Raw genomic sequence first — 57,057 nt, forward strand, 5'->3', positions numbered from 1 at the left:
GGGCCGATGCGGTGGGCGGCGTGGTGCAGCTGTTCACGCATGAAGCGCAGGAAGGCGGTCCGCACCCACGCGTCTCGGTGGGCGGCGGCTCCTTCAACACCCAGCGCTACAGCGCCGGGCTCTCCGGCAGCAGCGGCGGCACCCGCTACAGCTTTGCCGGCAGTCATTTCACCACGGACGGTACACCCATTCGTCGCGATGGCGAGGACAAGGGGTACGACAATACCTCTGGGCTGGTTCGTATTGCCCATACTTTCGAAACTGATGCGGAAGTAGGCGTGCTGGCATTGCGTGCCAAAGGCGGCAATGAGTACGACGGTGGTGAAATGAACTTCGTGCAGCAAGTTGCCGGAATCTACGGTGAGATACCGATCACCAGCAACTGGCGTAGCCGGCTGACCTTGAGCGAGTCGCGTGATGAGCTCGACGACCAGGCCTTTGCCACCCAGTGGGGACCGGCAAGCACTTCCATCCTCGATACTCGTACTCAGACTGTTCGTTGGCAGAATACCCTGGCCTTTGGTGTGCACGAATTGGTGGCCGGGGCCGAGTACAGTGAAGATCGTGTTTCCGGTACGACAGGCCACGACGTGACTCGTCGCGACAACACGGCGATTTTCGCCCAGGGCCTGCTCGATTTTTCACCGTTCGCCTTGCAAGCTGCTCTACGTTATGACGACAACGAGGCGTATGGCGAGGAAGTCACCGGCAGCTTGGCGCTTGGCTACGATCTGGATAGCTTTCATACGCTGCGAGCCAGCTATGGCACGGCTTTCCGTGCTCCGACTTTCAATGATCTGTATTGGCCCTATCAGGACTTCGGTACTTGGGGATCCTACCAAGGGAATCCTGACTTGCGAGCGGAAACGTCCTCTACGGTCGAGTTCGGGATACGCGGCCAGTACCAGGGCATGTTCTGGGATCTGGCGGCTTACCATACGTCTGTTGACGATATGATCGCCACGGAGACCATCAATAATGATAGTCGTCCGACCAATATCAACGAGGCGCGTATTCGGGGCGTCGAGCTGTCAGGGGGAGCCGAGATACAGGACTGGACTCTGGCTGCCGCTTTGACCTGGATCGATCCGGAAAACCGTAGCGGAGCCAATGCGGGCAATCGTATTCAGCGCCGAGCCAGCCAGAGCGCACGTTTCGACATCGACCGCGAGCTGGGCGAGTGGTCGCTGGGCGGCTCCTGGATCGTTCAGGGCTATCGCTACAACGATGCCGCCAACACTGATCGCATCGGTGGCTTTGGGCTCGTCAACCTGCGCGCCGGGTGGCAGCTTGCCCCGCTGTGGTCGGCTCGTCTGACGGTGGAGAACGCCCTGGACAAGGAGTACGAAACTTCCCGTGACTACCTCAATGCCGGCCGTGCGGCCTTCGTCAGTGTCCACTTTGGCCAGTAGCGGCCGATTCGGCGGGGCCCTCGGCCCCGCCGCATTTACTGGTGCCTTGCTGACGCTGGCCCTGTCGGGGCCGGTGGCCGGCGAGGCGCATGCCGATGCGCTGTGTGCCATCGACGACCGCGAGCGGGAGGTGTGCCTCGAGGCACCGGCCAGGCGTATCGCCGCGCTCTCGCCCGGCGCCACCGAGCTGGTCTACGCCGCCGGGGCGGGGGAGAAGGTGGTGGCAGTAGTGGCCTTCAGCGACTATCCGCCAGAAGCCAAGGACGTGCCGTCGGTGGGCAGCCACACCCGCATGGATCTGGAAACCCTGGTGACGTTGACCCCCGACCTGGTGATCGGCTGGATGACCGGCAATCCGCCCGAGCAGCTCGAGACCATCGAGGCGCTGGGTATGCCGGTATTCTACATCGAGCCGCGGGACTTCGAGGGCGTTTCCGGCGCCATCGAGCGCCTGGCACTGCTGGCCGATACCCGCGAGGAGGGCGAGCGGGTCGCCGCCGAATTCCTCGACGGCATGGCGTCGCTGGCCGAGCGCTACGCCGATGCCGAGCCGATATCGGTGTTCTACCAAGTGTGGGACGAGCCGTTGATGACCATCAACGACGAGCACCTGATCGGCAAGGTGCTGACCCTGTGCGGCGGCGTCAACGTCTTCGGCGAGCTGTCGCGGCTGGTGCCGCGCATCGACGACGAGTCGGTGCTGGCCGCCGACCCCGAGGCAATCCTGGCCGGCGGCATGGGCGAGGAGAACCGCGGATGGCTGACCCATTGGCAGCAGTATCCCAGCATGACCGCCGTCGAGCGCGACAATCTCTACTTCGTGCCGCCGTCGCTGATTCAGCGCCCCACGCCGCGGCTGCTGGAGGGCAGCCGCCTGTTCTGCGAGCAGCTCGAGCGTGCCCGTGCCAAGCGCTGAAGCCGGCATGATCACGCCCCGGCGCTCATTGTGGCCGCCGCTGGCCGTGCTCGCGCTGCTGGGTCTCACGGCCCTGCTGGTGTCGGTCACCCTGGGCAGCGCCGCGCTGTCGCTGGGCGACGTATGGGCGGTGGCGCGCGGCGAAGGCAGCCCCCTGGCGCGCACGCTGATTCTCGACCTGCGCATTCCCCGTTCCCTCTCGGCCTTCGCCGTGGGTGGCCTGCTCGCTGTGGCGGGGGCGTTGATGCAGGTGCTGCTGCGCAATCCTCTGGCCGACCCCTATGTGCTGGGCCTTTCCGGCGGCGCCTCGGTGGGGGCGCTGGCGGCGATGCTGGCGGGGCTGGGTGGGGCGGTGATCACCGGCTCTGCCTTCGCTGGGGCCTTTCTCTCCACGCTGCTGGTGTTCGGCCTGGCCCACGGTACCGGCAGCTGGACCCCTTCGCGGCTGCTGCTCACCGGCGTGGTGGTGGCCGCCGGCTGGGGCGCGGTGATCACCCTGATGCTGGCGATAAGCCCCGCCGAGCGTTTGCCCGGCATGCTCTACTGGCTGATGGGCGATCTTTCCTACTCGCGCTCCCCCTGGCCGCCGTTGACGCTGCTGCTGGTCATCTGCCTGCTGCTGATGCCGCTGGGGCGCAGCCTCAACGTCATGGCTCGCGGCCCGCTGCAGGCGGCGGCCCTTGGGGTCAACGTGCGCCCGCTGGAGTGGACGATCTATGTCGTGGCCAGCGTGCTCACCGCTACTGCGGTAACCACCGCCGGCAGCATCGGCTTCGTCGGCCTGGTGGTGCCGCACATGCTGCGTCTGGTGCTGGGCAACGACCAGCGTCTGATCCTGCCGGCCTGCGCCCTGACCGGCGGTACACTGCTGGTGCTGGCCGATACCCTGGCGCGCACCATGATCGCCCCGGAACAGCTGCCGGTGGGGGTGATCACCGCGCTGCTCGGCGTACCCACTTTCCTCTATCTGCTGTACCGGAGCCGCTGATGAACCGCCTCGAGATCCGCGAGCTGGTGATCGACGTGCCCGAGCGGCGCGACGGCCAAGCGCTCACGCTCAGCGTCGAGCCGGGGCAGGTGTGGGGCGTGCTCGGTCCCAACGGCGCTGGCAAGACCACGTTGCTGCACACCCTGGCCGGGCTGCGTGGGCCGCGGGCCGGGCAGGTGCTGATCGACGGGCGCCCGCTGGCGATGCTGGGTCGGCGCCAGGTGGCGCGCATCCTGGGGCTGGTGTTCCAGGAGCGTCACGATGGCTTTCCCGCTACGGTGCGCGAGACCGCGCTGATCGGTCGGCATCCGTGGCTCTCGGCGTGGCAGATGGAGGGCGGCGAAGATCTGCGCCTGGCCGAGGCGGCACTCGAACGACTCGACGTCGTACATCTGGCCGAGCGTCTGGTCAGCACGCTCTCGGGGGGCGAACGCCAGCGCCTGGCGATTGCCACAGTGCTGACCCAGGCGCCGCAGATCTGGCTCGCCGACGAACCCACCAACCATCTCGACCTGCACCACCAGAGCGCGGTGATGGCGCTGCTCGCCGAGCAGGCCGCCGAGGGCCGCGCGGTGATGATGTGCCTGCACGATCTCAACCTGGCGGCGCGCTGGTGCGACCACCTGCTGCTGCTCTATCCCGATGGCGAGGCGTGCTGGGGGCCGGCCAGAAACATGCTGGTACCCGCCGCCCTGGAGCGGCTCTACGGCCAGCGTCTGGCCACCGCCGAGATCGACGGTGCCCCGGTGTTCGTGCCGGTTAGATGAGGAGAGGGAGCCTGACTCGGGCTCATCAGTCGGGCTTCTCCGTCGATCTTTTTATAGTGCGCAGCGAAAGCGCATGATCCGGCTCTGATCGACGGGATCTTCGAGGATGTCGGCCTGCACGCCGAAGGTGCGGCGCAGCCTGGCGGCGGTCAGCACCTGTTCGGGCGTGCCGAGGTCGACCAGCCGGCCGGCCTCCATCACGCCGATACGGTCGCAGTCCATGGCCTGGTTAAGGTCGTGCAGGGCGATGACCACCGTGACCGGCAACTGCTTGACCAAGCGCAGGATCGAGAGCTGATGGCGGATGTCGAGGTGGTTGGTGGGCTCGTCGAGCAGCAGGATACGCGGCTGCTGAGCCAGGGCGCGCGCAATGTGCACGCGCTGGCGCTCGCCGCCGGAGAGGGTATGCCAGAGGCGCTCCGCCAGGGGCAGCATGCCGACGTCTTCCAGGGCGCGGTGGACGATGGCGTCATCCTGCTCGGTCCAGGGTCGTAGCGGCGAGAGGAAGGGGGTACGGCCCAGCTCCACCACCTCCCGGGCGCCTATGCGCTCGTGGGTCTCCGCCTGCTGCTCGACGAAAGCGATGCTACGGGCGATATCGCGCTGGGGCATTGCCTGCATCGGCCGGTCGTCCAGCAGCACACGCCCACGCTTCGGTCGTTGCAGTCCGGCCAGTACGCGCAGCAGCGTGGTCTTGCCCGAGCCGTTCGGGCCGATCAGGCCGAAGGTCTCGCCGGGCGCAATGCTGAGGCTGACGTCATCCAGCAGCTTGTTCCCGTGGATCGTCCAACCGACGCCTTCCGCGGTCAGTTTCATCGTCTTCTCGTCCCACGAATCAGAATGACGGCAAAGGCCGGCGCCCCGACCAGGGCCGTGACCACGCCTATCGGCAGCACCTGCCCCGGCACGATGACGCGCGAGATGATGTCGGCGCCGATCAGGAACACGGCGCCGGCCAACGCCGATGCCGGTATCAGCCGGGTGTGGCGGTTGCCCACCAGAAAGCGCATGGCATGAGGAATCACCAGCCCCACGAAGCCGATGGCGCCGACCATCGACACCATCGTTGCCGTCACCAGCGCCATGACGGCGATCAGGATTGCCCGCACGCGGCGCACGGCGATACCCATCGAGGCGGCACTGTCGGCACCGAAGGTGAAGGCATCCAGGGCGCGCCGATACCACAGGCACACCAGCAGGCCGCCCAGGGCGGCGGGCAGGCCCAGGGTGACGTCATCCCAGCGCACTCCGGAAAGATTGCCCATCAGCCAGAACATGATGCCCCGGGCTTGTTCGGCATTCGCCGACTTGGCAATGATGAAGGCAGTCAGGGCATTGAACAGCTGCGAACCGGCGATACCGGCCAGAATGATGGCGCCTGCGGCCTGGGCGCTGCGGCCACCCCCGGTGCCGCTACCGGCGGCACGGGCGAGCAGTACTACCAGTGAGAAGGCCAGCCCCGCACCGGCAAAGGCGCCGAGCGAGAGCGTCACGGCGCCGGCTCCGAGCCCGGCGATGGTGACCGCCACGGCGCCGGTCGAGGCGCCGGCGGAAATTCCCATCAGGAAAGGGTCGGCCAGAGGATTGCGCAGCAGGGCTTGCAGCACGACGCCGGACAAGGCCAGCCCGGCACCGCAGCAGGCGGCGAGGATGGCGCGGCTGAGCCGGTAATTCCAGACGATGCCGGCGTCGATGCGGTCGACGACATGCTCCGCTCCCCACAGCCGATTCGCCAATACCTTGAGAATGGTCTCCAGTGGAATCGCCGTTTCGCCGATCGCGGTGCCGGCCATCACGGCCAGGAACAGAATCGATGGCGCGAGCCAGACCCAGCGCCATCGGAGCACCACTGGTGAGCGCAATGTCGCGGTCAGGTTCATCGTTCGAATGAGAGCGTCGTCAAGGCATCGGCCAGCGATTCCAGGCCGAAGATCGTGCGCATGGTGGCACTCATTGCATGAGCATCCATCTCGACGATGTTGCCGTTCTTCACCGCCGTCATCTCCCGGGTCACCGGATCATTGTGCAGAAAGTTCAGCTTTTCTTCGATGTCGTCGGCGGGAAAGCGGCGGCGATCCATGCGTGCGATAACGATTAGGTCGGGGTCGGAGCGGGCAATGGATTCCCAGCCGACGATAGGCCACTCCTCATCGGATTGGATGACATTACGAATACCCAGTTGCTCCATCATGTAGCCGGGTGCGCCAAGCCTACCGGCAACGTAAGGATCCACCGAGCTATCGGGAGAAGAGAACCAGAATACTGCCGACAGATCCTGAGGGAGCTCCAGGCTTTCGGCCTTGGCAATGGCATTGGATTCACGAGCTTCGAGATCGGTCACCAGCGCTTTGCCGGCCTCCTGCACGTCGAAAATGGCAGCCAGCTCGGTGATGCCTTTATAGACGTGAGCGGGGGAGAAAGCGGCGGTACGGGTGCCGTCACCTCCGGTGCTGTTGTCCTTGGTGTCGCAGTCGGCTGGCATGATGTAGGTGGCAATGCCCAGTTCGTGGAACTGTTCACGACTCGCCACGCTGCCGGTGGGCCCCACATGCCACTCGTACTGAGCCGCGACGAGCTCCGGTCGACGATTCACCACGGATTCGAAGCTCGGATCATTGTCGGCCAGCCGTTCGATGCCGGCGTTGACCTCGCTAAACTCCGGCAGCACGGGGTTGAACCAGACCGAGGTGCCGAGCACCCGGTCGGCTAGGCCCAGGGAGTAGAGAATCTCGGTGGCGGATTGCCCAACGGTAACGGTGCTTTCAGGAGCGGAAGAGAAACTGATTTCCGTGCCACAGTTGGTAAGGGTTATCGGGTAATCGGTAGCGCCTGCCATGAGAAATGAAGAAGGAAAAAAGGTAAGAATGGCCATTAATCGTCGTGCGTTTTTCATGGCATATGTTCCAAATAGTCGTAAGTTAATAGTCGGTTTGTCTTGATGTTAGAGGGGAGCGTCACAGCACTTCGGCCGTTGCGGCGAAGATTGCCAGGATTCGGGGATGAAAAGCAATTGTTATACTATAACATATTTTTTCTGCATTGCACCGGTCGCGCCAGTTCCTTTACGATGGGCCGACTGACATGGGTGCCCCTGTGCCTAGGGGATAATCGGGAAGTATGGTGAGGCCGTAGGCCAATTCCATCGCTGCCCCCGCAACGGTAATGAGTGAGTCGCCTGCAAGAACCACTGGCATCGCGCTGGGAAGGTGCAGGCTTTGACGTCGTTCTGGCGTCCTCCTCGAGCCCGGAGACCGGCCCATCAATCCATCATCATCCCGTACCGGTGCGGTGGGCACCGAGGAGATGCCGTGTCTGCGTTCGTTCCATTCGCCCCTTCCGTGGGGTTGTTGCCGTTTGCGACCGATGTCTTTTCGGCCGTGTGCCGCTGCGTGTCCGGCCTATGCATGGCGAGGCTCCCGTGAGCGAGTTTCCCTTCGCCGCCGTGGTCGGCCTGGCAGAACTCAAGACCGCGCTGCTGCTCAACGCCATCCACCCGCGTATCGGCGGGGTGTTGATCAGCGGGCCGCGTGGCAGTGCGAAATCCACCCTGGCACGGGCCCTGGCGGCGATCCTGCCTGACGATGGGGAAGGGCGTCGGCCGCCCTTCGTCACCCTGCCCCTGGGGGCCAGCGAGGAGCGCCTGACCGGCAGCCTGGACCTGCAGCGGGTACTCGCCGAACGCGAGGCGGCCTTCCAGCCGGGGCTGTTGGCCAAGGCGCACGGCGGCGTGCTCTACGTCGACGAAGTCAACCTGCTGCCGGACACCCTGGTAGACCTGCTGCTCGACGTGGCCGCCAGCGGTACCAACGTCGTCGAACGCGACGGTGTCAGCCATTCCCATCCCGCGCGTTTCCGCTTGATCGGCACCATGAACCCGGACGAGGGCGAGCTGCGCCCGCAGCTGCTCGACCGCTTCGGCCTCTGCCTCGAACAGCACGCTTCGGTCAGTGTGGAAGAGCGCATCGCCATCGTGCAGCAGCGCGAAGCCTTCGACCGCGACCCCCAGGGCTATGTGGCACGCCACGCCGAGGCCCAGGTAGCGCTCACCCAGCGTATTCGGCGTGCCCAGTCGGCGCTGGCGGAGATCGTCAGCGAGGCGTGGGTTTACGAGCACATCGCGCTGGGCTGTCAGGAGGCCGGCGTCGAAGGGCTGCGGGCGGACGTGACCTGGCATCGTGCTGCCCAGGCCCACGCCGCCTGGCGCGGCGCCGCTGCCGTGGCTAGGGAGGATCTGGATATCGTCGAGCCCTGGGTGCTGGCACATCGGCGGACCTCGCCGCCTGCCCAGGAGCCAGGCAAGCTCTCGGCCCATAATCCGCCCCCGCCGCCAAGCTCCGGTACGCCACCCGCGTCGAGCGGGCCGGTAGGTCCCGGTGGCGACACGGCCGGCTCAAGCGGCCAGGGGCAGTGGGGCGCCATGCCGCCGGTAGCGCAGAAAAGCGTCAGCGTGCCGGCCCCGAGCCTGTCGGACATGATCGCGCATGAGCGTGGCTCCGATTGCGCCAGGGCTTCCCAGGCGCCTGCTGTGGTCAGGCGTCGGGGCCATCAGCGTCGCTCCTACCTGGCATCGCCCCGGCCGGACTGGTTCGCCACTGTGGCCGCCAATCATGGCCGCTGGCCCTGGCGTCGGTTGGAGCATCGCAAGACGCAAGCCGCTCCGCCGACGGTTCATCTGGTGCTGCTGGATACCTCCGCCTCGACCCTGGGGCGGCAACTGCTGGGACAGGCCAAGGGGCTGGTCGAGCAACTGGCCCGACAGGCCTATGCCGCCCGCGAGCAAATGGCCGTGCTTGGCTTCGGCAATGACGGTGTCACGCCGATCCTGCTGCGCCGCCGTGCGCCCAAGGCGCTGCGTGAGCGGCTCGACAATGCTGACGGCGGTGGCGGCACACCGCTGCGCCAGGTCGTGGCGCAGGCGGCGCGGTTGATTCGCCAATGGCGGCGGCAGGAGGCCGACCTGCGCATACGCACCTACCTGATAACCGACGGCCGCACCCGGCAATCCCTGGCCGGCCTGCCGGCGCTGGGCGATTGCCTGGTCGTCGATACCGAACAAGGCGCCGTCAAGCGGGGACGAGGCGAGACCATCGCCGAGCAGCTCGGCGCCCGCTATTGTCGCCTGCCGCTGCCGGCGGGCCGTTCACGGCCAGGAGGCCAGGCGTGATGAAGGAACCTGTCGAGCGGGCGAGCGCTGCCTGTCCTGCGCTGTTCATCGCCGCACCGGCCTCGGGCCAGGGCAAGACCACCCTGACCGCGGCGCTGGCCCGGCTGCTGCGCAACCGCGGCAAGGTGGTGCGGGTGTTCAAGACGGGGCCGGACTACCTCGACCCTCAGATTCTGGCCCAGGCCTCTGGCCGACCGGTGGATCAGCTCGACCTGTGGATGGCGGGGGAGATCTACTGCCGCCAGCGCTTCTTCGAGGCGGCCTGCGAGGCGGATCTGATCCTGGTGGAGGGCGCCATGGGGCTGTTCGACGGCGAGCCCCCCAGCGCCGACTTGGCCGCTCTGTTCGGCCTGCCGCTGGTCATCGTCATGGACGTCAAGGGCATGGCCCAGACCGCCGCGGCGCTGGTGGCCGGCCTGGCGGGCTTTCGTGACGACATCCGCATCGCCGGGCTGATCGCCAACGCCTGCGCCTCGCAGCGCCACCGTGAGCTGATCGAGTCCGCTCTGCCTGCCGAGATTCCGCTGTTGGCCGCGGTGGCGCGGGACGGAGCGCTGACCCTGCCCGAGCGCCACCTGGGGCTGGTGCAGGCCGACGAGATCCGCGCCGAGCTGGAGCAGCGCTTCGAGGCCGGCGCCAGGGCGTTGGACGCCGAGCGGCTGGCGGAGGCGCTGCTGCAGCTGCCGCCTGTTACCTTCGAGGCGCCGAGGCAGGCTGCCGAGGCTCCCATGCCATCGCTGCGAGGGCGGGTTATCGGCGTGGCGCGGGACGCGGCCTTCAGCTTCATCTACCAGGCCAACCTGGATCTGCTGGAGCGCATGGGGGCGACCCTGCGCTTCTTCTCGCCCCTGGCCGACCGCCAACTGCCACCCTGCGATGCGCTGTGGCTGCCGGGCGGTTATCCCGAGCTGCACGCCGCACAACTGGCGGCGAACGTGTCGATGCGCGACGAGCTGTGCCGCTTCTTTGCCGCCGACAAGCCGATCCTCGCCGAGTGCGGCGGCCTGCTCTACTGCCTGGAGAGCCTGACCGATACCGACGGCGAGACCCACACCATGCTGGGGCTGTTGCCGGGCCACGGCGCCATGCGCGGACGCCGCGGCTGCCAGGGCATGCAGACCGCCGAGCTGCCGGAGGGGCCGGTGCGTGGCCACGCGCATCACCGCTCGACGGCGGAGGGCACGCCCGCGCCCATCGCCTTCTGTCGGCGTCAGCGCCACCCCGCGCCGGGCGAGGCGATCTACCGTCAGCGCGGCCTCACGGCCAGCTACCTGCATCTGTTCTTTCCTGACAATCCCGACGCCCTGGCCCGGCTGTTCACGGCGAGCGGGCAGTCGGCAAGCGCTTTAGAGACTCATTCCATCACTTCACTGGAGTCCCAAGGATGAACCTGAACAAGATTCCCGCCACGGTGGTGACCGGCTTCCTGGGCAGCGGCAAGACCACCCTGCTGGCCGCCATGCTGCGCCAGGTCACCGGCAAGCGCATCGCCGTCATCGTCAACGAGTTCGGCGAGCAGGACATCGACTCCAGCCTGCTGCGCGGCTGTGCCTTGAGCTGTGAAGAGGGTAATGAAGAAGGCCGTGACGAGGCGGGTGACGCTCCGGTGGAGGTCGAAAACGGCATCTATGAGCTGGCCAACGGCTGCATCTGCTGCACCGTGGAGGAGGAGTTCCTGCCGGTGATGAAGACGCTGATGGCCCGCCGCGACACGATCGATCATATCCTGATCGAGACCAGCGGCCTGGCCCTGCCCAAGCCGCTGGTGCAGGCGTTCAACTGGCCGGAGGTGCGTCAGCACTGCACCGTGGATGCCATCATCACCGTGGTCGACGGTCCGGCAGTGGCTGCCGGCCGCTATGCCCACGACGTGGAGAGGGTGGAGGCCCAGCGCCGCGCCGACGAGTCCCTCGATCATGACCCCAGTCTGCGTGAGCTGCTCGACGACCAGCTCAGCGCGGCGGATCTGGTGCTGGTCAGCAAGACCGACCTGCTCGACCCGGCCGAACGGGCCCGGGTGGAAGCGCTGGTCGCACAGCGGGTGCCGGCATCGGTGAAGACCCTGTTCATCGACAAGGGGCTGGCCGAGGACCGCGCTCAACTGGAGGCGCTGATGGGCATCGGCGCGGCCAGCGAGGAGGGTATCGACCATATCGACAACCACCACGACCGCCACCATGCCGAGGGCGCCCACCACGATCACGCCCACGATCACTTCGACTCTTGCGTGATCCGCCTGGGCGAGGTCGACGGCGAGGCCTTGGCGGCACGCCTGCAGCAACTGCTGCAGCACCACGAGATCTATCGCGCCAAGGGCTTCGCGGCGATTCCCGGCAAGCCCATGCGCCGGGTGATCCAGGCCGTGGGCGAGCGCCTGGACGGCTACTTCGACCGGCTGTGGGGACAGGACGAGCCGCGGGCTACCCAGCTCGTCTTCATCGGCAAGGGGCTGGATAGCGCGGCGCTGCGCGATGCCCTGGCGGATACCGAGATCGCGACGAGCCCCTGATGCATCTCTTCGCCGCCAAGCCGGGGGGCTTCGTCGACGACGAGGGTATCGTCGATCTGCAGCAGAGCCCCGCCGAGGTCGTCATCCTGTCGGCCGCCGACAGCAGCCTGTCGGCCCTGGCCCAGGCGGCGGAGCGTCTGGCCGAGAGCGACGGTGAGGGCTTTCCCTCGCTGCGCCTGGCCAACTGGATGAACCTGATCAAGCCGGCCGCCTACGACCTCTACGAAGACCGGGTGCTGGAGCAGGCGCGGCTGGTGATCGTCTCGCTATTGGGCGGCAGCGGCTACTGGCGCTACGGCCATGAGCGCCTGCTGGCCTGGGCCGCTGCCGACCGGCGCCGCCAGTTGATCCTGGTGCCGGGCTGCGACGCCCCGGACGACGCCCTGCTGGCGGACTCCAGCGTGCCTGTCGCCACGGCCCATCGGGTTTGGCGCTACCTGCGCGAGGGCGGGGTCGACAATGCAGAGCAGCTACTGCGCTGTATCGGCAGCGAGTGTCTTGGGCTGCCGCTTGCGTGGCGCGAACCCCAGGCGCTACCCGCGGCGCTGCTCTATTTTCCCGGAACATCCGCCCGGAAATCCCTGCAGGACCAGTCGGCGGTGACGCTCAACGAGTGGCGCAGGCAGCAGGACGCGACGCGCCCGGTCTGCCTGCTGCTGTTCTATCGCAGCCATCTACAGGGCGCCAACACGGCGGTGCTGGATGGCCTGCTCGAGGTGCTCGAGGCCCAGGGGTTCGCGCCCCTGGCGGTGGCGGTGGCCTCGCTCAAGGAGTCGGCCTGCCTGGCCTTCGTCAATCATCTGCTCGAGCAGACCGGGGCCGGCATCGTGATCAATACCACCGGCTTCTCGGTCAATCGTCATGCCGACGAGAGCGAGGCGCCGGTGGAAGAGCAGCTCGATCAGGACCTCGCGGGGCTCTTCGTCGGCCGGCCGGTGGTGCTGCAGGCGATCCTCTCCAGCAGCACCGAAGAGGACTGGCAGGCCGAGGCCGGCGGCCTGCGCAGCCGCGACATGGCCATGCAGGTGGTGCTGCCGGAGATGGACGGCCGCATCATGACCCGGGTGGTGGGCTTCAAGAGCGAGGCCCACTACAGCGAGCGCTGCCAGCTGCCGGTGATTCGCCATGCCCTGCACCCGGAGCGTGCCGCCTTCGTCGCCCGGCTGGCACGGCGCTTCAGCGACCTGCAGCGCACGCCGAACCGGCACAAGCGCCTGGCGCTGGTGCTGGCCAACTACCCCAATCGCGACGGGCGCATCGGCAACGGCGTCGGCCTCGACACGCCGGCCTCGACCCTGGCGATCCTGCGCGCCCTGGCGGCGGCGGGCTATCCGGTCGACGAGCTGCCGGCGGATGGCGATGCGCTGGTGCGGCGGCTGCAGGCGGGGGTGACCAACGACCCCCGCGGACTGGAGCAGCGCGGCTGCTGGCAGAGCATCGCCCTCGACGACTACATGGCCTGGTTCCGGACCCTGCCGCAAGCGCTGCAGGAGGCGGTATGGCAGCGCTGGGGCGCGCCCAGCGAGGACCCCAAGCATCGCCAGGGCCGGCTGATGATCGCCGGCATTCGCCTGGGTGAAACCTTCGTCGGCATCCAGCCTCTGCGCGACCTGGGTAACGACCCGCTCCAGAGCTACCACGACAGCGAGCTGGTGCCGCCCCACAGCTACCTGGCCTTCTATCTCTGGCTGCGCGAGCACTACCGGGTGGATGCGCTGATCCACGTTGGCAAGCATGGCAACCTGGAGTGGCTGCCGGGCAAGAGCGCGGCGCTCTCCGCCGAGTGCTGGCCCGACGTCGCCCTGGGGCCGCTGCCGCACTTCTATCCCTTCATCGTCAACGACCCGGGCGAGGGCGCCCAGGCCAAGCGCCGCAGCCAGGCGGTGATCGTCGATCACCTGATGCCGCCGCTGGCCCGTGCCGAACTCTACGGCGCCATGGCCGAACTCGAGGCGCTGACCGACGAGTACTACCAGGCCCTGGGCATGGACCCACGCCGCGAGACCCTGCTGCGCGAGCGCATCCTCGTCCACCTGCGCGACACCGGCATCGACCGCGAGCTGGCGCAGGGCAGAACAGGCGGGGAGACGGCCGGGGAGGTGGATGACGAGCGCCTGCTCAACGAGCTGGACACCTATCTGTGCGACATCAAGGAGGCGCAGATCCGCCACGGCCTGCACGTGCTGGGCAGCCTGCCGCCGCGGGACAAGCTGGCCGGAACCCTGGTCGCCATCCTGCGGCTGCCGCGGGGCGATACGTCGACCCAGCGCGGCCTGCTGCACAACCTGTCCGCCGACCTGGGCCTACCGCCGGAGTTCGACCCCCTGGCGGCCGGAGCCGAGCCCTGGCACGGTCCGCGGCCGGCGGCGCTGGCCGAGCTGGACGACTCCCCCTGGCGCAGCGCCGCCGATACCCGCGAGCGCCTGGAGCTGCTCGCCCACCGCCTGGTGGAGACGCATGTCGTGGCGGAGGGCTGCCTGGCCAGCCTGGCCCATGACCATCCGGCCACCGCCGAGCAGCTGAGCCATGTGCGCGACGGGCTTTGGGCGGCCATGCAGCGCGGCGTCGAGATGGAGATCCAGTCGCTGCTGACCGGCCTCGAGGGGCGTTTCGTCCCTCCCGGACCGAGCGGCGCGCCCAGCCGCGGGCGCCTGGACGTGCTGCCCACCGGGCGCAACTTCTTCAGCGTCGACAACCGCTCGATACCGTCGCCGGCCGCCTGGTCGCTGGGCGAGGCCTCGGCCCGGGCCTTCGTCGAGCGCTACCTGCAGGATCACGGCGACTATCCGCGGCGGCTGGGCCTGTCGATCTGGGGCACTGCCACCATGCGCACCGGCGGCGACGACATCGCCCAGGCCTTCGCCCTGATGGGCGTGCGACCGGTGTGGTCGCTGGGCTCGCGACGGGTGATCGACGTCGAGGTGATTCCCGCCATGCTGCTGGGGCGGCCGCGGGTGGACGTCACCCTGCGGGTCTCCGGCTTCTTCCGCGACGCCTTCGCCAACGTCATCCGCCTGTTCGACCGGGCGGTACGGGCGGTGGCCGAGTACCAGGAGCCGGGGGAGGCCAACACCATTCGGGCGGCGGTCATGGCGCGCCGGCAGGAACTCGAGGCGCAGGGCCGCTCACCTGAGCAGGCGGAGTGGGAGGCCGGCTATCGAGTCTTCGGCAGCCGGCCCGGTGAGTACGGCACCGGCCTCAACCGGCTGCTCGACGAGCGCGCCTGGCGGCACGCCGATGACCTGGCCGATGCCTACCTGGCGAGCGGGGCTTACGCCTACGGCCAGTTTCCCGAGTCGGGGGTGGCGGCCCGGGCGGCCTTCGAGCATCAGCTCGAAGGGCTGGAGGCGGTGATGCACAACCAGGACAACCGCGAGCACGACATCCTCGACTCCAACGGCTACTTCGCCTTCCAGGGCGGCATGGCCAACGCCAGCCGTGCGCTCAGCGGCCAGGCACCGAGCATCTATCACGCCGACCACGCCAATCCGGCGCGGCCACGCATGCGCAGCCTCGAGCAGGAGCTGGCCCGGGTGATCCGCTCCCGGGTGCTCAACCCGAAGTGGATCGAGGCCATGCGCGAACACGGCTACAAGGGCGCCGCGGAGATGGCGGCGACGGTGGACTACCTGTTCGCCTACGACGCCACCACCGACCTGGTGGCCGACTACCAATATGCCCAGGTCAGCCAGGCGCTGGTGCTGGATCCACTGAACCAGCAGTTCCTGCGCGAGCACAATCCGGCGGCCATGGAGGAGATGGCCGAGCGCCTGCTCGAGGCCATTCAGCGCGGCCTGTGGCGGGAGCCCGGCGAACAGGGCCCGGCCCTGCAGGACCTGCTGCTGGAGATCGACGAAACCCGGGAGGTGGCGTCGCCATGACGAACCAGGCGAACGCGCCGCGGATCAAGGGCTGGTGTCCTGGCGCCTGGCGCCCCATGGCCTCCGGCGATGGGCTGCTGGTGCGCGTGCGCGCCCCGCTGGGGCGGCTCACCCGGCATCAGATGCTGGCCCTGTGCGAGGCGGCCGAGACCTTCGGCAGCGGCCTGATCGAACTCACCAATCGGGCCAACCTGCAGCTGCGCGGCGTGTCCGACGCCAGTTGGCCAGGGCTGATGGCCTTTCTGGTCGAGCATGGCCTGGTGGCGGCCGACCCGCAGAGTGAGCGTCGGCTGCCGCTGCTGCTGGCGCCCGACTGGCAGCCCGGCGACGCCACCCATGAGGTGGCGCGACGCTTGGAGGCCCTGCTCGATGCGTTGCCGGCACTGCCGGCCAAGATGGGCGTGGCCATCGATGCCGGCGCCGCACCGTTGCTGGGCGAAGTCTCGGCTGATTTCCGCATCGAGCGCTCGCGGGAAGGGGGCTTGCCGGCGCGGGCTTCGGGCGCCTTGCCGGCGCAGTCTTCGGGCGCGTTATTAGTCCGTGCCGACGGGCGGGAAATGGGCACGCCGGTGGACTCGCCCGCGGCCGCCGTCGAGCTTCTGATCCGGCTGCTGCACTGGTTCGTCGACAGCGGCGGACGCGATGCCGGGCGCATGCGCCGGCACTCGGCACCGCTGCCGCCCTGGGCGCCCGCCACGCAGCGGCCCGCCGCCGCCAGCCCCGTGCCGGCTCTGGGCCAGCACGCATGGGGCAGGGCGCTGGGCCTGCCGTTCGGGCGGGCACCGGCGGCGACGCTGCGGGCCTTGATTATGGCGGACTCGGTCGGCAGCGTGCGGGTCACCCCCTGGCGGCGGCTGCTGGTCGAGGGGTTTCCCGCCGGCGAGCCTTCGCCGCCGGGGCTGCTGGAGAGCGAGCGCGATCCACGCCTGGCCATGCAGGCCTGTCCGGGCGCGCCCTACTGCGAGCAGGCCAGCGTGGCGACCCTGGGCCTGGCTCAGGAATTGGCCGAACGGCTGGACGGCCAGGGATCGCGCAGCGTGCACCTGTCCGGTTGCATCAAGGGCTGCGCCTGCCAGGCGCCGACGGACCTCTGCCTGACCGGCCGTGCGGGACGCTTCGACCTGATCGTCGGTGATCGCGCCGATGGGGAGCCGGTGGCCACCGGCCTGGATGAATCCGATGTTATCGAACACCTAGAGAAGAATCGCGATGCCTTACGTCTATGAAACGGACGGCCCGGCCATCTACCGGGAGTCCTTTTCCATCATCCGGCGCGAGGCCGAGTTGGCGCGCTTCGCGCCGGAGGAGGAGCCAGTAGCGGTGCGCATGATCCATGCCGCCGGGCTGGTGGAACTCGCCGCGCATATTCACTTCCGCGGCGATGCGGTGAATCGGGCCCGGACGGCGCTGGAGCAGGGCGCCCCGATTCTGTGCGATGCGCGCATGGTTTCCGAGGGCATCACCCGCAAGCGCTTGCCGGCAGACAACCCGGTGATCTGTACCCTGCACCATGAGCGGGTACACGACCTCGCCCGGGAGCTGGCCACCACCCGCTCGGCGGCGGCGCTGGAGCTGTGGCGACCCCATCTCGACGGGGCGGTAGTGGCGATCGGCAACGCGCCCACCGCACTGTTCCACCTGCTCAACATGCTGGAAGATCCGGCGTGCCCGCGCCCGGCGGCGATCATCGGCTGCCCGGTGGGCTTCGTGGGGGCCGCCGAATCCAAGCAGGCCCTGTGGGAGAGCGCCACGGCTCCCTGCGTGATCGTCGAGGGACGCCTCGGCGGCAGCGCGGTGACGGTGGCCGCCCTCAATGCCATGGCGGATCGCAGCGAATGAGCCAAGAAACCATCAAGCCGGGCACCATCCATGGCGTCGGCCTCGGCCCCGGCAGCCAGGACCTGATGAGCGTGCGCGCCGACCGACTGATTCGTGGGGCCACCCACGTCGCCTATTTCCGCAAGAAGGGGCGCCGCGGCCATGCCCGCAGCATCGTCGAGGGCCTGCTGGCGCCCGACGTGATCGAAATCCCGCTGGAGTATCCGGTCACCACCGAAATCCCGTTCGACGACCCGCTCTACAACGAACTGCTGGCGGCCTTCTACGAGAACAGCGTCGCGCAGCTCCGCGAGATCGCCGAGGCCGGGTGCGATGCAGTGGTGCTGTGTGAGGGCGATCCGTTCTTCTACGGCTCCTTCATGCACCTCTATACCCGCCTGCAGGGGCGGGTGCCGGTGGAAGTGGTGCCCGGCATCACCGGCATGTCCGCCGCCTGGACCGCCACCGGGCAACCGGTGACCTGGGGCGACGACATCATGACCGTGCTGATGGGCACCCTGCCCGAAGCAACGCTGGTCGAACATATCGCGCGGACCGATGCCCTGGTGGTGATGAAGATCGGCCGCAACCTGGCCAAGCTCCAGCGAGCGCTGGCCGAGACCGGCCGGGAGCAGGAGGCCTGGCTGATCGAGTACGCCGCCATGCCGCAGCAGCGGATACGACCGTTTCGCGAGGTCGGCGACAGCGTGCCCTACTTCTCCATCGTGGTGATTCATGGCAACGGGAGGCGGCCATGACAGCCAAGAACAACGCCGGTTGGCTGAAGGTGGTTGGTCTTGGCCCGGGCGGTGATGCGCTGATCACCCCGGAAGTCTCCGCCGCCCTGAGCGAGGCCACCGACGTGGTGGGCTATGTGCCCTACGTCGAACGGGTGGCGCCGCGGCCGGGGTTGGTGCGCCACGGCTCTGACAACCGCGAGGAGATCCGCCGCGCGGAGCAGGCGCTGCGGCTGGCCGCCGAGGGGCGGCGGGTGGTGGTGGTCTCCTCGGGGGACCCCGGCGTGTTTGCCATGGCCGCGGCGCTGTTCGAGGCGCTCGAAGCCGGCGAGCCCGAATGGCGCGATCTGGACATCCAGGTGCTGCCGGGTATCTCCGCCATGCTGGCCGCTAGTGCACGCTTGGGGGCACCGCTGGGCCACGATTTCTGCTGTATCAACCTTTCCGACAACCTCAAGCCCTGGGCGCTGATCGAACGGCGCCTGCGGCTGGCCGCCGAGGCCGACTTCGCCATGGCCTTCTACAACCCGCGCTCCCGCGCCCGGCCGGAGGGCTTCGTCCGCACTCTCGAGGTGCTGCGCGAGACCTGCGGGGCGCAGCGCCCGATCATGTTCGCCCGGGCCGTCTCCACGCCGGAAGAGCGTCTGACGGTCACCACCCTGGGCGAGGCCACGGCAGAGATGGCCGATATGCGCACCCTGGTGATGGTGGGCTCCAGCCAGACGCGGCTGATCCGGCGTGAAGGCGTGCCCTGGGTCTATACCCCGCGCTCGGTCCTAGAGTCTGTCTCAGGGGCTTGCTCAGGGACTGACGCAGGAGCCGAGCCGTGATGCAGCCAGGCCAACACCGCATCGACCGAATGCACCTCGCGCCGGGGCGGCGGCACTGGCCGCTCGATCATCACCACCGGTACGCCCAGCCGGCGAGCGGCGTCGAGCTTGGCGATGGCGCCGGTGCCGCCGGCGTTCTTGCACACGACGCGCTGGATGCCGTGCTCCCGCAGCAGCGCCAGGTCGCCGTCCAGCGTGAAGGGGCCGCGGTCGAGGACGATATGGTGGCGGGGCAGGGGCGGCGGCATCTCGGGGGCATCGACCAGCCGCAGCAGATAGTGGTGCTGGGGCTGGGCGGCGAAGGCGGCGAGCTGTTGGCGGCCGATGGCCAGCAGGATGCGCTGGGGCGGGCCGGCCAGGGCCTGTACCGCCGCTTCGACATCGGCGACCGGTGTACAGCAGTCCCCGGCCTGGGGCGCCCAGGGCGAGCGGGTCAGGGCGATCAGCGGAATGCCGCTGTGGCTTGCCGCGGCCACGGCGTTGCGGCTCATCTGCTCGGCGAAGGGATGGGTGGCATCGACCAAATGGGTGATGCGCTGCTCCGTCAGCAAGGCGGCCAGGCCTGCCACGCCGCCGAAGCCGCCGACCCGGGTGGGCAGCGGCTGGGGCTTGGGCGCCTTGACCCGGCCGGCATAGCTGAACAGGGCCGGAATCGAGCGCTCGGCCAGGGCAGTCGCCAGGGCACTGGCCTCAGTGGTTCCCCCTAGAATCAGGATTTTCATATGACGGATCGTGATGACGCCCCCTGGCTGACCCTGCTTGGCTGGGGGGAAGGTGGCACAGAAGGGCTGACCGCGGCAAGCCGCGAGGCGCTGGAGGCCGCCGAGCTGGTGTTCGGTGCCCGGCGCCATCTACGCCTGCTGCCGCCGCTGTCCGCCGAGGTGCGGGAGTGGCCGGTGCCCTTCGCCGAGGGCATTCCTCGACTGCTGGCCGAGCGGGGCCGGCGGGTGGTCATGCTGGTCTCCGGCGATCCCTTCTGGTTCGGTGCCGGGTCCACGCTGGCGCGCCATCTACCCGCCGCGGAGTGGCGGGCGCTGCCGGCGCCTTCCACCTTCAGCCTGGCGGCAGGGCGCCTGGGCTGGCCGCTGGAGGCGTGCACCTGCCTCGGCCTGCACGCCAAGCCGCTGACGCGCATCCGGCCCTACCTTCAGCAGCACCGACGCTTATTGGTACTGCTGCGGGACGGGAACGCCGTGCATGAACTGGCCGGCCTGTTGGTTCGCTTCGGCTTCGGTGGGTCGCGGCTTCACGTGCTGGAAGCGCTGGGGGGAGACGACGAGCGCCTTCGCAGCATGCGGGCCGACGCCGACCTGCCCGGCGATATCGCCCACCCGGTGGCGGTGGGGCTGGAGGTGGCCGGTGATGGTCCGGCCCTGCCGCTCACACCCGGCCTGCCGGACGCGCTGTTCGAGCACGACGGCCAGCTCACCAAGCAGGCCGTGCGCGCCATGACCCTGGCCGCCCTGGCTCCGAGGGCGGGGCAGCGGCTGTGGGACATCGGCACGGGCTCGGGCTCGATCGCCATCGAGTGGCTGCTGGTTCATCCGGAGAACCAGGCGGTGGCCTTCGAGTGCCACGCCGAGCGGGCAGCGCGGGCACGCCGTAATGCCGACAACCTCGGCGTCGACTGGCTCGAGGTGGTGGAGGGCGCCGCCCTCGACGTTCTGAAAAATCAGGCACAGGAAGACCTGCTGCCGCCGGAAGCGGTCTTTATCGGGGGCGGGTTATCGGAAAGCTTGCTGGAGGCGCTATGGCAGCGACTGCCGCCCGGGGTGCGCGTGGTGGCCAATGCGGTGACTCTGGAGTCCGAGGCCCTGCTGGCCGAGTGGCAGCGGCGGGCCGGCGGCGAGCTGCTGCGCATCGAGCTGTCCAGCGCCGCTCCCCTCGGCAACCGTCGCGGCTGGAAGGCTGGTTACCCCATCGTGCAGTGGCGGGTGACCCGATGACGGCGGCATCGAACGCCATGTGCGTGGTCGGCTTCGGCTTTCGCCGTGCGGCACGGCTGGCCTCGCTGGCCGATCTGCTGGCGCAACTGGAGGCCCGCTATGGCCCCGTCGACCGCCTGGCGGCGGCAGCGTCCAAGCAGGCGCTGGTGCAGGCGCTGGGGCGCGAGCGGGGCATGGCGGTGATCGCCGTGGCCGACGAGGCGCTGCCATCGGCCGTCACCCTCACGCACTCCCGCCATAGCCTCGAGGCCCGGGGCACGGGCAGCGTCGCCGAGGCCGTCGCCCTGCTGGCGGCGGGGCCCGGAGCGGAATTGCTCGGCCCCCGGCTGATTTCGGCGGATCGCATGGCCACCGCGGCAGTAGCGAGAGGGGCTTTGAGAGGAGCTTTGAGAGGAGAGGGCGCATGACCATACATTTCATCGGCGCCGGCCCCGGGGCGCCGGACCTGCTGACGCTGCGCGGGCGCGATCTGATCGCGGCCTGCCCCGTGTGCCTCTACGCGGGCTCGCTGGTGCCCGAGCAGATCCTGGCCCACTGCCCGGAGGGCGCCCGTATCGTCAACACCGCGCCCATGTCCCTCGACGAGATCGTTGCCGAGATGCGCGCCGCCCATGCCGCGGGCCTAGATGTCGCCCGGCTGCATTCCGGCGACCTGTCGATATGGTCGGCCCTGGGCGAGCAGCTGCGCCGGCTGCGTGAGCTGGCAATTCCTTACACCATTACTCCGGGAGTGCCAGCCTTCGCCGCGGCGGCCGCCAGCCTGGGCCAGGAGCTGACCCTGCCGGGGGTGGCGCAGTCGCTGGTACTGACCCGCACCCCGGGGCGGGCCAGTGCCATGCCGGTGGGCGAGACCCTGGCCAACTTCGCCAGTAGCGGTGCCACCCTGGCGATCCATCTCTCCATTCATAATCTGTCCCAGGTCGTCGCCGAGCTGTTGCCCTACTATGGCGCCGAGTGCCCGGTGGCCATCGTCTGGCGGGCCAGCTGGCCCGACGAACGGGTAGTACGGGGGCGACTGGCGACGGTGGAAAACCTGATCGACGACGACACCCTGCAGCGCACCGCGCTGATCCTGGTGGGGCCGGTACTCGACAGTCAGGACTTTCAGGAGAGTAGCCTCTATTCCGTCGGCTACGACCGCCGCTTTCGGCCGCAGTCGGCGGATTCGCCTTTCGCTGCCGGCAGGGAGGATGAGCGATGATCCATCTCTCGCTGATCGGCATCGGCACCGGCAACACCGAGCATGTCACCCTGGCCGCGGTGCGGGCGCTCAACCAGGCGGACCTGATCCTGCTGCCGCGCAAGGGGGATGCCAAGTCAGACCTGATCGACCTGCGCCGGATGCTGTGTCGCGATCTGCTCGAGGCGTCATCCCGCCCCCGAATCGTGGAGTTCGATCTGCCGCGCCGCGATGCCCGCGCCGATTACCTGGGCGCGGTGGACGACTGGCATGACGCCATTGCCGAGGTGTGGGCGGACCTGATGGCAACGCACCTGCCTGAAGGCGGGCGGGTCGGTATGCTGATCTGGGGCGATCCCTCGCTCTACGACAGCAGCCTGCGGATTGCCGAGCGTCTAGGTGGCAAGGGGCAAGCGCTCGAAATACGCGTGGAGCCCGGCATCACCAGCCTACAGGCACTCACCGCCGCGCACTGCATCCCCCTGAATGCGCTGGCCGAACCGGTGTTGATCACCACGGGCCGGCGACTGCGGGAGCGCGGCTGGCCCAGTGACGCCGAGAGCGTAGCGGTGATGCTCGACAGCGGCGGTGCCTTCCAGGCGCTGCCTCAGGAAGGCCTCACTGTCTGGTGGGGGGCCTATCTGGGCATGGACAAGCAGTGCCTGATCGACGGCCCGCTGGTGGACGTGGCCGCGACGATCCTCGAACGGCGTGCCGCCCTGCGCGAGCGGCACGGCTGGATCATGGACGTCTACCTGTTGCGGCGAGTGTAATTAAGGAGAGTGCAATGAAAACGGTCGACCCCCAGCGCCATGCCGAACGCATGGCCCACAAGCAGAAGATCATGCAGGAGCGCATCGCCCGCGCCGACAAGGAGCAGGGTGTGCTGCTGGTACTCACCGGCCCCGGGAAGGGCAAGAGCAGCTCCGGCTTCGGCATGCTGGCCCGGGCGCTCGGCCATGGCATGAAGGTGGGCGTGGTGCAGTTCATCAAGGGTAAGTTCCAGACCGGCGAGGAAGCCTTCTTTCGCCAGCAGGCGAACGTCGACTACCACGTGATGGGCGAGGGCTACACCTGGGATACCCAGGACCGCGACAAGGACGTGCAAGCCGCCGAGGCGGCCTGGGAGGTGGCTCGCGGCATGCTCGAGGATCCTGCGGTCGACCTGGTGTTGCTCGACGAGCTCAACATTGCGCTGCGCCACGGCTACCTGGAACTCGATCGCGTACTCGACGACCTGCAGGCTCGTCCGGCCATGCAGCATGTGGTCGTTACCGGCCGGCACGCCCCCGAGGCGCTGATCGAGCTGGCCGACACCGTCACCGAGATGAAGGTGGTCAAGCACGCCTTCAAGGAGCAGGGGATCAAGGCGCAGAAGGGCATCGAGCTGTGAGTGTCGTGACGCTCGTGAGATGAGCGCCGGGGACAAGGCGCAGCGAGGGTTTTTTGCCAGGGATGGCAAAAATAGCGCCCAGGGATGGGTTCACAGCGCCCTCGCAGAGCCTTGGCGCCGGAACAGCTCATCGCTCCCTAACGGTGAAACACTAGCTCGGCGCTCATCCTGCCGACTCGTTTCCTCATGACTTTTTTGGAGAGCCGCATGGCAGAACACAGCGGGCGAGCCGATCACGCCTTTCCCCCGCCACAGCGGGATGGCCTCTACCGCGCGATTCACGAGCGCCGCGACGTGCGCGCCCAGTTCCTGCCGGATCCCGTGCCGCCCGAGGTGCTGGCCCGGCTGCTGGACGCCGCGCACCATGCGCCGTCGGTGGGCTTCATGCAGCCCTGGGACTTCCTGGTGATCGACAGCCTGGAGGTGCGCCGCCGGGTGCATCGGCTGTTCCTGCAGGAGAACGAGAGAGGGGCGCAGCAGTTTTCCGCTGAGCGGCAGCAGGCGTACCGCCGCCTCAAGCTCGAAGGCATCCTTGAGAGTCCGCTCAACCTCTGCATCACCTGCGACCGGAGCCGTGGCGACGGCCCGGTACTGGGGCGCACCAGCATCGTCGACACGGACCTGTTCAGCACCTGCCTGGCAGTGCAGAACCTGTGGCTGGCGGCCCGCGCCGAGGGCATCGGCGTGGGCTGGGTCAGCATTCTCGATCAGCAAGAGCTGGCGACGATCCTCGACCTGCTAGAACAGGTCTACCCCTTGGCGTACCTGTGTCTGGGCTATGTCAGCGAGTTTCTGCAGCAGCCCGAGCTGGCCCGCTCCGGGTGGCGCCAGCGCCTGCCGCTCACCGAGCTGGTGCATGGCAACGGCTGGGGGCAGGCGCTGGCGGACGAGGCTCTTCACGAGGCGCTGCAAGAGGTGGCCAGACCATGCCAACCCTGATGATCCAGGGCACCACTTCGGACGCCGGCAAGAGCACGGTGGTGGCGGGGCTGTGCCGGATGCTGGCCCGGCGCGGGGTGTCGGTGGCGCCGTTCAAGCCGCAGAACATGGCGCTCAACAGCGCGGTGACGGTGGACGGCGGCGAGATCGGCCGCTCCACGGCGCTGCAGGCGCTGGCGGCAGGTGTGGCGCCCCACAGCGATATGAACCCGGTGCTGCTCAAGCCGGAGAGCGACCGCGGCGCCCAGGTGATCCTGCGCGGGCACGTGCACGGCCACATGGACGCGCTGGACTACCACGCCTACAAGCGCACCGCACGGGAGAGCGTGCTGGCGGCGTGGCAGGCGCTGTCGAGCCGCTATGACGTGATCATTACCGAGGGGGCCGGCAGTCCGGCGGAGATCAACCTGCGCGCCAACGATATCGCCAATATGGGCTTCGCCGAGATGGTCGACTGCCCGGTGATCCTGGTCGGCGACATCGACCGCGGAGGGGTCTTCGCCCAGCTGGTGGGCACCCTGGAACTGCTCAGCGAGAGCGAGCGCTCACGTACCCAGGGCTTCATCGTCAACCGCTTCCGCGGCGACATTTCTCTGCTCGAGCCGGGCCTCGACTGGCTTACCGAGCGCACCGGCAAGCCGGTATATGGCACGCTGCCCTATCTGCAGGGCTTGCTGCTCGATGCCGAAGACAGCATCGGCCGCAGCGGGCGGGTGGGGGCGGGGGCCACGCTCAAGGTCGTGGTACCGGCGCTGCCGCGCATCAGTAACCACAACGACTTCGACCCGCTGCGTCTGCATCCCCAGGTCGACTTGACCTTCGTTGGGCCCAATCAGATCGGGCCAGGCCGGGAGATCCCGCCGACGGATCTGATCGTCCTACCCGGCAGCAAGAGCACCCGTAGCGACCTCGCCTGGCTGCGTGCCCAGGGCTGGGAAGAAGCAATACAGCGCCATCTGCGCTATGGCGGCCGAGTGCTCGGCATCTGCGGCGGCTTTCAAATGCTGGGCCGGGCGGTGCACGACCCCGACGGCCTGGAAGGGCCGGCAGGATCGACTCCCGGTCTGGGGCTGCTCGAGTTCGAGACGCGCATGGTGGCGGGTAAGCAGCTGCGCAATGTGAGTGGGCGCTTGCTAGCCGAAGAGGTGCCGATCGCCGGCTACGAGATCCATAACGGAGTGAGCGAGGGGCCGGCCCTGGCAAGGCCTCTCGTTGTGCTGGAGGGCCGGCCGGACGGTGCCGAAAGCGCAGATGGCCGGGTCATGGGCACCTACCTGCATGGCCTGTTCGATCGGCCCGAGGCGTGCGCGGCGCTGCTCGCTCGCTGCGGGCTCGATGCGCCGGGAGGCGCGGTGGATTACCAGGCCCATCGCCAGCAGGAACTCGACCGGCTGGCCGACTGCCTGGAAGCGAACCTGGATATGGCCGCCATCGAGCGCCTTATGGGGCTTTGAGTCGATGGGACTTTGAGCCCCAGGGCTCATTGTTCTTTAGTCCTATTCCCTCGCAAGGGGGCCGTTGCATTGTGTAAGCGCCGTTACGGCACCTGCGTTCGGGTGGCAGTCCGTCATTGTTGACGTTTACGTAAACTTCGCTCAAATGCCCCAAATCTGTCGACAATTTGCTTGAAAATGTCGAAGCGATATCCATAAAGCGCGCTCATTATGGTGATTTTTTCCTCGATGTTTGTAATGTTGTCGACAAGTTCCGGCAAGTGGCGGCTTGTCCACTCGTCACATGGTCGAATGTTGCGCCGCGTCAGACCCGCGTACAACCGAGCTCAGCCAAGAACAACAACAACCGACGAAGAGGACCGCTCAACAAACAGAACCGCCGAGGTGTGACGTGCCGCTCAAACGCGAATATGGCCAGGAGCATCCCTACTGGCCGCTGGGGCCCTTCAAGGTCCGCCTGCCTTTCATCCATTTCCCATGGGCCATTCCGGAAACCATCCAGGCCATGGTGATGTTCGTCATCTCCTTGGGGATGATCCCGCTGCTCGAACAGTACCTGGGCGTGCCCTACGAGGTGGGCCTGGCCTTCGTCGTGGTGTGCGGTATCGGCTTCATCCTGCCGCCGCTGCTGGGGGTGCCGTTCATCGCCGGCTGGATCACGCCGGCGATCCCCGTGGTGCTGCTGTTCATCGGCCAATACGAGCCGGGTCCGGATGCCATTCGCGCCATGGTAGCGCTGCAGCTGATGGTGACGGCGATCTTCCTGTTCATGGCGGTGACGCGGCTGGGCAGCAAACTGGTCAACAGCGTGCCGGCCTCGATCAAGGCGGGTATCCTGCTCGGCGCAGGCATCGCCGCCATCAGCGGCGAAATCGTCGAGGGTGGCCGGCTCTACAACACGCCGATCTCGCTCGGCATCGGCGGGTTGATCACCCTCTACGTGCTGTTCTCGCTCTCCTTCCGCGACCTGGCCGAGAAATACCGCTGGGCGCGCAACATCGTTGCCTTCGGCATGGTACCGGGGATGCTGATTACCATGGCCATCGGCTGGGGTGTCGGTGAGTACTCGATGCCGACGGTGGAGTGGGGCATCGCCGTGCCCGACTTCGCCGGGATCTGGGCCTATCTGCCGTTCTCCATCGGTGCGCCACCCATTGAGCTGATGGTGGCAGCGATTCCCACCGCGATCATTGCCTACATTATCGCCTTCGGCGATATCGTGGTGGGTCAGACCCTGCTCAAGCGCGTCGACCACCTGCGCCCCGACGAGAAGATCGAGGTCAATGTCGATCGCGTGCACTTGATCACCGGTATCCGCAACCTGATGCACTCACTGCTGGCGCCCTATCCGGGGCTGGCCGGGCCGCTGTTCACCGGCGGCATGGCCACGGTGACCGAACGCTACCGCTACGGGCGCAAGGCAATGGACACCATCTACTCCGGCACCGGGGTGTTCTGGATCGTCGGCTTCTTCGCCCTGTTCCTGCTGCCGCTGGTGACCTTCTTCCGCCCGGTGCTGCCCATTGCGCTGTCGATCACGCTGCTGATCACCGGTTACCTGTGCATCGCCATCGCCGTGGAGCAGATCAAGAACGCCACCGCCATGGGCGTGGCGGGCATCATGGGCGTGGTGCTGGCCACCCACGGCGCAGCCTGGGGACTGGGCATCGGCCTTATCCTCTATTTCCTGATCGAGCATCGCGCTCGCGGCGCACGCGAGGCCGAGGAGCAGGAGCCGATTGCGGTGGAGGACGACATGGTGGTGGAGCGCGACGAGGAGGAGGCCGTGCGGCCCGGACCCGCCACGCGCTAAATGGAAATAGCGTAAAGGCAAGCGGGCCGACGCCGAGGTGTCGGCCCGCTACGTTGTGAGGATGGTCAGCCGGCCAGACTCAGTCCGGCGCGATTGGCAGCCGGCGCTTGTGCTCGGTGCGTCGGTAGGTGGTGAGGATGGTGTCGAAGGCCCGTTCGGAGACCTCGCGGTTCTCCAGGAAATCGTCGATCTCCTCGTAGCTGACGCCGAGGGCCACCTCGTCGAGCTTCTGCGGTGCCAGCGACTCGAGATCGGCGGTGGGCGCCTTGTTCACCAGCGCATCGGGTGCGCCCAGTTCCTGACCCAGCAGGCGCACCTGACGCTTGCTCAGCCCGGTCAGGGGTGCCACGTCGCAGGCACCGTCGCCGTACTTGGTGAAGAAGCCCATCAGCGCCTCGGCGGCCTGGTCGGTGCCGATGACCAGGCCGCCACGTGCTCCGGCTACGGCGTACTGGGCCACCATGCGCTGGCGCGCCTTGACGTTGCCCAGCACGAAGTCTCGCTGATGAACGTCATCGAACGTCATGCCGCCGTTCTCCAGTGATTCCAGCAGAGTATCGCTGGCGCTCTTGATGTTCACGTCGAGGACTTCGTCCGGCTGAATGAAGGCCAATGCCTTGTCGGCATCATCGGCATCCTGCTGCTCTCCGTAGGGCAGACGCATGGCGATGAACCTGCCTTGCTCACCCTGCTCGCGCTGCTTCTCCACGGCGAGCTGGGCCAGTCGCCCCGCCACGGTGGAGTCGACCCCGCCACTGATGCCCAGCACCAGCGTGGTCTGGCCGCTCTCCTGCATGACTCGACACAGAAAGTCGCGGCGCCGCTCGAGCTCATGCTGGGCATCGATGTCGCTGCGGGCTTGCAACTGCACGCCGATGGCGCGCTGTACGGCCCGGCGCGAGCGTGTCTCTTCTTCACTCTTGGTCTCACTCTCGAGACACAGCCGATGGTAGTGGGGCAGGCGTTCCAGAGCATAGTGGGCCGCTGCCAGCCGCACCTCGTTGCGAGTGCCGTCGAAGCGTCGCGTCTCGCAGTAATGGTGGTGATCGCCATCGTGGCGGAAGGCCCAGGCGAAGCAGACGGTGCCGATGGGCGTATCGTCGTCGCCGGGGTTGGGGCCGGCGATGCCGGTATTGGCCAGGGCCACGTTGGCATCGTTGTTGTTCAGCGCGCCGGCGGCCATTTCACTGGCCACGGCCTCGCTGGTCAGGCCGTAGCGCTCGATGGTGTCGAAGCTGACGCCCAGGTAGCGGTTCTTGGACTGGGGCGAATAGACGCCGAGGCCGCAGTCGATGCTCTGGCCGCTGCCAGGCACCCTGGCCAGCTCCGAGACGATCAGTCCGGCTGTGCATGACTCGGCGGTGGCAAGCTTCAGTTCGTTGTCGATCAGATAGTCCGTGATCCTGTCCAGCAGCTCCATTGCCTCTCCTCCTGATGGCCGACTAGCCTGATGCTGTCGGAAATGAACCTGACCTTACCTACCCTAGGTCAATTCGGCCCGGATCGCGTGACCGGAAGCCAATCGGGCTGGTGAGACATGGAGACGTGACATGGAACGTATCGATGAAGCGAAGAGTGCCACCCTGGAGGAGGCCGTGGCGCGGGAGCGTGAGTATCGCCACGAGAGCGAAATGGCGTCTTTCACCGAAACAGGCGAGGAAGACCAGGAGCTGATTGGCATCGCCGTGATGGGCGCCGGCGGTGAGGCTGCCCAGGCTGGTAGCGCCGAGCAGCGCTTTCCCCTCGAAAGCGTGTCCAAGGCGCTGACGCTTGCCCTGGCGCTGGAGGACGTAGGCGCCGATGCGCTGTTCGAGCGGGTCGGCATGGAACCCTCGGGCGATCCCTACCACTCCATCGCGACGCTGGAAGAGGGCGAGATGGGCATTCCCTCCAACCCCATGATCAATGCCGGCGCCATCGTCACCACGGCGATGATACGCGGCCGGGACGGCGAGGAACGCTTCGACCGGATACGCGATTACTTCCGCCGCCTCGCGGGCAACCCCTCGCTCGACTACGACCGGGTCATGTTCGAGGCCGAGGACAAGGATCTCAATCGGGCTCTGTTCTACTACATGCGCAGCCACGACGTGCTGAAGGGCAGCGAGGAGGATCTGCTGGTGCCCTATCTCAAGCAGACCACCATTGAGGTGAACTGCCGCGAGCTGTCACGTATCGCCGCGGTCCTGGCCAACACGGGGCGCGACCCGGAGAGCGGGGAACGCCTCATCGCCGAGGAGACGGTGCGCATCGTGCTGACGCTGATGTTCACCACCGGCATGTACGACCAGTCGGGCAGGTACGCCGTGGAGGTCGGCATGCCTTCGAAGAGCGGCGTTTCCGGCGCCATCCTGGCGGTGGCACCTGAGCGTATGGGGTTTGGCGTGATCGGCCCCGCGCTCAACGAGCACGGCAACAGCGTGGCCGGGCTACGCCTGCTCAAGGTGCTGTCGAGCCGCTGGCGGTTGGGCGTGTTTGCCTGAGCCTGCAGCCGTGACCGCTCAGGGCTGGCCGAGAGCGGGCGGCGGGGCGATCCCCTCGAACAGGGCCGGGTCGTCGCTGATGGCGCTGTCGACCCCCCACGCCCAGCGGTTGGCGAAGGCGGCCGGGTCGTTGGGTGTATAGCACAGCAGCCGGTAGTCGGCGGCCTTGATCTCCCGGGCACGGTATGCGGTGAGTCGGGTCCAGTCGGTATGGATACTGAAGGCTTCCAGCGCCTCGCAGCGAGACTGCCATTTCGCGGGCACGCTTTCACTGAGTACGCCGATGGGCAGCAACGAGGCGTCGGCGATGGCGCGGGCCTGACCCAGGGCGGGTTGATCGAAGGAGGAGACGATCAGTCGCTCCGGCGGCAGCGCCTCGAGCAGGCGCGGTATCACCGCTTCGGCCAGTTCGGTACCGCTGCGCCGGCTGGTCACCTTGAGCTCCATGTTGACGCCCATGTCCAGCTCCACCAGCAGGTCGAGCATCTCGCGCAGGGTGGCCATGCGCTCGCCGCGAAAGCCGTCGCCGAACCAGGCGCCGACGTCCAGTTTGCGCACTGCGGCGAGATCCAGGGAGGCGAGCCTGCCGTGGCCGTCGGAACAGCGCTTGAGCGTGGCGTCATGCCAGATCACCGGGGTGCCGTCACCGAGCAATTGCACGTCGAGCTCGACCCATGAAAAGCCGGCAGCGTGGGCGGCGCGCACCGCTGCCAGGGTGTTTTCCGGGGCGTGGGCGGACAGCCCACGATGGGCGATGAGTCGGGGCAGGGCAATGGCGGGGTGCGGTGAGGTCATGCAAGAGCTCCAATCGAGGGGCGGACGAAAAAGACTATCGGGCGTCGATGACAGGATAGCGACCCGCTCGGGGCACGTGGTATCGGGCGCGACTATGCTAGTCTTGCGCCTTTGAATAAAGCAATGAGGCAAGTCATGAAGGTGATGACCCCCGAGCGTGACGAGCAGCGCGACGCCTGGCTCGCGCGGCTGTGCGCCGATGTCTATGGTAGGGAAGCGGGGCTGTCGCCGTTGGTAACCTTCACCGGAACGCGACAGGTGCTGTTCACTCAGGAGGCCGCAAGGCTATGGGCGCTGGTGGACGAGCAGGGCCGACCGGGCGCTCTGGCACTCTTGACTCTCGACGCATCGGGCAGCGACATGACACTGTGGCACCATGCCTCGCCGGGCGGCGACCGTGAAAGCGTGCGTCGTTTGATTCGCGAGCTGGTGCAGAAGGCACCGCTGCGAGTCGATGCGGCGAACCAGGAAGAGGAGGGCTTCTATCGCCGTTGCGGTATCAATCGCTGGTTCGCGACGCCGGGCGGCCGGCGTGTCGGGCTCTCTCCTCATCACTCGGCACGCGGCGTGAGCGAGCTGGAACCACCGCTCGGCTTCGATGAGGAGGCGATCCTGCGTCGCTTCAAGCATGACACTCACTTCTTCGAGCAGGAGAAGGCGAGCTTCGTCGAACGCTTGGCCGCATTTCCCGGGTAGGGGAGCGGTCTGTTCCATCAACCCCCTTGACCCCATGCGCACATGGCGGTTGGATGAAGCACACCTATCGTTAGCCGACAAAGGAAAATACCCCATGGCAAAGCGAATTCAGTTCTCCCGCACCGGCGGTTCCGAAGTGCTCGAATACATCGATGTGACGCCGGCCGATCCGGCACCCGGTGAAGTGCGGGTCAGGAACGAGGCGATCGGGCTCAACTTCATCGACATCTATTTCCGCACCGGTCTCTATCCTGCGCCTAGTCTGCCTTCGGGGCTGGGCACCGAGGGTGCCGGTGTAGTCGATGCCGTGGGCGAGGGGGTGAGTCACCTGAAGGCAGGCGACCGGGTCGCCTATGCCCAGGGGCCATTGGGCGCCTACGCCGAGTATCACGTGCTGCCGGCGGACAAGGTGGTGACGCTGCCCGATAACGTCGACGCCGAGACCGCCGCCGCCAGTATGCTCAAGGGGCTCACCGTGCAGTACCTGCTGCGCCAGACCGCTCCGCTAAAGGGCGGCGAGACGATCCTGTGGCACGCCGCTGCCGGTGGGGTCGGCTCGATTGCCTGCCAGTGGGCCAAGGCGCTGGGAGTCAGGCTGATCGGTACCGTCAGCTCGCCCGAGAAGGCCGAGCTGGCGAAATCCAACGGCGCCTGGGCAACTATCGATTACACCCGTGAGAACGTGGTGGAGCGGGTGCGCGAGCTGACCGATGGCGAGATGTGCGACGTGGTCTACGACTCGGTGGGCAAGGACACCTGGATCACCTCGCTGGACTGCCTCAAGCCGCGTTCGCTGATGGTCAGCTTCGGCAACGCTTCCGGCGCAGTGGAGGGCGTCAATCTGGGCATTCTCAATCAGAAGGGTTCGCTGTTCGTCACCCGTCCCAGCCTCAACGGCTATGCCGATACCCGCGAGCGGCTGGAGACGATGTGCCGCGACCTGTTCGACATGCTGGGCAGCGGCAAGGTCAAGATCGACATCGGGCAGCGCTTTGCCCTGGCCGAGGCCGGCAAGGCCCAGGACGCCCTGGCCAGCCGTCAGACCACCGGTTCAACCATCCTGCTGCCGTAAGCAGAAGCGCAGACTTGCTCACGCGACGCCCGCCTCACACGAGGCGGGCGTCGTCGTTTGCGGTATCGGGAGCGAGGAGTCATTCGTTGCTGACGTAGGCGCCCATCTCACGCATGCGCGACTCGAAGCTTGCCACGTTGTCGACGAGGCTGTCGGGGCCGTAGGCGACGCACTCGGCCAGCAGCACCTCGATCAGGGTGATGGCGGAGAGAATCGAGGGGAAGAAGTGCGGCGTAGCGTTGGCCACGGTGAAGGTGATGGCCGCCCCGGGCACCAGCGGCGAGCGCAGGGTATCGGTGATGACGATGGGTTTGACACCCGCCGCACGGGCGATTTCCAGCGCTCGCACGGTCTCGGCGCAGTAGGGTTCGAAACCGAAGGCGACCACCACGTCGTGCTCGCCGAAGGGGGCCAGTTCGGTCAGCAGGCCGCCCTCCTGACCACGAATGAGCTGGACGTTGGGCATGGCGATGCGGCCGACGTAGGCGAAGTGATAGGCGCAGGCAAAGGTATCGCGAAAGCCCACCACGGCGATCTTCTCGGCGGCGAGCAGCATCATGGCGGCATCGCGAACGCGTGCCTGATTGTCGGCGGTGAACAGGCGACCGATGTTGTCGAAGGCGGCATCGCCGACATCGAGAAACACCTGATCGTCGGTCTGGCTGGCCAGGTTGCGCAGGTCGCTGGCACGGCCGGAGAGTTCCACCGGACCGGCCTGCACGGCCGATTGAAACACTTCACGGAACTGTTCGTAGCTGTCGAAGCCGAGGCGTTTGGCCAGGCGCACCAGGGTCGAGGAGGTGACCCTGGCGGCCCTGGCCGACTTGCGGATCGACTGAAAGGCGATCTCCATCGGATGCTCCAGCACGTAGCCGGCGGCAAGCTTCAGCTGCGGACTGAGCTCGGGGTAGGCGGCAGCCAGCTGCTGGTTCACGGCATCCAGACCGGTGGGCGGGCATGCCTCTTCCGGGGTGGTGTCTGCGCTCTGTGTCTCGTGTTCCAGCACGGCTGTCTCCTCGATCAGGGGGCCTGGGCCCGGCTCATGGAAGCCGACGGGAAGGGAGGCGCATTGTAACGCATGGCTTCCGTCAAGTAATGACACATTCGTTTCCACTTTGTTTTTATCGCGGCACGCTCGTGTTGACGTCGCATCGTTCCTTGTCTAGCATGCGCATAAAACAAATGTGACATTAAATGTTTTATAACGTTACGTTTGTTTCCATATGGCACATACCGTGTCATCCGTTATCGCCACGTCAGCCATCCATTACGCCGAGAGAGTGCCGAAACGCTCATGAGCGCCACCAGCCCCGAAACCCTCATCGTCGACCGCCGCGGGGCGGTCATGGAAATCCGCTTCAACCGACCGCATCGCCTCAATGCGGTGGTCGAGGCGTTCTACAGCGAGCTGCTCGCCGCCCTGGCAGAAGCCGAGCGCGACCCTGAGGTGCGCTGCGTGATCCTCACCGGCGAGGGACGGGCCTTCTGCGTCGGTGCCGACATGAAGGAGCATGGCAGTGCCCAGCGCACGCTGTTCCAGCGTCGCCGCTACCTGCAACTCGGTAACGACGTGTGCGAAGCGATCCTGCGCCATCGCAAGCCGGTCATTGCCGCCGTCAACGGTTACGCCCTAGGCGCCGGTGCCGAAATGGCGGTGGCCTGCGACTTCATCGTCATGGCCGAGGAGGCCCAGATCGGCTTCCCCGAAACCAGCATCGGTACCTGCGTCGGCGGCGGCGTCTCCAAGCTGTTGCCGCAGCTGGTGGGGCTGAACATGGCGCGTCAGCTGCTCTACACCGGGCGCCGCATCGACGGTCGCGAGGCGGCCCGCATCGGCCTGGCCACCTCGTGCCACGCCGCCGATGCCATGCCGGCCGAGGCGCAGAAGCTGGCCGAGAGCCTGGCCGGCCAGGCGCCGGTGTCGATCGCCATGCTCAAGCGGCTGGTCAACCAGGGCAGCGACACCGGGCTCGAAAGCCAGCTGCAGCAGGAACTGGATGCGGTCTTCACCTGCTCGACCACGACCGATTGGCAGGAGGGGGTCGACGCCTTCGCCGAGAAGCGTGCCCCCCAGTTCAAGGGCCATTGAGACTCAAGGATGCGAGACATGAACCCCATCGAAGGACACTTACCCGTGCGCAGTCCACTGCACGCCATTCTGGCTCCCACCGGCATTGCCGTGGTGGGCGCCTCGAGCGATCCCACCAAGCGCGGCTACAAGGCCATGGTCGGCCTGATCAAGGATGGTTTTCGCGGCGACATCTATCCCGTCAACCCCAAGGCCGACATGATCCTCGGCATCAAGGCCTGGCCGTCCATCGCCGCGATTCCCGGTTCGCCCGAGCTGGCGCTGATCTGCACCCCAGCCGCCAGCGTGCCGGGTCTGATCGCCGAGTGCGGCCGCCGCGGCATCAAGGGAGCGGTGATACTCGCCAGCGGCTTCGCCGAGATCGGCGGTGAGGGCGCCGAGCTGGAACGCGAGATGATGGCCAAGGCCGAAGCCCACGGCGTACGCATCATTGGCCCCAACACCTCCGGCGTGTTCAATCTGCACCACCGGCTCAATCTACTGGCGCTGGACAACGTCAAGCCCGGCGACGTGGGCATCGTTTCCCAGTCGGGCAACATGCTGCTATCGCTGGCGCTGGAGGCTCAGTACAACGGCCAGGTGGGCTTTTCCACCTACGTTGGCCCGGGCAACCAGAGCGATATCGGCTTCGACGACTACCTGCGCTATCTCGGCGAGGACGAACACACCCGCGTAGCCACGCTCTACGTGGAGGGCTTTCGCGACGGGCGCAAGTTCCTCGAGGTGGCCCGCGATGTCACCGCCATGAAGCCGGTGGTGGTCTACAAGTCGGGTTCCACCGAGGCCGGTCAGAAGGCGGCCAGTTCACATACCGGGGCGCTGGCCGGCAGCTATGCCATGACCGTGGACCTGCTGCGGCAGGCCGGCGTCAGCGTGGTGCAGCACTCCGATGAGATTCTGCCGGTGGCCGAGGGGCTGGGGCTGCTGCAGAAGGCCCGTGGCAAGCGGGTGGCGGTGATTTCCGACGGCGGCGGTCAGGCCACCATCGCCTCCGACCGTCTCGCCGAGGCGGGGTTGGAACTGGCCGAACTCAGCGAGGAAACCCGCCAGCAACTGCGCGACGTGCTGTTTCCCCAGGCCTCGACGGTCAACCCGGTGGACGTGGCCGGTTCCACCGATGCCAATCCCTCCTTGCTGGCCACCTGCATGGAGATCGTCGCCGCCGACGACAACGTCGACAGCGTCTTCCTGGTGGGCATGTTCGGCGGTTACAGCATCCGTTTCGCCGAGTCGCTGCTGGGTGACGAGATGCGCGGCGCCGAGGCGATGGTGGACCTGTCCAAGGCGACCGACAAGCCGCTGGTCGTCTACAGTCTTTACACGCCGATCAAGCCACCGGCGCTGCGCCGGCTGCACGAGGCGGGGCTGCCCATCTACGCCTCCATCGAGCAGGCGGTGAGGGTTCTCGCCGCCCTTGGCGAGCGAGGCGAGTACCTCGCCTTGAGCCGGCAGCACCCTCGTGAAGCGGCCATCGCACCCAAGCCCGAGCTCGGCGACATGTTCCAGCGTGCCCGCGCCGAAGGGCGCGACCTGTTCGAGTACGAGGCCAAGCGGCTGTTGCGTGAGCACGGCATCGAGGTGCCGCAGGAGCTGGTGGTGCGCAGCGACGCCGAGCTTGGCGAGGCGGCGGCCACCTTCGGTGACACGCCGTTGGCCATGAAGGTGGTCTCCCGGGACATCCTGCACAAGTCGGACGCCGGTGGGGTCAAGCTCAACCTGGTCGGCGAGGCCGCGCTGCGTCGCGCTCGGGAGGAGATTCTCGTTTCCTGTCGCGCCTACGACGCCCGGGCCGAGATCGAGGGGGTGCTGGTTGCGCCGATGGCCCGGAAGGGGACCGAGGTTATCGTCGGCGTGATCCGCGACCCGATCTTCGGCCCGGTGCTGATGTTCGGCCTGGGTGGGATCTTCGTCGAGATCCTCGAAGACGTCGCCTTCCGCGCGATCCCGCTGTCGCGTCACGACGCGCGCAGCATGGTGGAGCAGATCAAGGCGCGCAAGATCCTCGAAGGCGCCCGCGGTGAGCCGGCGGTGAACAAGGAGGCGCTGGTGGAGCTGCTGCTCACGGTGTCGCGCATCGCCGATGCCTACCCTGAGCTCAGCGAGCTCGATCTCAACCCGGTGATCGTCAATGCCGATGGCTATGCCGTGGTGGATGCCCGCGTTATCTTGGAGCGCGAACCCGTCAACGAAAACGCCAAGGAGTCCATGGCATGAGCGAGAGCACGAGCCAGCCCCCAGCCCCCGTTTTGCAGGATGCGCTGCTGACCGTTGAAGAGCGCGTGGCGACCCTGACCCTGGATCGCCACGACGTGCGCAACGCCCTGACCGGTACGGCACTGGCCGACGACATCGTCGCCGTGGCGGAGTGGGTCAACCGCTGCGACGAGGTCTCGGTACTGGTCATCACCGGCGCGGGCTCGGCCTTCTCCGCCGGCGGCAACGTCAAGGACATGGCCAATCGCGGTGGCGACTTCGCCGGCGACGTAGCCGAGGTGGCGGGGCGTTACCGGCGCGGCATTCAGCGCATCCCGCTGGCGCTCCAGGCGGTGGAGGTGCCGGTGATCGCTGCGGTCAACGGCCCCGCCATCGGTGCCGGCTTCGACCTGGCCAACATGGCGGATATCCGCATCGCCTCGCGCAAGGCCAAGTTCGGCGAGACCTTCCTCAATCTGGGCATCATCCCCGGCGATGGCGGCGCCTGGTTCATGCAGCGCCTGATCGGCTACCAGCGCGCCTTCGAGCTGACTCTCTCCGGACGGGTGATCGACGCCGAGGAAGCCAGAGAGTACGGCATCGTGCTCGAAGTGACCGAACCGGAGTCGCTGATGGAGAAGGTGGGCGAGCTGGCGGCACGCATCGCCGCCCAGCCGCCCAAGGCCACGCGGCTGACCAAACGCCTGATGAAGATGGCACAGCGCACCGAACTCAAGGATTTCCTCGATCTCTGCGCCGTGTTCCAGGGCATGTGCCACAACGAGCCGGAGCATCTGGCGGCGGTAAACGCCATGCTCGAGAAGATGGCCAAGTAAGCTCCCACCGACGACCGGAACCCGGCTACGGTCGGGTTTCTTTCGTCTCGGCGTCTGCGTAATGAGCGCCAAGGCAAAGAAAGCGCTGGATTTTTTTGCCCGTGCCTGTTGTGCTGAAAGCTCGCCGACACAGGGAGTGGACATGGCCGACCATACGCTGGTTTTCATCGTGCTGGGCCTGGCGCTGGCCGCTTTCGTCTGGGGGCGCTTTCGTTACGATCTGGTGGCGCTCTCCGCGCTGCTGGCTTGCGTGATCTTGGGGCTGGTGCCGGGCGAGGAGGCCTTTTACGGTTTCGGTCATCCGGCGGTGATTACCGTAGCCGCCGTTCTAGTGCTCAGTCGCGGCTTCGAGCGCTCCGGCGTGGTCGACGTCATCGCCGAGCAGGTGCTCAAGGTCGGCGACCGCCTGTTCCTGCAACTGGTGGCGCTCACCGCCACGGTGGTGGTGCTGTCGGGCTTCATGAATAACGTCGGCGCTCTGGCGCTGCTGCTGCCGGTGGCCATGCGCCTGGCCCGTGAGCACAATACCTCGCCTTCGCTGTTGCTGATGCCACTGGCCTTTGGCTCGCTGCTCGGCGGTCTCATGACGCTGATCGGCACCCCACCTAACATTATCATCTCTGCCTACCGCGGCTCGGTAACCGGAGAGACCTTCGGCATGTTCTCCTTCTTCCCCGTCGGGGCCGCAGTTGCCCTGGCGGGGCTCGTGTTCATCGTATTGCTGGGCTGGCGGCTGGTACCGCAGCGCGCCGGCAATGCGTCCACCGAGGGCATGTTCGATATCAGTCACTATCTGGTCGAGGTCCGGGTGGACGAGGAGGCCAAGGCGCTCGGTTGGACCCTGCGTGAGCTGCAGCGTGAACTCGAGGAGACGCTACCGGTTCTGGCGGTCTTGCGCGGTGAGCAGCGCTACGCCGGGCATGCCTTCCTCGGCGCGCTGAAAGAGGGGGATGTCCTGCTGGTAGAGGCGGGGCCGGAAGAGATGAAACTGCTCGAGGACAAGGCCGGCCTGCGGGTGGGAATCGACCCGCAGGAGGAAACCTTCGAGCAAGATCGCGCCGAGGCGGAAGAGGGTGGGCAACTGCAGCGGGACGCTAGCCTGCCGGATACCGAGAATACCAAATCCAACGGTCTGGATACCGAGGGACTGGAGCTGGTCGAGGCGGTGGTGCGCAACGACTCGATCATGGTCAACCGTACCGTGACCCAACTGCGGTTGCACAACCAGTACGGCATGCATCTGGTGGCGGTGGCCCGGGACGGCAGCCGCCTGCGCCAGCGCCTGCGCGATATCCGTTTTCGTCCCGGTGACGTGCTGTTGCTGCAGGGCGGCGAGAGCAATCTGAGCGAGAGCCTGGCAACGTTGGGCTGCCTGCCCCTGGCCAGGCGTAACTTTACCCTGGGGCAGCCGCGCATGCTGCTGGTGTCTCTCGGCATCTTTGCCCTGGCCATCGCCGCCATGCTGCTGGATATCCTACCCAATGCTGTCGCGCTTGCCCTGGCGGCCCTGGTCACGCTGCTGGTCGGCGTATTGCCGCTGCGAGACGGTTATCAGGCCATCGACGGCCCGGTGATCATCCTGCTGGGCGCCATGATCCCCGTGGGCACGGCGCTCGAAACCAGCGGCGGCGCGGCGCTCATTGCCAACAGCCTGCTGGAGCTGGGGGGTACCTGGCCCACCGTGTCGATCCTGATACTGCTGTTCGTCACTACTATGATGCTCTCCGACGTAATCAACAATGCGGCGGCGGCAGTACTTATGGCACCGATCGCCGTCAGCCTGGCCAACGGTTTCGATGCGTCCATCGATCCCTTCCTGATGGCGGTGGCCATCAGCGCCTCCTGCGCCTTTCTCACTCCCATCGGGCACCAGTCCAACACCCTGGTGATGGGCCCCGGCGGCTATCGCTTCGGCGACTACTGGCGCATGGGCCTGCCGCTGGAGCTGGTGGTGATGGCGGTGGCGATACCGATGATCCTGCTTGTGTGGCCCTTGTAGGGAATCGCGATTCCCTACTGCGCTCGCTATCCTGATCGCCGGCGGTACTCACAATCCTCATTGAGCAATAAGTCAACTCCGGTTGCTCCGTTCCGGCGGCGACCAGCCTAGCTTCGCTCGTGACGTGAATCACACTTCCCTGACTTTCGAATAGAGGTCTTAAAAACCCCGGCGCTGGGCCGGGGTTTGGTAGGGGGCCGATCTTACGCCGCGTTGTGGCGCAGGATGTTGGCCTTGTCGGTGGCGAACTCGTCGTACTCGAAGTCGTCCACGCTGAGCAGTTCGAGCACTTCGGCTTCGAAGCGGCGCATGAACTCGGCGTCCTCCTCGCTCACCAGGCCCTTCTCCCGCGCGGCCTCCAGGCGCACCTCGGGGTGTAGCGCCTGACGCGGCAGCTCGCCCTTGGCATAGGCCTTGTTGACCGTGCGGTAGAGCGCCTCAGCGCGGTCGTAGTCGGCCAGCAGGGCGTTGTAGTGGGCCAGCGGGTTGTCCTTGACGCCGTCGTCGTCCAGCCAGGCCGCGGCGATCAGCTTGGTGCGCAGCGGTGTGTCGCGGGACACGGCCTGGGCGATCTCGCGGGTCAGCTGATCGGCGGGGCGCTTCCAGCGCCGGCCCAGCGGCATCGTCACGGCGCGCAGCACGCCGGCCAGCGCGCGGTTGGGCAGGTTGTCGAACAGCTCGTCGAAGGCCTGCTCGGCGCGCTGCAGCAGGTGGGTGCAGCTGTAGTGGAACAGGGCCGCTTCGCCCTCGACCTTGTCACCTTCCTGCCAGTGCTTGAGCACCATCGAGGCCAGGTAGAGGTTGGAGAGCACGTCGCCCAGCCGCGCCGAGATCATCTCGCGCTGCTTGAGGGTCGAGCCCAGGCTGGCCATGGCGGCGTCGGCACACAGGCTGAAGCCGGCGGAGAGGCGCGCCATGTCGCGGGCGTAGGGGGCGGCCACGGCATCGAAGGGCACCGTGGGCTTGCCGATACCGAGCCCCATGGTGAAGGCGCGGGCGGCGTTGCCGAAGATCAGTGCGGCATGACCGAAGAAGGCGCGGTCGAAGGCCTTGAGGTCGTTGCTGTCGGAGGCGGCCAGCTCTTCGAGCACGAACGGATGGCAGCGGATGGCGCCCTGACCGAAGATCATCAGGTTGCGGGTCATGATGTTGGCGCCCTCGACCGTGATCGAAACCGGGTTGGCGCTGTAGCCGATGCCCAGGTAGTTGCGTGGGCCCAAGGTGACCGCCTTGCCGCCGTGGATGTCCATGGCGTCGGAAAGCCCGAGGCGCTGAAACTCGGTGAGCTGGCTCTTGAGGATCGCCGAGGGGACGGAAGGCTTCTCGCCGCGGTCGATGGTGTTGGCGGTCTGGTAGACCGCCGCCTGGGCGATGTAGCCCAGCGAGGCCAGGCGTGCCAGGGGTTCCTGCACGCCCTCCATCTCTACCACCGGCACGTTGAACTGGCGACGGATACGGCCGAAACCGCCGGTCCAGCCCAGGGCGTAGCGCATGGTGCCGCTGGCGCCGGAGGGCAGGGTGATGCAGCGGCCGATGGAGAGGCACTCCACCAGCATGCGCCAGCCCTGACCGATCATCTCGGTGCCGCCGATGATGGTGTCCAGCGGGACGAAGACGTCCTTGCCCTTGATCGGGCCATTGAGGAACGGGCTACCGATGGGGTGGTGGCGGCGACCGATCTCCATGCCGGCGGTGTTGCGTGGCACCAGCGCCAGGGTGATGCCGCGATCCTCTTCTTCGCCCAGCAGGTGGTCGGGGTCGAACAGGCGGAAGGCCAGGCCCACCACGGTGGCGATGGGGGCCAGGGTGATCCAGCGCTTCTCGAAGTTGAGACGCAGGCCCAGCACCTCCTTGCCGTCGATCATCTGCTTGCACACGATACCGGTGTCGGGCAGCGAGGTGGCATCAGAGCCGGCGCGGGGGCCGGTCAGGCCGAAGCAGGGGATCTCACGGCCGTCGGCCAGGCGCGGCAGGAAGTGATCCTTCTGCGCCTGGGTACCGTACTTGAGCAGCAGCTCCCCCGGACCCAGGGAGTTGGGTACGCCCACCGTGACCATCAGCGTCTCGCTGATGGAGAGCTTCTGCAGCACCAGCGACTGCGCCTTGGCCGAGAAGCCCAGGCCGCCGTACTCCTTCGGAATGATCATGCCGAAGAAGCCTTCCTTCTTCAGGTACTGCCACAGCTCCTCCGGCAGGTCGGCACGCTCCTTGGCGATCTCCCAGGCGTTGCACATGCCGGCGGCCACCGAGCACTGGTGCTCGAGGAAGCTGCGCTCCTCCTCGGTCAGGCCGTCGTCGTGGTAGCTCATCAGTTTGTCCCACTGCGGACGGCCCGAGAACAGCTCGCCGTCCCAAGCCACGGTGCCGGCTTCCAGAGCGATGCGCTCGGTGTCCGAGACCTTGGGCGAGACGCGCTTGAACATGGCGAACAGGCGCGGGCTGAGCCAGTGGATACGTAGCGCCGGCAGGCCGGCCACGGCTACCCCCGCCGCGCCGAGCAGCAGCAGCACGCCGAGCACCGGGGAGCCCAGCAGCAGCCCCGCCAGGCCAAGTACGCCGAGTAGCGCCAGGGTCGGCACCGCGCCGGCCTCGCGCCGCATCAGCACCAGCAGGCCGACGACGGTGAGGATCAGGAGTATCAGGGTGAGCATGCCTCGTCTCCGTGTTTCGGATCGCGTTTAGAACGGTTGTTTGAATGTGTCAGCCTAGCCGATCTCCCCGGTGCTGGCCAGTCCTGAGGCGCACACGAAATGACAGCGCCCTGCATGAGGCAGGGCGCTGGGTGGAAGATAAAGTGCTGCTTATGATAAGCGGCGCTGGGGCTCGCGCCTCGCCGGATTGTCACCGGCCACGAAATAGGGCGCATCGGAAGCGGGCAGCGGCTCGCGGCCGCGAATGCGGTCGGCGATCTTCTCGGCCAGCATGATGGTCGGCGCGTTGAGGTTGCCGGTGGGGATCACCGGGAACAGCGAGGCGTCCACCACGCGCAGACCTTCGAGACCGTGCACCCGGCCCTGGCCGTCGACCACGGCGTCGTCGCCTTCGCCCATGCGGCAGCTGCCGCAGGGGTGGTAGGCGGTCTCGGCGTGTTCGCGCACGAAGGCATCCAACTGCTCGTCGCTCTGCACGTCCGGCCCCGGCGAGATCTCACGGCCGCGGTAGGGATCCATGGCCGGCTGGGCGATGATCTCGCGCGTCAGGCGAATGGCGTCGCGAAACTCCTGCCAGTCCTTCTCCTTGGCCATGTAGTTGAACAGGATGCTGGGAGCCGCCTCGGGATCGCGCGAGGTGAGGCGGATACGCCCGCGGCTCTCGGAGCGCATCGAGCCCACGTGAGCCTGGAAGCCATGGGCCTGCACCGCGCTCTTGCCGTTGTAGCTGATGGCGATGGGCAGGAAGTGGTACTGCAGGTTGGGCCAGGGTTCCGCGTCGTGGGTGCGGATGAAGGCGCATGACTCGAACTGGTTGCTGGCACCGACGCCGCTGCCGAGAAGCAGCCACTCGGCGCCGATCTTCGGCTGGTTGAACCACTTCAGCGCCGGGTAGAGGCTGATCGGCTGCTTGCACTCGTACTGGATGTACATCTCCAGGTGGTCCTGCAGGTTCTCGCCGACTCCGGGCAGGTCGTGCACCACGGGGATGTCGAACTCGCGCAGGTGCACGGGATTGCCGACCCCTGAGCGCAGCAGGATCTGCGGCGAGGCGATGGCCCCGGCGCACAGCAGCACTTCGCGCCGGGCGCGAACCTGCTGTGTCTGGCCGCGGCGCAGGTAGCGTACGCCCACGGCGCGCTTGCCCTCGAACTCGATCACGTCAGTGGTGGCGTGGGTCTCGATGGTGAGGTTGTCGCGCCCCTTGGCCTGATCGAGATAGCCCCGCGCGGTGGAGGAGCGGCGCCCCTTGGGGGTGACGAAACGGTCCATGGGGCCGAAGCCCTCCTGCTGATAGCCGTTGACGTCCTCGGTCTCGGGATAGCCCGCCTGCACGCCGGCATCGACGAAGGCGCGGTAGAGCTCGTTGTTGCCCTCCTTGGGCGTGGTCACGCTGACCGGGCCATCGCCGCCGTGGTAGGTGTTGGCGCCAATGTCGCGGCACTCGGCCTTACGGAAATAGGGCAGGCAGTCGGCGTAGCGCCAGTCGTCAAGACCGGCCAGGCTGGCCCAGTTGTCGTAGTCCAGGGCATTGCCGCGGATGTAGCACATACCGTTGATCAGCGACGAGCCGCCCAGCCCCTTGCCGCGACCGCACTCCATGCGGCGGCCGTTCATGTGCGGTTCCGGATCGGTCTCGAAGGCCCAGTTGTAGCGCTTGCCCTGCAGCGGGTAGGCCAGGGCGGCGGGCATCTGGGTACGGAAGTCGAAGCGGTAGTCGGGGCCGCCGGCTTCGAGCAGCAGCACGCTGACACCCGCGTCCTCGGTGAGGCGGGCAGCCAGCACGTTGCCGGCGGAGCCGGCGCCGATGATGACGTAGTCGAATTCACGAACCTGGGACATGGCGATTTCCTCAGAACACCGACTCGAAGGGTCCCATTTCCACCTGCACCGACTTGGTTTGGGTGTAGTGGGCCAGGGTCTCGATGCCGTTCTCGCGGCCGACGCCGGACTGCTTGTAGCCGCCCACCGGCATTTCCGCCGGCGACTCGCCCCAGGTGTTGATCCAGCAGATGCCGGCTTCCATTCGATGAATGGTGCGATGCGCCCGGGCGAGGCTCTCGGTGAACACCCCGGCGGCAAGGCCATAGTGGGTGTCGTTGGCGCGACGGATCAGCTCCTCTTCGTCGTCGAAGGCGAGGATCGACATCACCGGGCCGAAGATCTCTTCGCGCACGATGCGCATGTCGTCGCTGCAATCGGTGAACACCGTGGCCGGGGCCCAGGCGCCGCGGGCGAAATCGCCCTCGTCGAGAGGCTCGCCGCCGATCAGCACCCGCGCGCCGTCCTGCTTGCCGTAGGCGATGTAGTCGAGCACCTTGGCCTGATGCTCGAAGCTGACCAGCGGGCCGAAATTGATCTTGGGATCGAGCGGGTCGCCGGCGCGGATGCGCGCCACGCGCTCGACGATCTTCTCCTCGAAGGCCGTCTTCACCGAACGCTCGACGAAGACCCGGGTGCCGTTGGTGCAGATCTGACCGCTGGAATAGAAGTTGGCCATCATGGCGGCATCGGCGGCGCGGTCGAGATCGGCGTCGGCGAACACGATCAGCGGCGACTTGCCGCCCAACTCCATGGTTACGTCCTTGAGCGTCGAGCCGCCCGCCGCGGCCATCACCTTCTTGCCGGTACCCACCTCGCCGGTGAACGAGACCTTGGCGATGCCTTCATGCGCGGTCAGCATCTGGCCGACCCGGGCGTCGCCGTGAACCACGTTGAACACGCCGTCGGGCAGTCCGGCTTCGGTGAAAATTTCAGCCAGCTTCATGGCCGAGAGCGGAGTGACCTCGCTGGGCTTGAACACCACGGCGTTGCCGGCGGCCAGCGCCGGAGCAGCCTTCCAGCAGGCGATCTGGATCGGGTAGTTCCAGGCGCCGATGGCACCGATCACCCCCAGCGGTTCGCGCCGGGTATAAACGAACGACGACTCGCGCAGCGGAATCTGGGCGCCTTCGATGGCCGGGGCCAGGCCGGCGTAGTATTCGAGCACGTCGGCGCCGGTGACGATGTCCACCGCGGCGGTTTCGCTGATCGGCTTGCCGGTGTTGCGCGTTTCGAGCTCGGCCAGCTCGTCATTGCGCTCTCTCAACAGTGCCACGGCGCGCTGCAGTACGCGACCGCGCTGCATGCCGGTCATGGCGGCCCAGCGGCGCTGGCCTTCCTGCGCGGTAGCGACGGCGCGGTCGACGTCGGCCTGGCTGGCCTGGTCGACCCTGGCTAGCAGGCTGCCGTCAAAGGGATTGATGACGTCGAAGGATTCGCCGGAGGTAGCCGGTTCCCGGCGGCCATCGAGGTAGAGAGTCTCGGTATCGAAAGCGGTCATGCTGTCTCCTTGGGTGACGCTGCGGAGGTGTCGTGGCCGGCCAACATGTTGTCGAGGCAGGCGTGGGCCAGGCGCCGGGCGCGCTCGGTATCCAACCCTTCGGGGCTCAGGGTGCCGCGCAGCCACAGGCCATCGATCATGGCCGCCAGGGTGCGGGCGGCATCTCGCGCTTCGTTCAGTGGCATCAGCCGCCGAAACTGGAAGCAGAGGTTGGAGTAGAGTCGCTGATCGTTGACGTGCTGCAGCCGTTGCAACTGGGGTCTGTGCATGCTGCTGGCCCAGAAGGCGAGCCAGGTCTTGGCCGCGGGACCGGAAATCTGGCTGCGATCGAAATTGCCGTCGATGATGGCGGCGATATGGTCGCGTGGGGAGCCATCGGCCAGGCGGAGTCGACGCTCAGCCACTGCCTGGCCGAGATCGGTGAGAATCTGGCGCATGGTGGCTTCGAGCAGGCCGTCCTTGCCGCCGAAATAGTGGCTGATGATGCCAGCGGAAACGCCGGCATGTCGGGCGATCCTCAAGACGGTGGCGTCGGCCAGGCCGACTTCGTCGATGGCCGCCATGGTCGCCTGGATGAGCTGGCTGCGTCGAATGGGTTCCATTCCTGTCTTGGGCAACGTTGACTCCTTGACCCTTCGCCGTGACTGGCATGTGGCATATATAAGGTAGGTCGAGTCTGGCATTTTTTTATTGAACGTTCAATCAATAAAAAGCCGAGCAGTAACAGTCTTGCCTGAGAGAAGTGGTTCATGCATAATTCAGCGCGTCGCGAAGGGCTGCCTTCGTGCCACTTGGCTACGTAGCTCAGCTGGTTAGAGCACATCACTCATAATGATGGGGTCCCCTGTTCAAATCAGGGCGTAGCCACCAGTTACGACAGGACGCCCGATCGAGTCATCTCGATCGGGCGTCCTTCGTTATGTGCCTACCTTGACAGAGTTTCTGCCAAGATACGCCCTTGACCTTACGTGGGCGATCCGTATACTACGCACCGTGTTCACGGCCATTCCCGGATAGCTCAGTCGGTAGAGCAAGTGACTGTTAATCACTGGGTCGCAGGTTCGAGTCCTGCTCCGGGAGCCACGAACGCACGCTGATCATGACGCACGTCATTCCTCGATAGCTCAGTTGGTAGAGCAAGTGACTGTTAATCACTGGGTCGCAGGTTCGAGTCCTGCTCGAGGAGCCATCAGCTATCACCACTCCGTGGGAAGTCCTTTCCCGCCATGTCGTTCCCGGATAGCTCAGTCGGTAGAGCAAGTGACTGTTAATCACTGGGTCGCAGGTTCGAGTCCTGCTCCGGGAGCCAATCCTTGTCGTTCTTGCTTCCCTCGTTGTCGGCTCGTGCCGAGTCGCAGTCAGCGTTGATTGCGTGACCAGTCTGGCAGGCCGTTACTGCCGTATACTCGTTGCAAGAAGAACCGATAGGAATCCTGCCATGCGCAGCGCGCTCTCATGTGGCTTGTTGATGTGTCTGGTTGCCATTACAGGGCATGCCCTCGATGCGCCGGAAGGGCGAGTCATATTGACGATCACCGGCAGCATCGGCGTAACCAACGGGGAAGGTGCGGCGCTGTTCGATCGCGCCATGCTGGAAGCCATGCCCCAGCATACGATCAGGACCCATACCCCCTGGCACGACGGTCAGGTCACCTTTGCCGGCCCGCTGGGACGCGACGTCCTGGATGCCGTCGGGGCCCAGGGCGAGATGCTGCGGGTGATGGCGCTGAACGATTACAGCGCCAGCATTCCGGTCGACGATTTCAATCAGTATGACGTGATACTGGCGATGACCCTGGATGGCGTGCCCTTGCGGGTGCGCGACCAGGGGCCGCTGTTCGTCATTTACCCCTTCGACGACCAGCCCGAATTGCTCAACGAGAAGATCATGTCCCGCTCGGTCTGGCAGGTCGCGCATATCGATGTTCTCGCGGAGTAGTGCCATGTCGCGCACGGCAAGTCAGGGCCTGCGATACCGTATCGCGGCCTGTGCCGCTATCGTGCTGTTCGGCTCGGCGCTGCTGACGGCAAAGATCATCCATGACCGAATGCGGCAGATCGAGCATCGCATGCTCGAGGATCTCACCTGGTCGGCTTACCAGTTCGATCGCGAGGTCAGAGAGATGCGGATGACGCTGTCGCCCTGGCACGGAGATCTCGATGAACTGTTGCTGCGCTATGAAATCCTGTATAGCCGTGCCGATCTCTTCGGCCGCGGTGAGCTGAAGCAGAGTCTGACCACGCAGCCTCTGGGCGAGGCCCTGGAGCGTGCCGTTGCGCTGACGTTCGAGCTCGATTCCGTGCTGTCGCCGCTGGAGAGTGGCGATGCCGTACTCGACGATGCCATCTTGACGACACTGATGGAACGGTTGCTCGCGCTACAGCAGAAGACCTCTCGCTTGATCCTCGACATCAATGCTCACGTTGCCTTGTTACGTACCCATGAGCGCGACGACCTGTGGAACCTCTATACGCTGTTGCTCGTGCTCATCGTGCTGCTGATGGGGGCAGGCTCGGTGCTGGTGGCCTTTCTGATCAGGGAGGGCAGGACCAATCGGGAGCGGCGCTATCTGCTCGAGATCCAGGCGCGTGAACTCGATGCTGCGGTGCAGAGGGCGGAAAGGGCGAGCCAGGCCAAATCGGAATTCATGGCGGTGATGAGCCATGAGATACGCACGCCGCTCAATGGCATCGTCGGCGTGGCACAACTACTCACCTATGAGCCGTTGAGCGATCATGGCGCTCGGCTGCTGGGTACCCTGGATGACAGCCTGGTGAGTCTTCAGGCGGTCATCAACGACGTGATCGACTATACCAAGTTCGACGCGGGTGTGCTGGATCTCGATTCGCAGCCATTCCAGCCGAGTGAACTCATCGACCAACTGGAGCGGCACTACGGCGTGCTGAGCGCGAGTCGGGGTGTCGCTTTCAGGGCCGAGCAGGAGGATTCGCTACCTGGCTGGGTGCTGGGCGACCTGACTCGCATTCGTCAGGTGCTGATGAACCTGCTCAACAATGCCTTCAAGTTCACCTCGGCCGGTGAGGTTCGCCTGACGATACGGCGCGGTGAAGACGACACGCTATGCTTCCGCGTCGAGGACACGGGGTGCGGCATTCCCGAGCAGAGCCGGGCCCATATCTTCAAGCCTTTCACCCAGGCTGACAGTACCATCGCGCGCCGCTACGGCGGCTCGGGGCTGGGGCTTGCCATCTGCGAGCGGCTGGTCAAGGCCATGCAGGGGCGCATCGATTTCACCACGGAAATGGGCGTGGGCAGTTGCTTTCAGGTTCGGTTACCGCTGCGCGTACCGAGCCGGGAGGCCATCGAACGCTACGCCAAAACGCGTCAGGAGCCGGCCTTGAGCCTGCCCAGGGGAAGCGTTCTCATCGTCGAGGACCAGCCTGCCAACCGTGAACTGGCCAGAGCCCTGCTGGAGCGATTGGGCCAGCGCGTCAGTGTGGCTGCCGATGGTCAGGAGGGGTTGACACTGATGGCGAGCCATCGCTTCGACCTGGTGCTGATGGACATGCAGATGCCCATACTCGATGGCCTGGAAACCACCCGGCGCTGGCGCCGTCAGGAGTCGGACAGGCTCACGCCGCTGCCCATCGTGGCGCTGACGGCCAATGCGACACCCTCGGCCAGGCAGCGCTGCCTCGAGGCCGGTATGAACGATGTGCTGTGCAAGCCGTACACGCGTCACGAGCTGCAGCGAGTCATCCAGCAGTGGATGCTGCCGAACGGCGCTCATGAATACACCGGGGCAGGGCTCGACGCGACTGCTTCGGATACGCTCCCAGCAGCCCCTCAGGATCACGTCGGCGAAGCGGAGGTGGAGATCGATCCTGCCACGCTGACCTCACTGCGCGAAGCGCTGGATGAAAAGGCGCTGCATCACCTCGTGCGGAAGTTCGTCGAGCGGCTGGACGAGGATCGCGCGGCCCTGCGGCGGGATCTTGATCGGCATGATCGTTCTGGCCTCAGGGAGACCTCGCACTCGCTGAAGGGAGCGGCCGCGTCCATGGGCTGCGCAGCGCTGTCGCAAGCCGCTGCCAGGCTTGAGCAGATGGCCGAGGCGGCAGGGCTGGAGGCACTCGAGGCCACGGTGGAGCGGATAACGCATCTTGGGCATCTGAGCGGAGCGGCCTTTGCCAGGCTGGGGTATGGGGCTGAGTATGTGGCCACCGGTGACGCACCTCGCGACGATCTGGCGTCGCCGGCCGAGGGGTGAGTCGAGCCTTACGGGCTGTTTCAGCGTGGCTGGGAGAGGCGACGGCCGACCGCAGCGACGAACGCGCTGAGCCGATCCGCCGTCATGGGTTTGGCCAGCCAGAACCCCTGGATCTCATCGACGTCGAGTGCTTCGAGGTAGTCGCGCTGACGCTGGGTTTCCACTCCTTCGGCAATCGTTTTGAAGCCCAGCCCCTGACTCAGAGTCGTGAGCGAGCGGACGATGGTGCGGCAGGAACGCTCCTCGGTCACGCTGTTGGTGAAGCTACGGTCGATCTTCAGCGTATCGATCGGGAAGCGTAACAGGTAGTGGTAGGTGGAGTGGCCGGTACCGAAGTCATCGATGGCAATCGAAAACCCCAGATCCTTGAGTTCGAGCAGCATCTTCAGCGTCTGCTCGGGATGACTCATGGCGGCACTCTCGGTGATCTCCAGCTCGAGCTGTTTGGGCAGCAGGCGATTGGCAGTCACATGGGCCATGATGCGCTGGGGAAAGTCGGGCTGGTTGAATTGCACGGCGGAGAGGTTGATGCTCATGCGCAGGTGCAGGCCGGCCCGTTGCCACTCGGCAAGCTGCCGGCAGGCTTCACCGATGACCCAGTCGCCGACATCGACGATTTGGCCGGACTCCTCCAGCAGCGGGATGAATTCCGCCGGTGAAACCACTCCACGGCTGGCATGGCGCCAGCGTAGCAGGGCTTCCACAGCGCTGATATGACCATCGGCCAGGTGCTGCTGCGGCTGATAGACCAGAAAGAACTCGTCTCTTTGCAGCGCCTGCTGCAGATGGGCCTCGAAGCTCAGCGCGCCGCTATCGGTGTGGCCAAGAATCTCCTGCTTCAACAGCAGTCGCTGTTGGCCTGTCTGAGAGCGGGCGAGGCGCTGCGCCTGTAGTGCGGCGCCCAGTAGCGTTTCGGCATCCCGTGCATCATCAGGGTATACGCTAGCACCGGCGGTGAAGTCGATGTAGACCTCTTGTCCGGCGATGTGTTGAGCCCGGGCCAGGGGCGGCATCCACTGCTGACAGAGCTGGCGAGGGTCTGCCGAGTCCGGTAGAGGGACGGCTACGCCAAAGCTGCCGGCCTCCAGGCGTCCGAGCAGGGCGTGGCTCGGCGCAAATCGTTCCAGGCGCCGTGAGAACAGCACCAGAGCTTGATCGCCTGCGCGAATGCCCAGGGCTTCATTGATGCGATGCAGGCGGCTGATATCCAGTACCGCCACCAACCAGCGGGTCTCGGGGGCCTGCGCCAGCCGCTCGGCGAGCAGGCCAAGAAAGCAGTGGCGTTTGGGCAGCCCGGTCAGCTCGTCGTGGGCTGCCAGGTAAAGCGCCTTGTCCTCGAAGGCGCGTAGAGCGGTAACGTCCTGAAAAGCACCCACCAGGCAGTGTTCGTTGCTTTGATCGGCGCTTTGCAGGCGCAGGGTGCGTTCGAGGTTGCCCTGGCCAATGGTAAGCTCGAGGTCCAGTCCCTCGCGGTTCTGGCTGGCGACGCTGAGGGCCGTCTCCAGCCGCTGTCTGTGCTCGGGGGAGGCCAGCGCCGTCAGTTCCTCCACGCCGCCGGGCAGAGTGGGCCAGCCCAGCATGTCGGCGGCGCCTTCCGACCATTCCAGCTTGCCGCTGTGGACGTCGAGGTGCCAGAAGCCCAAGCGGGCGAGCTTGCAGGCGCTGGCCTGTTCCAGCTGCGCTTCGCGCAGGGCTCGCTCGCGGGCGGCGCCGCTAAGTGCATAGCGTACCCGCTCGGTCAGCAGCGGCAGGTTGATCGGCTTGGGCATGAAGTCGGTCGCGCCGGCATCGAAGGCGTCGTTGATCGAGCCTACGTCGTCATGACCGGTCAGCATCAACAAGGGTACGTGACGACCGTTGATCCCGGCCTGGCCGCTGCGAATGGCGCGCAGGGTGCCGAAGCCGTCCAGTCTCGGCATGTCCATGTCCACCAGCACCAGGTCGGGTGCATGCTGGCCGAAGACTTCGAGCCCCTCCTGGCCATCGGCGGCGAGCAGCACCCGGTATCCCTTGCGCTGCAAGCCGGAGGCGATCAGCAGGCGAATGGTGGGGTCGTCATCGACGACCAGCACGGTGATCAGGGCGACTTTGTCGCTGCTGCTCTCCGCTGTCGTATCGTTAGTCGGCTGATGGTGCGTAAGGAGGGCGGTGGCTGGATGAAGCCTGCCTGTATCGGTCATGTGCCTTCCCCCGCGCAGGGTGCGCATCGGGCATGCGCTGAACGTGTTACGCGCCTCTGGCGAGCCGCATGGTGCACGTCCATCCTCAGGCATCGGCGAGGTGGCGACAAGGATATCCGTTTAACGCAGCCATCAACCTAGGTGAAGTTCGAAGTACACGAAGAAAAACGAGTGACGCCCGGCGCGTGTCGTTACGCCGGGCGTCCGGTGGGGTAGGGCAAGTCTGGCGCGACTAGAAGCGACCGGCCAGGCGCCGCTGGGTCAGTTCGGCATAGTCGGCCAGGATGGCAGCGGCTTCGGTCACCTGGACGCGCTCTACCGGCTCCTCTTCGTTCTCCTCGCCGCGAGCATCGATCAGCTCGTTCAGCGGATCCAGCCCCAGGGCCTCGCGGCGCCGGTTCTCCAGCGCCAACTGCTCGGCGTCGCGCGCTTCCACTTCGCGCTGGCGCTGTTCGCGGTCGAGGCTGACGGTGGTCTGCTCTTCGCGCATGCGCCGGGCTAGCTCGGTGCGCTCCTTGAGGAAGATGAAGTTGGGATGCGAGTCGGCGCGTTCGCGGTGGCGGGAGCGCAGGGTTTCCAGATACTCCCAGGGCTCGCCGTAGTGGCGATACTGCACGGCTTGCACCGTATCCCACTCGAGGGCGTTGTCGAGACTGCTCTCACCGATGCGCTCGGGGTCGACCAGGTCGGGGAAGAGAATGTCGGGCTCGACGCCGCGATGCTGGGTGCTCTCGCCCGAGATACGGTAGAACTTGGCGCGGGTCAGCTTGATCTGGCCATGGCTCAGGTCGTTCAAGGTCTGTACGGTGCCCTTGCCGAAGGTGGCACTGCCCAGCACCAGGCCGCGGCCGTAGTCCTGAATGGCGCCGGCCAGGATCTCAGAGGCCGAAGCCGAGAGACGGTTGACCAGCACGGCCAACGGGCCGTCATAGAGCGTGCCGGTCTCGGTGTCGCCGTAGAGGTTGATGCGGCCGCGGGCATCGCGCACCTGCACCGTGGGGCCGCGGTCGATGAACAGACCGAGCAGGGAGTTGGCTTCCTGCAGCGCACCGCCCCCGTTGTTGCGCAGATCGAGGACCAGACCGTCGATGCCTTCGGACTTGAGACGCTCGACTTCGCGGGCCACGTCGCGGGTGGTGCTGCGGAACTCCTCGGCACCGGACTGCCAGGCATCGAAGTCGACGTAGAAAGTGGGGATGGTGATCACGCCGATGCGCTTGTTGCCGTCTTCGCGTTCGACCTCGACGATTTCACCCTTGGCGGCCTGGTCTTCGAGATCGACCGTGTCGCGGGTGATCTCGACGGTGCTGGAGCGGGTCATGTCGACGGCTTCAGCCGGCACCACCTCGAGGCGTACCACGGTACCCTTGGGACCGCGGATGAGATCGACCACCTCGTCGAGGCGCATGCCTACCACGTTGACGATCTCCTCGTCCTCCTGGCCCACGCCGACAATGCGGTCGGCAGGCTCGAGCACGCCGGCACGATCCGCCGGGCCGCCGGGTACCAGGCTGGTGACCTTCACGTATTCGCCGTCGGACTGCAGCATGGCGCCGATGCCTTCCAGCGACAGCCGCATCTGGATGTCGAAGGATTCGCCCTGGCGCGGAGATAGGTACTCGGTATGCGGGTCGATGCTGCTGGTCACCGCGGCCATGAACAGGCCGAACACGTCCTCGCCGTTGGTCTGGCGCAGACGCGACAGCTGGCCTTCGTAGCGCTGACGCAGGTTGTTCTCTACCTGCTCTTCGTCCTGACCGCTGATGTCGAGGGTGAGAGCGGCGTTCTTGAGACGTTTGTACCACAGCTCGTCGAGCTCGGCTTCGCTGGTGGCCCAGTCGGCTTCGCGGCGGTCGAGGTCGAGCCGCATGTCGCTCTCGTAGGTGAAGCCCAGCCCCTCGTCGATGGCGCTCAGCAGCCACTCGAAGCGGCTCTCGGCGCGATCGTGATAGCGCTGGTAGAGCTCGAAGGCCGGTGCCAGGTCGCCTTCGAAGAGCATGTCGTCGATACGCTCCTCGAAGTGGCGGAATTCGTCGATGTCGCTTTCCAGCAGGAAGGCGCGCTGGCCATCGAGGATATCGAGATAGCGCTCGAACGCCAGGCGTGACCAGGTGTCGTCCAAGGCGGTTTCGGCGTAGTGGCCGTAGCGCAGTGACTCGGCGACTTCCAGAGCCGCCTGCCGATGCGAGTCGTTGGGCTGGATCTGGGCTAGCGCCAATTGAGCGCACGACAACAACGTCACCAGCGAGAGAATCGCTGTGTGCCTAAGAACGACTGACAGGCTCATCAATGAAGCACCCCTGGTTTCGTGTACACTTCCTTCCCTAGACAAGCGTATGGCTCATGAGTTGCGAGGCCAGACGTCGCATTGTAGCAGTTCTTGCGTCAACCACGACCCCTGATGAGGATCCACATGTCTCGGGAAGCTCGTCTCGAGCGTCTGCTCGAATTTCTCAATCGCTCGCCGACCCCCTGGCATGCCGTCTCGGCCATGGCCGAACGGCTCGATGCCGCCGGCTTCCGCCGGCTGGACGAGAGTCAGGCCTGGGAGGTCTCGCCCGGCGAGCGTCTCTACGTGACGCGCAATGGTTCGTCGATCGTGGCGCTGCAGCTCCCGCATGACGGGCTGGAGGCGCTGCGCATGATCGGCGCCCATACCGACAGCCCCGGCCTGCGTCTGAAGCCCAACGCCGCTCAGCTCTCGGCAGGCTGGTTGCAGCTCGGCGTCGAACTCTACGGCGGCGCCTTGCTGGCGCCCTGGTTCGACCGCGACCTGGGCCTGGCCGGCCGCGTTCACGTGCGGCATCCCGACGGCCGCATCGAAGGCGTGCTGCTGCAGGTGGACCGGCCCATTGCCATCATTCCCAGTCTGGCGATCCATCTCGACCGCGAGGTCAACAACGGACGGCCGATCAACGCCCAGACCCAGATGCCGCCGGTATTTCTGCAGGGTGGTGACAAGGCCGACCTGCAGCGGCTGCTGCTCGAATGGCTGGAGGAACAGAACGGCACCGTCGGCGCCGAGATCCTCGATTTCGAGCTGGCCCTGTATGACGTGCAGCCCCCGGCATTGGTCGGTGTCGGCCGTGAGCTGGTCGCCAGTGCGCGCCTCGACAACCTGCTGTCCTGCTTCATCGGGCTCGAAGCGCTGCTGGAGAGCGACGGCAGCCAGGGCGTGGTGCTGGTGGCCAACGATCACGAAGAGGTCGGCAGCGCCAGCGCCTGCGGTGCTCAGGGGCCGTTTCTCGGCGACGTGCTGCGGCGAGTCAATGCCCAACTGGGCGAGCCGGGTGACGAAGGCTTCATTCGTCTGATCCAGGCATCGCGGATGATCTCCTGCGACAACGCCCACGCCCTGCATCCCAACTTCACCGACAAGCACGATGCTGCCCATGGCCCCGCGCTCAACGGTGGCCCGGTGATCAAGGTCAACGCCAATCAGCGCTACGCCACCAACAGCGCGACGGCAGCGCTGTTCCGCGATCTCTGCCGCGAGGCCGAGGTTCCGGTGCAGACCTTCGTCACCCGTGCCGACATGGGCTGCGGTAGCACCATCGGGCCGATCACGGCCACCGAGCTCGGCGTGCCGACGCTGGATGTGGGCGTACCGCAGTGGGCCATGCACTCGATCCGCGAAACGGCGGGCAGCCGCGACGTGGAGTACCTGACCCGAGCGCTGGTCGCCTTCGCCAACCGGCCGCGGCTGGCCTGATGTTCACTGAGCCCTTGACGTTCAATTAGCCAAGAAATGCCACCACGAAAAACCCGGCGCCAGGGCGCCGGGTTTTTTTCGATTTCTGGTGGCTACGCCCTGACTCGAACAGGGGACCCCATCATTATGAGTGATGTGCTCTAACCAACTGAGCTACGTAGCCATTCAACGGGGGCGAAGTTTACGGATTCACCCCTATCAGGTCAAGCCTGAAGGCTATACATTGAAGCGGAAGTGGATCACGTCGCCGTCCTTGACCACGTATTCCTTGCCCTCGAGGCGCCACTTGCCGGCATCCTTGGCGCCTTGTTCGCCACCCAGGGTGACGAAGTCGTCATAGCCGATCACTTCGGCGCGGATGAAGCCCTTCTGGAAATCGGTGTGAATCACGCCGGCGGCCTCGGGGGCAGTGGCACCCACCTTGACGGTCCAGGCGCGCACTTCTTTCACCCCAGCGGTGAAGTAGGTCTGCAGGCCGAGCAGTTTGTAGCCGGCGCGAATCACCCGGTCGAGGCCGGGCTCTTCCATGCCCATCTCGCTGAGGAACATGGCGCGCTCGTCGTCGTCGAGTTCGGCGATCTCGGCTTCGAGCTGGTTGCACACCGGCACCACCACGGCGCCCTCCTCGGCGGCAATCTCGTTTACGATGTCGAGGTAGGGGTTGTTCTCGAAACCGTCCTCGTTGACGTTGGCGATGTACATGGTCGGCTTGAGCGTGAGGAAGCCGAAGCTCTTGACCTGGCGCTTCTCGTCGTCGTCGAGGCCGAAGCTGCGCAGCGGCTGGCCCTCGGCCAGATGCGGCTGGATGCGCTCCAGGATCGCCTTGGTGGCGATGGCGTCCTTGTCACCGCCCTTGGCCACGCGCACCAGGCGCTGGATGGCACGCTCGACGGTGTCGAGATCGGCCAGCGCCAACTCCAGGTTGATGGTCTCGATATCCGCGCGCGGGTCGACCTGGTTGGCCACGTGGATGACGTTGTCGTTGTCGAAGCAGCGCACCACGTGGGCGATGGCCTGGGTCTCGCGAATGTTGGCCAGGAACTGGTTGCC

Annotated in this window: 44 protein-coding genes, 5 tRNA genes and 1 riboswitch (2 of these 50 cut by a window edge); of the genes, 34 read left to right on the forward strand and 15 right to left on the reverse strand. The window is 66.4% G+C overall.

The window, feature by feature from the left end; all coding sequences use genetic code 11:
- The 4 genes in view from HOP59_RS05095 to HOP59_RS05110 are tightly spaced (at most 46 nt apart) and all read left to right on the forward strand, a layout consistent with a single transcriptional unit that may run on beyond the window.
- A protein-coding gene (locus HOP59_RS05095; RefSeq protein ID WP_234253059.1) for a TonB-dependent receptor domain-containing protein crosses the window boundary here: on the forward strand, positions 1-1,412 show its 3' portion. Its footprint begins 469 nt before the window's first position; 1,412 of the gene's 1,881 nt are visible here — the last part of the coding sequence; the start codon falls outside the window, past its left edge; its stop codon occupies positions 1,410-1,412.
- A gap of 46 nt (positions 1,413-1,458) precedes the next feature.
- Positions 1,459-2,328 carry a cobalamin-binding protein gene (locus HOP59_RS05100; RefSeq protein WP_234253060.1) on the forward strand — a complete coding sequence of 290 codons (870 nt, stop codon included), beginning with the start codon at positions 1,459-1,461 and terminating at the stop codon, positions 2,326-2,328.
- Between the two features lie 7 nt (positions 2,329-2,335).
- Positions 2,336-3,316 (forward strand): FecCD family ABC transporter permease, encoded by a 981-nt coding sequence (locus HOP59_RS05105; protein ID WP_234253197.1) that lies wholly within the window; start codon positions 2,336-2,338, stop codon positions 3,314-3,316.
- The gene (locus HOP59_RS05110) at positions 3,316-4,083 is read left to right on the forward strand and encodes an ABC transporter ATP-binding protein (RefSeq protein ID WP_234253061.1); all 768 of its coding nucleotides are present in this window, start codon (positions 3,316-3,318) and stop codon (positions 4,081-4,083) included. Before HOP59_RS05105 ends, HOP59_RS05110 begins: the two co-directional genes overlap by 1 nt.
- A 51-nt stretch (positions 4,084-4,134) precedes the next feature.
- Here HOP59_RS05110 and HOP59_RS05115 read toward each other — a convergent pair whose 3' ends face one another.
- The 3 genes from HOP59_RS05115 to HOP59_RS05125 are packed head-to-tail and all read right to left on the reverse strand — an operon-like array spanning position 4,135 to position 6,955.
- Positions 4,135-4,899: an ABC transporter ATP-binding protein gene (locus HOP59_RS05115; RefSeq protein WP_234253062.1), complete on the reverse strand. Its 765-nt coding sequence runs from the start codon at positions 4,897-4,899 to the stop codon at positions 4,135-4,137.
- Positions 4,896-5,963, reverse strand: a complete 1,068-nt coding sequence (locus HOP59_RS05120) for a FecCD family ABC transporter permease (protein WP_234253063.1) — start codon at positions 5,961-5,963, stop codon at positions 4,896-4,898. Before HOP59_RS05120 ends, HOP59_RS05115 begins: the two co-directional genes overlap by 4 nt.
- Positions 5,960-6,955: an ABC transporter substrate-binding protein gene (locus tag HOP59_RS05125; RefSeq protein ID WP_234253198.1), complete on the reverse strand. Its 996-nt coding sequence runs from the start codon at positions 6,953-6,955 to the stop codon at positions 5,960-5,962. Before HOP59_RS05125 ends, HOP59_RS05120 begins: the two co-directional genes overlap by 4 nt.
- 194 nt (positions 6,956-7,149) lie before the next feature.
- A riboswitch (cobalamin riboswitch) is annotated at positions 7,150-7,355 on the forward strand.
- 128 nt (positions 7,356-7,483) lie between these two features.
- Here HOP59_RS05125 and HOP59_RS05130 point away from each other — a divergent pair.
- The 8 genes from HOP59_RS05130 to cobJ are packed head-to-tail and all read left to right on the forward strand — an operon-like array spanning position 7,484 to position 19,022.
- Complete coding sequence (locus HOP59_RS05130; RefSeq protein WP_234253064.1) at positions 7,484-9,247, forward strand: AAA family ATPase; 1,764 nt, start codon at positions 7,484-7,486, stop codon at positions 9,245-9,247.
- Positions 9,247-10,635, forward strand: coding sequence for a cobyrinic acid a,c-diamide synthase CobB (locus HOP59_RS05135; protein WP_234253199.1), 1,389 nt, complete (start codon positions 9,247-9,249; stop codon positions 10,633-10,635). Before HOP59_RS05130 ends, HOP59_RS05135 begins: the two co-directional genes overlap by 1 nt.
- Positions 10,632-11,756: a cobalamin biosynthesis protein CobW gene (gene cobW, locus HOP59_RS05140; protein ID WP_234253065.1), complete on the forward strand. Its 1,125-nt coding sequence runs from the start codon at positions 10,632-10,634 to the stop codon at positions 11,754-11,756. Before HOP59_RS05135 ends, cobW begins: the two co-directional genes overlap by 4 nt.
- Positions 11,756-15,637, forward strand: a complete 3,882-nt coding sequence (cobN, locus tag HOP59_RS05145) for a cobaltochelatase subunit CobN (protein WP_234253066.1) — start codon at positions 11,756-11,758, stop codon at positions 15,635-15,637. The genes cobW and cobN overlap by 1 nt, the downstream gene beginning before the upstream one ends.
- Positions 15,634-16,863: a cobalamin biosynthesis protein CobG gene (locus HOP59_RS05150; RefSeq protein ID WP_234253067.1), complete on the forward strand. Its 1,230-nt coding sequence runs from the start codon at positions 15,634-15,636 to the stop codon at positions 16,861-16,863. Before cobN ends, HOP59_RS05150 begins: the two co-directional genes overlap by 4 nt.
- Positions 16,847-17,476, forward strand: coding sequence for a precorrin-8X methylmutase (locus HOP59_RS05155; protein ID WP_234253068.1), 630 nt, complete (start codon positions 16,847-16,849; stop codon positions 17,474-17,476). The genes HOP59_RS05150 and HOP59_RS05155 overlap by 17 nt, the downstream gene beginning before the upstream one ends.
- On the forward strand, positions 17,473-18,213 hold the full coding sequence (cobI, locus tag HOP59_RS05160; RefSeq protein WP_234253069.1) for a precorrin-2 C(20)-methyltransferase: 741 nt from the start codon (positions 17,473-17,475) through the stop codon (positions 18,211-18,213). Before HOP59_RS05155 ends, cobI begins: the two co-directional genes overlap by 4 nt.
- Positions 18,210-19,022, forward strand: coding sequence for a precorrin-3B C(17)-methyltransferase (cobJ, locus tag HOP59_RS05165; protein ID WP_234253070.1), 813 nt, complete (start codon positions 18,210-18,212; stop codon positions 19,020-19,022). The genes cobI and cobJ overlap by 4 nt, the downstream gene beginning before the upstream one ends.
- On the opposite strand, the gene HOP59_RS05170 is transcribed toward cobJ, so the two are convergent.
- Entirely contained in the window at positions 18,950-19,744 is a 795-nt protein-coding gene (locus HOP59_RS05170; protein ID WP_234253071.1) for a cobalt-precorrin-6A reductase, read from the reverse strand. The two genes, cobJ and HOP59_RS05170, sit on opposite strands and share 73 nt — an antisense overlap.
- Here HOP59_RS05170 and cbiE point away from each other — a divergent pair, their 5' ends adjacent.
- The 8 genes from cbiE (at position 19,745) to HOP59_RS05210 (ending at position 27,747) form a co-directional block, all read left to right on the forward strand.
- A complete protein-coding gene (cbiE, locus tag HOP59_RS05175; RefSeq protein WP_234253072.1) occupies positions 19,745-20,968 on the forward strand; it encodes a precorrin-6y C5,15-methyltransferase (decarboxylating) subunit CbiE in 1,224 nt (407 codons plus the stop codon).
- Complete coding sequence (locus HOP59_RS05180) at positions 20,965-21,375, forward strand: cobalamin biosynthesis protein (protein WP_234253073.1); 411 nt, start codon at positions 20,965-20,967, stop codon at positions 21,373-21,375. Before cbiE ends, HOP59_RS05180 begins: the two co-directional genes overlap by 4 nt.
- The gene (gene cobM, locus HOP59_RS05185) at positions 21,372-22,169 is read left to right on the forward strand and encodes a precorrin-4 C(11)-methyltransferase (RefSeq protein WP_234253074.1); all 798 of its coding nucleotides are present in this window, start codon (positions 21,372-21,374) and stop codon (positions 22,167-22,169) included. The genes HOP59_RS05180 and cobM overlap by 4 nt, the downstream gene beginning before the upstream one ends.
- Positions 22,166-22,921, forward strand: coding sequence for a precorrin-6A synthase (deacetylating) (cobF, locus tag HOP59_RS05190; protein ID WP_234253075.1), 756 nt, complete (start codon positions 22,166-22,168; stop codon positions 22,919-22,921). The genes cobM and cobF overlap by 4 nt, the downstream gene beginning before the upstream one ends.
- A 14-nt stretch (positions 22,922-22,935) precedes the next feature.
- Positions 22,936-23,541 carry a cob(I)yrinic acid a,c-diamide adenosyltransferase gene (gene cobO / locus HOP59_RS05195; protein WP_234253076.1) on the forward strand — a complete coding sequence of 202 codons (606 nt, stop codon included), beginning with the start codon at positions 22,936-22,938 and terminating at the stop codon, positions 23,539-23,541.
- A gap of 207 nt (positions 23,542-23,748) precedes the next feature.
- Entirely contained in the window at positions 23,749-24,480 is a 732-nt protein-coding gene (gene bluB / locus HOP59_RS05200; RefSeq protein ID WP_234253077.1) for a 5,6-dimethylbenzimidazole synthase, read from the forward strand.
- On the forward strand, positions 24,468-25,934 hold the full coding sequence (locus HOP59_RS05205) for a cobyric acid synthase (RefSeq protein ID WP_234253078.1): 1,467 nt from the start codon (positions 24,468-24,470) through the stop codon (positions 25,932-25,934). Before bluB ends, HOP59_RS05205 begins: the two co-directional genes overlap by 13 nt.
- Before the next feature lie 391 nt (positions 25,935-26,325).
- Positions 26,326-27,747: a xanthine/uracil/vitamin C permease gene (locus tag HOP59_RS05210; protein ID WP_234253079.1), complete on the forward strand. Its 1,422-nt coding sequence runs from the start codon at positions 26,326-26,328 to the stop codon at positions 27,745-27,747.
- A gap of 79 nt (positions 27,748-27,826) precedes the next feature.
- On the opposite strand, the gene nadE is transcribed toward HOP59_RS05210, so the two are convergent.
- Complete coding sequence (nadE, locus tag HOP59_RS23590) at positions 27,827-29,167, reverse strand: ammonia-dependent NAD(+) synthetase (protein ID WP_338073321.1); 1,341 nt, start codon at positions 29,165-29,167, stop codon at positions 27,827-27,829.
- A gap of 130 nt (positions 29,168-29,297) precedes the next feature.
- Here nadE and glsA point away from each other — a divergent pair, with 130 nt between their 5' ends.
- The gene (gene glsA, locus HOP59_RS05225; protein ID WP_234253080.1) at positions 29,298-30,230 is read left to right on the forward strand and encodes a glutaminase A; all 933 of its coding nucleotides are present in this window, start codon (positions 29,298-29,300) and stop codon (positions 30,228-30,230) included.
- 18 nt (positions 30,231-30,248) lie between these two features.
- Here glsA and HOP59_RS05230 read toward each other — a convergent pair whose 3' ends face one another.
- Complete coding sequence (locus tag HOP59_RS05230) at positions 30,249-31,025, reverse strand: glycerophosphodiester phosphodiesterase family protein (RefSeq protein ID WP_234253081.1); 777 nt, start codon at positions 31,023-31,025, stop codon at positions 30,249-30,251.
- A gap of 135 nt (positions 31,026-31,160) precedes the next feature.
- Here HOP59_RS05230 and HOP59_RS05235 point away from each other — a divergent pair, with 135 nt between their 5' ends.
- Positions 31,161-31,721: a hypothetical protein gene (locus HOP59_RS05235; RefSeq protein WP_234253082.1), complete on the forward strand. Its 561-nt coding sequence runs from the start codon at positions 31,161-31,163 to the stop codon at positions 31,719-31,721.
- Positions 31,722-31,815: 94 nt separating this feature from the next.
- Positions 31,816-32,793, forward strand: coding sequence for an NADPH:quinone reductase (locus HOP59_RS05240; RefSeq protein ID WP_234253083.1), 978 nt, complete (start codon positions 31,816-31,818; stop codon positions 32,791-32,793).
- A gap of 79 nt (positions 32,794-32,872) precedes the next feature.
- Here HOP59_RS05240 and HOP59_RS05245 read toward each other — a convergent pair whose 3' ends face one another.
- On the reverse strand, positions 32,873-33,799 hold the full coding sequence (locus tag HOP59_RS05245) for a MurR/RpiR family transcriptional regulator (protein ID WP_234253084.1): 927 nt from the start codon (positions 33,797-33,799) through the stop codon (positions 32,873-32,875).
- A 288-nt stretch (positions 33,800-34,087) separates the two neighbouring features.
- On the opposite strand from HOP59_RS05245, the gene HOP59_RS05250 reads away from it, so the two are divergent.
- From HOP59_RS05250 to HOP59_RS05265, 4 genes are all read left to right on the forward strand, one after another.
- On the forward strand, positions 34,088-34,882 hold the full coding sequence (locus tag HOP59_RS05250; RefSeq protein ID WP_010629246.1) for an enoyl-CoA hydratase/isomerase family protein: 795 nt from the start codon (positions 34,088-34,090) through the stop codon (positions 34,880-34,882).
- A gap of 18 nt (positions 34,883-34,900) precedes the next feature.
- Entirely contained in the window at positions 34,901-37,096 is a 2,196-nt protein-coding gene (locus HOP59_RS05255) for an acetate--CoA ligase family protein (RefSeq protein WP_234253085.1), read from the forward strand.
- Positions 37,093-37,911, forward strand: coding sequence for an enoyl-CoA hydratase-related protein (locus HOP59_RS05260; protein ID WP_234253086.1), 819 nt, complete (start codon positions 37,093-37,095; stop codon positions 37,909-37,911). The genes HOP59_RS05255 and HOP59_RS05260 overlap by 4 nt, the downstream gene beginning before the upstream one ends.
- A gap of 142 nt (positions 37,912-38,053) precedes the next feature.
- On the forward strand, positions 38,054-39,910 hold the full coding sequence (locus tag HOP59_RS05265) for an SLC13 family permease (RefSeq protein WP_234253087.1): 1,857 nt from the start codon (positions 38,054-38,056) through the stop codon (positions 39,908-39,910).
- A gap of 203 nt (positions 39,911-40,113) precedes the next feature.
- On the opposite strand, the gene HOP59_RS05270 is transcribed toward HOP59_RS05265, so the two are convergent.
- From HOP59_RS05270 to betI, 4 genes are all read right to left on the reverse strand, one after another.
- Positions 40,114-42,561: an acyl-CoA dehydrogenase gene (locus HOP59_RS05270; protein ID WP_234253088.1), complete on the reverse strand. Its 2,448-nt coding sequence runs from the start codon at positions 42,559-42,561 to the stop codon at positions 40,114-40,116.
- 150 nt (positions 42,562-42,711) lie between these two features.
- Complete coding sequence (betA, locus tag HOP59_RS05275) at positions 42,712-44,403, reverse strand: choline dehydrogenase (protein ID WP_234253089.1); 1,692 nt, start codon at positions 44,401-44,403, stop codon at positions 42,712-42,714.
- 10 nt (positions 44,404-44,413) lie between these two features.
- Positions 44,414-45,883 carry a betaine-aldehyde dehydrogenase gene (gene betB, locus HOP59_RS05280; protein WP_234253090.1) on the reverse strand — a complete coding sequence of 490 codons (1,470 nt, stop codon included), beginning with the start codon at positions 45,881-45,883 and terminating at the stop codon, positions 44,414-44,416.
- Positions 45,880-46,500, reverse strand: a complete 621-nt coding sequence (gene betI / locus HOP59_RS05285) for a transcriptional regulator BetI (protein WP_026038213.1) — start codon at positions 46,498-46,500, stop codon at positions 45,880-45,882. Before betI ends, betB begins: the two co-directional genes overlap by 4 nt.
- Before the next feature lie 176 nt (positions 46,501-46,676).
- On the opposite strand from betI, the gene HOP59_RS05290 reads away from it, so the two are divergent.
- The 6 genes from HOP59_RS05290 to HOP59_RS05315 all read left to right on the forward strand — a co-directional run bounded on the left by HOP59_RS05290 (position 46,677) and on the right by HOP59_RS05315 (position 50,115).
- Positions 46,677-46,753 (forward strand) — tRNA-Met (locus HOP59_RS05290).
- Positions 46,754-46,890: 137 nt separating this feature from the next.
- A tRNA-Asn gene (locus HOP59_RS05295) sits at positions 46,891-46,966 on the forward strand.
- A gap of 30 nt (positions 46,967-46,996) precedes the next feature.
- Positions 46,997-47,072, forward strand: a tRNA-Asn gene (locus HOP59_RS05300).
- A 44-nt stretch (positions 47,073-47,116) separates the two neighbouring features.
- Positions 47,117-47,192: transfer RNA gene (locus HOP59_RS05305), tRNA-Asn, on the forward strand.
- 129 nt (positions 47,193-47,321) lie between these two features.
- The gene (locus tag HOP59_RS05310; protein ID WP_234253091.1) at positions 47,322-47,822 is read left to right on the forward strand and encodes a putative pterin-binding protein; all 501 of its coding nucleotides are present in this window, start codon (positions 47,322-47,324) and stop codon (positions 47,820-47,822) included.
- A gap of 4 nt (positions 47,823-47,826) precedes the next feature.
- Positions 47,827-50,115 carry an ATP-binding protein gene (locus tag HOP59_RS05315; RefSeq protein WP_234253092.1) on the forward strand — a complete coding sequence of 763 codons (2,289 nt, stop codon included), beginning with the start codon at positions 47,827-47,829 and terminating at the stop codon, positions 50,113-50,115.
- Positions 50,116-50,135: 20 nt separating this feature from the next.
- Here HOP59_RS05315 and HOP59_RS05320 read toward each other — a convergent pair whose 3' ends face one another.
- The gene (locus HOP59_RS05320; RefSeq protein WP_234253093.1) at positions 50,136-52,295 is read right to left on the reverse strand and encodes a putative bifunctional diguanylate cyclase/phosphodiesterase; all 2,160 of its coding nucleotides are present in this window, start codon (positions 52,293-52,295) and stop codon (positions 50,136-50,138) included.
- A 232-nt stretch (positions 52,296-52,527) separates the two neighbouring features.
- Positions 52,528-54,582: a carboxy terminal-processing peptidase gene (locus HOP59_RS05325; protein ID WP_234253094.1), complete on the reverse strand. Its 2,055-nt coding sequence runs from the start codon at positions 54,580-54,582 to the stop codon at positions 52,528-52,530.
- A 126-nt stretch (positions 54,583-54,708) separates the two neighbouring features.
- On the opposite strand from HOP59_RS05325, the gene HOP59_RS05330 reads away from it, so the two are divergent.
- Positions 54,709-56,007, forward strand: a complete 1,299-nt coding sequence (locus tag HOP59_RS05330; protein WP_234253095.1) for a M18 family aminopeptidase — start codon at positions 54,709-54,711, stop codon at positions 56,005-56,007.
- An 86-nt stretch (positions 56,008-56,093) separates the two neighbouring features.
- Here HOP59_RS05330 and HOP59_RS05335 read toward each other — a convergent pair.
- Positions 56,094-56,170, reverse strand: a tRNA-Met gene (locus tag HOP59_RS05335).
- A 53-nt stretch (positions 56,171-56,223) separates the two neighbouring features.
- Positions 56,224-57,057, reverse strand: the 3' portion of a protein-coding gene (gene ychF / locus HOP59_RS05340) for a redox-regulated ATPase YchF (RefSeq protein ID WP_234253096.1). 258 nt of this gene lie beyond the right edge of the window; only the last 834 of its 1,092 coding nucleotides appear in the window; the start codon falls outside the window, past its right edge; its stop codon occupies positions 56,224-56,226.

This window comes from Billgrantia aerodenitrificans (genome assembly GCF_021404405.1).
GTDB lineage: Bacteria > Pseudomonadota > Gammaproteobacteria > Pseudomonadales > Halomonadaceae > Halomonas > Halomonas aerodenitrificans.

Excerpts from the sequence above, each read along its gene's own strand:
- HOP59_RS05105 (WP_234253197.1), top strand. The coding sequence starts at position 2,336 with ATGATCACGCCCCGGCGCTCATTGTGGCCGCCGCTGGCCGTGCTCGCG.
- HOP59_RS05110 (WP_234253061.1), top strand. The coding sequence starts at position 3,316 with ATGAACCGCCTCGAGATCCGCGAGCTGGTGATCGACGTGCCCGAGCGG.
- HOP59_RS05115 (WP_234253062.1), bottom strand. The coding sequence starts at position 4,899 with ATGAAACTGACCGCGGAAGGCGTCGGTTGGACGATCCACGGGAACAAG.
- HOP59_RS05120 (WP_234253063.1), bottom strand. The coding sequence starts at position 5,963 with ATGAACCTGACCGCGACATTGCGCTCACCAGTGGTGCTCCGATGGCGC.
- HOP59_RS05125 (WP_234253198.1), bottom strand. The coding sequence starts at position 6,955 with ATGGCCATTCTTACCTTTTTTCCTTCTTCATTTCTCATGGCAGGCGCT.
- HOP59_RS05130 (WP_234253064.1), top strand. The coding sequence starts at position 7,484 with ATGCATGGCGAGGCTCCCGTGAGCGAGTTTCCCTTCGCCGCCGTGGTC.
- HOP59_RS05135 (WP_234253199.1), top strand. The coding sequence starts at position 9,247 with ATGAAGGAACCTGTCGAGCGGGCGAGCGCTGCCTGTCCTGCGCTGTTC.
- cobW (WP_234253065.1), top strand. The coding sequence starts at position 10,632 with ATGAACCTGAACAAGATTCCCGCCACGGTGGTGACCGGCTTCCTGGGC.
- cobN (WP_234253066.1), top strand. The coding sequence starts at position 11,756 with ATGCATCTCTTCGCCGCCAAGCCGGGGGGCTTCGTCGACGACGAGGGT.
- HOP59_RS05150 (WP_234253067.1), top strand. The coding sequence starts at position 15,634 with ATGACGAACCAGGCGAACGCGCCGCGGATCAAGGGCTGGTGTCCTGGC.
- HOP59_RS05155 (WP_234253068.1), top strand. The coding sequence starts at position 16,847 with ATGCCTTACGTCTATGAAACGGACGGCCCGGCCATCTACCGGGAGTCC.
- cobI (WP_234253069.1), top strand. The coding sequence starts at position 17,473 with ATGAGCCAAGAAACCATCAAGCCGGGCACCATCCATGGCGTCGGCCTC.
- cobJ (WP_234253070.1), top strand. The coding sequence starts at position 18,210 with ATGACAGCCAAGAACAACGCCGGTTGGCTGAAGGTGGTTGGTCTTGGC.
- HOP59_RS05170 (WP_234253071.1), bottom strand. The coding sequence starts at position 19,744 with ATGAAAATCCTGATTCTAGGGGGAACCACTGAGGCCAGTGCCCTGGCG.
- cbiE (WP_234253072.1), top strand. The coding sequence starts at position 19,745 with ATGACGGATCGTGATGACGCCCCCTGGCTGACCCTGCTTGGCTGGGGG.
- HOP59_RS05180 (WP_234253073.1), top strand. The coding sequence starts at position 20,965 with ATGACGGCGGCATCGAACGCCATGTGCGTGGTCGGCTTCGGCTTTCGC.
- cobM (WP_234253074.1), top strand. The coding sequence starts at position 21,372 with ATGACCATACATTTCATCGGCGCCGGCCCCGGGGCGCCGGACCTGCTG.
- cobF (WP_234253075.1), top strand. The coding sequence starts at position 22,166 with ATGATCCATCTCTCGCTGATCGGCATCGGCACCGGCAACACCGAGCAT.
- cobO (WP_234253076.1), top strand. The coding sequence starts at position 22,936 with ATGAAAACGGTCGACCCCCAGCGCCATGCCGAACGCATGGCCCACAAG.
- bluB (WP_234253077.1), top strand. The coding sequence starts at position 23,749 with ATGGCAGAACACAGCGGGCGAGCCGATCACGCCTTTCCCCCGCCACAG.
- HOP59_RS05205 (WP_234253078.1), top strand. The coding sequence starts at position 24,468 with ATGCCAACCCTGATGATCCAGGGCACCACTTCGGACGCCGGCAAGAGC.
- nadE (WP_338073321.1), bottom strand. The coding sequence starts at position 29,167 with ATGGAGCTGCTGGACAGGATCACGGACTATCTGATCGACAACGAACTG.
- glsA (WP_234253080.1), top strand. The coding sequence starts at position 29,298 with ATGGAACGTATCGATGAAGCGAAGAGTGCCACCCTGGAGGAGGCCGTG.
- HOP59_RS05230 (WP_234253081.1), bottom strand. The coding sequence starts at position 31,025 with ATGACCTCACCGCACCCCGCCATTGCCCTGCCCCGACTCATCGCCCAT.
- HOP59_RS05235 (WP_234253082.1), top strand. The coding sequence starts at position 31,161 with ATGAAGGTGATGACCCCCGAGCGTGACGAGCAGCGCGACGCCTGGCTC.
- HOP59_RS05240 (WP_234253083.1), top strand. The coding sequence starts at position 31,816 with ATGGCAAAGCGAATTCAGTTCTCCCGCACCGGCGGTTCCGAAGTGCTC.
- HOP59_RS05250 (WP_010629246.1), top strand. The coding sequence starts at position 34,088 with ATGAGCGCCACCAGCCCCGAAACCCTCATCGTCGACCGCCGCGGGGCG.
- HOP59_RS05255 (WP_234253085.1), top strand. The coding sequence starts at position 34,901 with ATGAACCCCATCGAAGGACACTTACCCGTGCGCAGTCCACTGCACGCC.
- HOP59_RS05260 (WP_234253086.1), top strand. The coding sequence starts at position 37,093 with ATGAGCGAGAGCACGAGCCAGCCCCCAGCCCCCGTTTTGCAGGATGCG.
- HOP59_RS05265 (WP_234253087.1), top strand. The coding sequence starts at position 38,054 with ATGGCCGACCATACGCTGGTTTTCATCGTGCTGGGCCTGGCGCTGGCC.
- HOP59_RS05270 (WP_234253088.1), bottom strand. The coding sequence starts at position 42,561 with ATGCTCACCCTGATACTCCTGATCCTCACCGTCGTCGGCCTGCTGGTG.
- betA (WP_234253089.1), bottom strand. The coding sequence starts at position 44,403 with ATGTCCCAGGTTCGTGAATTCGACTACGTCATCATCGGCGCCGGCTCC.
- betB (WP_234253090.1), bottom strand. The coding sequence starts at position 45,883 with ATGACCGCTTTCGATACCGAGACTCTCTACCTCGATGGCCGCCGGGAA.
- HOP59_RS05310 (WP_234253091.1), top strand. The coding sequence starts at position 47,322 with ATGCGCAGCGCGCTCTCATGTGGCTTGTTGATGTGTCTGGTTGCCATT.
- HOP59_RS05315 (WP_234253092.1), top strand. The coding sequence starts at position 47,827 with ATGTCGCGCACGGCAAGTCAGGGCCTGCGATACCGTATCGCGGCCTGT.
- HOP59_RS05320 (WP_234253093.1), bottom strand. The coding sequence starts at position 52,295 with ATGACCGATACAGGCAGGCTTCATCCAGCCACCGCCCTCCTTACGCAC.
- HOP59_RS05325 (WP_234253094.1), bottom strand. The coding sequence starts at position 54,582 with ATGAGCCTGTCAGTCGTTCTTAGGCACACAGCGATTCTCTCGCTGGTG.
- HOP59_RS05330 (WP_234253095.1), top strand. The coding sequence starts at position 54,709 with ATGTCTCGGGAAGCTCGTCTCGAGCGTCTGCTCGAATTTCTCAATCGC.